The organism is Paenibacillus endophyticus (assembly GCF_014192395.1).
GTDB lineage: Bacteria > Bacillota > Bacilli > Paenibacillales > Paenibacillaceae > Pristimantibacillus > Pristimantibacillus endophyticus.
This window is the reverse complement of sequence record NZ_JACHXW010000022.1, coordinates 1-57,671: the sequence shown is the minus strand read 5'-3', so window position 1 is coordinate 57,671 and position 57,671 is coordinate 1. Positions and strand designations below refer to the sequence as shown.

Here is a 57,671-nt window from a genome sequence, read left to right as displayed (position 1 = left end):
TTCGGAGAATGCCGGTTTCCCTATTCCGAGGCAAGGACTGGGGAAGCTGGGTCGATATTAAGCAGGGTGCTGCGGCTGTCTTGCGCAAAGAACTGCTTCGCGCCCGCTCTAAGGGACCGGTAACGATCTTCATGTCCTCAAGCACAGATCCATACCAGCCGATCGAGCATAAGGAGCGCATCACTAGATCCTTGCTGGAGGTTATGGTCGAGCAGCCGCCTGACTTCCTGCTCATCCAAACGCGCAGCCCGCTGGTGCGACGCGATATTGATTTGTTCTTGCAGCTTGGGGACAAGGTGCGTATTAGCATGACGATAGAGACGGACCTCGAACCCATTCGCAAGCACTTCTCGCCGGATGCTCCTCCGATACAGGCCAGGCTGAAGACGCTGCAATTGCTTTCCGAAGCAGGTGTAAGCACCCAAGCCGCTATCGCGCCAATATTGCCGAGCAGTGAGGAATTCCCGCATAAGCTGAGGCCGCTCGTTGACCGCATCTGCATCGATGATTATTTCATGGGCGATGGCAGCAGCGGGAAACGGAGCAGGCAGCTCGGAATCCATCAATGGTATGAGCAGCTTGGCCTCGAGGAGTGGCATGACCCGTCGGCATATAAGCTCGTCCAGGAACGGATGAAGCAGGTATTCTCCGAGGATCAAATCTTTATTAGCCAGAAAGGCTTTGAGCCTTAACCCTATCCGTCGATGAAGCCTGATAACCCCGAACAACAAGCTTTGCTCAAGGTGAAACGGCTGTCGCCGTCCTTTGGCGGCGCAGCGCGTTTCATACCAAGAAATATAGAGAAAGGACGGCAAAATCATATACTTTCCTATATTTCAAGCGTAAACGGCTGAATCCGTCCTCTGGCGGCTAAGCTTACGTTTCGCGTAGAAATATAGAGAAAGTTGGAAAATGATATACTTTCCTATATTTGAACAATAAAATGTTCAACCATTTGGTTGAACATTTTATTGTATTCGTATATAGTTAACCGTATGGTTAAACAACATGACGATGAACTCGATGCCATCTTCCATGCACTCTCCGATCCGACGCGAAGAGAGATGGTTAGGCTGATGTCGCTGCAAGAGCGGACGGTGTCGGAGCTGGCCGCTCCCTTTGACATGTCGCTTGCCGCTGCTTCCAAGCATATTAAAGTGCTGGAGCACACGGGCCTGCTGCACCGGACGGTTGCCGGCCGTACGCATATTTGCTCGCTTGACCGGCAAGCGCTCGCTTCAGCAAGCAAATGGCTGCATGTCTATGAACAATTTTGGAATCATCAGTTCGATGCGCTTGAACGCGAGCTGAGCAAAGCGGAAAAGGAAAAGCATTAACGTTCTATCCATATTAGTTTAGAGTGCGAACAACAAATACGATGCAGAAAAGGATGTTAACAAATGGCTAATGTGTCCCAGACTACGCTGATTATGATACGGCAATTCGATGTTTCGGCGGAACGCGTATTCGATGCTTGGATTAATCCTGTCATGATGAGAAAATGGCTGATGACGAATGAGGGTACGAACAAATTAGCCGTGAATGAGCCTATCGCAGGCGGAAGATGGACGATTATCGATGAGCGTGAAGGCGTTGAATACACGGCTACCGGTGAATACTTGGAAATTGAGCGTCCAACCCGATTGGTCTTTACCTTCCAGATGCCGCAATTCAGCGAGCTGATTGACCGCCTTACCGTTGAACTGAAGCCTCTCTCAAAGGGCTGTGAAATGACGTTCACGCAGGTCATCAACGTAGCGCAAGAGGAAAACTGGACGGAAGCCGATATCGAGAAAGCGCTTGGCGAATACAACAGCAGCTCGGAGCATGGCTGGAACCTGATGTTCGGCGGCTTAAAGGACATGCTGTCCCTTTATGTGCTGATTCAGCAAATCGGTACAGAACGTATAGCAGAGTCGGATGGTCAAGCCCTTAAGCAGCTTGGAGAAGCATTCTTCAAGAACGAATATGAGCATGCGATTTTCAGTCTCCGTTACTTAGGCTATGTCGAGCAGGAATCCGTCCACTTTACGGATGCAGGCGTACAATTGCTGAAGCTTCTGGCGCAGCATAAGGCTTAGCCTATAACCTTTTCTTTCGTTTCATGCCGCGTATTCTGCTTTTCGTTTCCGGATCTACGCGGTATGATTCGGTTATTTTCGACAAAGCCTTGTTGTAGGTGAAGTCATCAAGCGTATTGTCCTCCAAGTAAGCTTGCGTTACTTCCGGCAGCTTAATGTAGCAAATTGAGATCGCCCACGCTGCCGCCATTTGGACGTAATAGCTGCTTCGATCAGTCTGGTCAAGCAATGCCAGCAACCGGTCAATGTACGCTTCTTCAATAAAGAAGTTTAATAGCATCACAACGCCAAACCGTATTTCATACGTTTGACTTGACGCAAGATATGGCTGAATGAAGTCCCATACGGCAGCCTTGTTCGTATGGGTCATTTTCAGTCCGATACAGAAGCTGTCGCATACCGACCAATTATCTATTTTGGGGACAAAATCGGCAATTCGCCGCAGGAGCTCCTCGGGCTCCGCTTTAATTAATCCGATAACCATTCCCTCCAGCATAACCTCTTCGAAATAATCGCTCTCGGCGTGCTTCAGATACTCTCTCCAATCGCCCTTCGCAATCGGTATGGCTAGCTTACGCAGCTGAGGAAGACGAACCCCTAATAAATTCGTTACGTTTGGGATAAGCGCAGAAGTGAACTTCCGGTAATCCTCTTCCGCGAGCGCGTGCAGCTGTTCTTTTATGTTGTATTCCATCATTCTACTCCTTATCTTCATTCAAAGGATAATCTCCACAAATAGATGGATGCCACCGATCCATACGGTGAATAGCGCTGGCGGTAAGCATCGAACTGCTCTTTGGTCAGGGACGGGAGCCCATACAATTTCATCATGCCCCGCCGTATGGCGATATCTCCCCAGCTGACAATATCGCCCCGCTCCATCGCATGGATCAGCAGCATTTCTGCCGTCCATCTGCCAATGCCCTTTAGCGTCATCAGTCTTTGGATCACCTCGGCGTCCGCGAGCTCCCGCAGCTCCTCCAATGAAAAGGCGCCCGTCGAAATGGTATGCGCAATATCGGTTATGCACGCCGCCTTTTTCATCGTCATGCCGCAGCTTTGAATCGTTTCGGTCCTCTGCCCGGCTATGCCCGCCGGCGTTATCGGACCTAGCCGCTCCTGCATTCGCTCCCAAATCGTATGTGCCGCCTTCGCCGAAATAAGCTGTCCGACAATAGCATGGATGAGTGCAGTGAACAGATCGGGCATCGTGACGCGTTCGATCCTGCCAAGGCGCTGAATAGCCTCGCCCAGCGCACGGTCCGCACCAGACAGAAAGTCGATTTCCGTTTGTCCATAATCAAAATATTTCGTTGTGGCTGTCGGCATATCGTTTCGCCTCCCTGTAAGATACTTCTAGCATAATAGGCTTTCCTCTACTATACCAAATACGATAACCCCAAATGGCGCTGCTTGAATAAAACAGCAAGATAACGAATGATTTTACCTTCCCTAAAAATCATTTAAAATAAATGGAACGAGTGTGTCGATTTCAAGATTTATCGTTCGTCGTCTATATATAAGGTGAACTAAATCGGAGTGTCCCATTAACGCTGCGGGGCCAAAGTCATTTTATACAAGCCTAGCTTATTACGATTTATTCTCTTGAAACAATACCAATACACGCTGTCGTAACAGCAGAGGAGAACTATGATTCAAACCCTTATATCAAAAGACAGTACGACAATTGCCTATGACAAAACCGGTCAAGGACCAGCGCTCATACTTGTAGCGGGAGCGTTCAGCTACAGGAAATTTCCTGGGCAGGTGCAGCTGGCTAAGCTGCTCTCCAAGCAGTTCACCGTTTACAACTATGATCGGCGCGGCCGCGGGGATAGCAGTGATACGCAGCCTTATACGGTTGAACGTGAATATGAAGATCTTCAGGCCATAATCGACGCAGCTGGCGGATCGGCATGTGTATATGGTCTTTCATCCGGGGCAGTCCTTGCCCTCCAAGCAGCAGCAAGCGGGGCCAGCATCACAAAGTTGGCTCTTCATGAGCCTCCGTTTGTCGTCGATGGAGCAGATCCCAAACCGCCGGAAAATTTCGTTCACCATGTGAATGAGCTTATCCGTGCTAACCAGCGAGCTGAAACGATCAAATATTTCATGACCAAGGGAATGGGCGCACCTTCATTTGTTGTGAGCCTCATGCGCATGATGCCAGGTGTCTGGTCCAATCTTATGGCCGTTGCGCACACGCTTCCTTATGATGCCGCATTGCTCGATGGATTCATGGCCGGAAAGGCATTGCCAGCTAGCTTATGGAGTAACGTTGCGATGCCGACGCTCGTGCTCGAAGGCACAGAGAGTCCAGCTTCCCTGCGCCATGCAGCGCAAGCACTTGCCAGTGTCCTCCCTAACGCGAGGCTGCAAAGCAAAAAAGGCCTCGGCCACACCAAGAAGCTTCAAGCCAAACTCATTGCTAAAGAGCTTGGCTCCTTCTTTCTCGGGAATAAATAACCTCATACTCCAAAAAAATGATATTGGGAAAAGAAGAATCCATATGCAGCAAACTATAATTAAAACAAAGCGTCCTGATCCAGCATGAGAATGACAAGAAGGAGCAGCTGCCGCGGCAAACCTGCTCCTAATCGATACTTCTAACCTCTTCCGTTTATAGCTTAAACTCGTCTTTTATAAGCTGGGCTACTTCGCTTGGAGATGAATTCGAATTATCAATTCTCAGATAATGCTCGCTTGTGATTTCACCATCCAGTGAATTCAACCGATATTTATCCATGGACGCTTTTAATTCATTCTCTGAATGCTCAAGGTTGCGCTTTGAAGGCTTTTGCTCGAGTCTATGCGGGGTTTTATTGCGTTCAAGCCTTTCTTCAAGAGTCGCTGCCAGCTCGACAAAATATACTTCAGCACCGTGCGATTCAAAAATTCGGCATGTTTCGTTAACAAAATCCCAATCCTCTTGCTGGTCAAATGCCCAAACATAGGTAAAGATCAACCCTTGCATATCACTCTTGGCTACCGCTTCGAATATTTCAAAACGAAAAAGAGAGGAGAGTCTCCATGTCTCTGCGCTAAATCCAAAAATCGGGTTGAGCATCTCCAGCGTCATGTGATTATGAAATAATTTCAATTCTGTTATGCTGGCTAATTCAAACCCAACTGTCATTTTACCGACTGCCTGCGGCCCAAATACCAAAACGAATTTCATTGCTCTTTCGCCCCTTGTTTGAAGGATCGCCTGATTAGCTTACGAAGGATCATCCCTCCGTTATATCTGCCTCTAGCTCGCTTGCCACTTCCATAAGCTTAGGAATGACAGCCTCATTCGTACCCGAAACGTAAATATCCCCATCATAATGCCTGAATGGAATTTTGGCATCGCCGTAGCTCCACATGAAGAAATCACCTTCAATGGACATCGTAGTTTCGCCTGATACCGTAAAAACGGAGGAATATGCAAAATCAGCTTTTAAAGCAAAATATCGTTTGCATTCCTCTAATGATATCGTGCGCGGTGAACCGCTCGTTTCCTGCAATGATCTAGTAATGCGATAGCGTTGACTCATGGAAAGGCCTCCAATATGATTCTTAATTTCTGGACATGATACACAGTCATTCATCTCGTCATAAACATGATAAGTCCCTCCGCAGATATGCGTAAAGTCACTCTTACCTGGTTGGTGCCCCTACTTTCTTCAGCTTCTGTGAATGGGACTGGCGCTCTTTGTTCAAAGAATCGATTTATGCTGCGGAGCAAAAGTATTCTTTTATGGTGCTGGTATGTAAATGTCGATTCGGCTCTCTTCACTGTCCAAATCATTTATATCCTGCCAATATTCAAGATCAATAGGTCTAGTCCCGAACGTATTGTTTATATATTCATACGTTGAGCCTAGCTGTGATTCTGGGCCTTGATGTATGATTCTAATGTACCGGCCAGCTGCAATCGTATGGCTTATCATGCCGCTTGGCAAGTGATCGAATGCGCTCACCTCTACTGCGATTACATGCTCGAACGGTACATCCGGCGTCCATTCACCGTCATGAGGATAGATTTGATTCAAATATATCCCTGTTCCTGCCCTATTTTTAATTTCATCTATTCGTTTTGCTAGGTCTCTGCGCAGCGTTTCTACGAGTTTCGATTCCAGCACATGGTTTAAGCTTTCCGTAATGGTGAAACCAACCAGCTTGATCTCTTCTTTTTCCATAACCTCGGACTCATACGTCTTCATCTTATATTCCTCCTTATTATTCGGAAAGCAAGCTATTTGAATGATGGCGATCCTCCTATCACTATACGGTTTTCCGCCTGCTAAGCCAAGTCCGTTTTTACCCCTCTACTTCTTCAAATCGCTTGGCGCTCATCGGCAATCGTTTGTAAGGTGACGGTTTTTTTTCTCGGCATGGAAGAGCCCCCTTGCACGTTTTGTAGTCTTAATTGTAACAAAAATAAAACTATAAAGTAGTGCCATTTTCTCCTACACTGAGGTAAATGCAAACGGCCAGAGGCGCAGTAAGCGTCATCAACGCCTAAACGAGAGGGGATATTTAACATGTCTATCAAGGAAATTACGATGCAGCGCATCGTACCCGTACACGCTACAGCCGATGTTATTGTCGTAGGAGGAAGCCCCGCCGGAACAGCAGCCGCAATCAGCGCTGCCCGCAGCGGATGCAAGACGATTCTGCTGGAGCATTCCGGTCAGCTAGGAGGCATGAGCACGCTGGGTAATGTGAGCGTCTTCATGGGCGTAGGCAACGTTACGGGAATTTACCGCGAGATGATTGGAGAATTTTTTCCAGCAGCGCTGCCAAGCTCCCATCCTGGCCACGCAAGGCGTCGTATTCATCCAATAGGCTGTCTGCGCAGAGCCGATTAACAAAGAAGGCAAAGTCCTATTCTCATTATATGATTATCCTGCTCTTCTAACATTTGAGTGGAATAGGCAATTCTATGATCGAAATCGTCTACCTCCTCCCGCTCTGAATTGGCCATACTGAGAGTGTAGAAGCTTAAAAGAATGGCACGCATAAGGAGCGAATGTTATGAATAATGCTATGAATACAGTACATCACCCCTATCTCGGCATGTGGGTAACTAGGGATGGGCATGTCCGCCAGGAGCTTCTGCCTAACGGCCGATATGACGAAGCACGAGGCAATCGGAGAAGCGCCTATACAGGCAGCTACATCGTAACTGGCAACCATATTGATTATGTGGATGACACCAATTTTACAGCCGATGGTGAATTCCGCAATGGCGTTCTTTATCACGGGGGCATGATCTTCTACCGGGAACAAAGCCGATAGCATCAGCCGCATCTACGATTAGTCCGCAAACAAAAAATGCCAGCAGGTAAGAGGTTCTTCCCTCACGCCTGCTGGCATTTTTCTGTACTTCAAGGCTCACACCGACTGCTGGCTAGGCAGCAGTCGAAGACGCTTCATATCGCTGATTGGCGGCAAGCCGAACTGGCGGCTGTACTCCCTGCTGAATTGCGACGGACTCTCATAGCCGACGCGGAAGCCAACCTCTGCGGCGTCAGCCGACTCGGACAGAAGCAATCGCCGCGCCTCCTGCAGCCGTATTTGCTTCTGGTATTGCAATGGACTCATCGCCGTCACTTCGCGGAAATGGCGATGAAGAGAGGCCGAGCTCATATTCGCAAACGCGGCTAATTCCTCGATTCGCAGCGGCTTGTCATAGTCTTTCTTAAGTTGCTGAATGACCGCAGCCACCCGATTCGTGTTGCTGCCGGTCATTGCGATTTGCTTGAGCAGCTCTCCTTGGCTTCCGTTCAGAATGCGGTACATAATCTCGCGAGCCACCATCGGTGCAAGCACCTTCATATCCTGCGGCGAATCCAATAGACGCACCAATCTGACCACCGCATCCAACAGTGTTTCACCCGTCTTGCTAATGTACAAGCCTCTGAGGGATTCTTTCGATTTGGTCATAGAGAGTTCGGACTCCTTCATAACATCAAGCACGAGGCTTAGATCCAATTCCAACAACAGACATAGATAAGGCGCCTCGGGAGAGGCCTCAATGACTTGTCCCGAAAGAGGCAAATCAACGGAAATAACTAGATAATCGGACGGGTCGTAAGAATAGCTTTCTTCGCCGAGCATGACGATTTTCTTTCCTTGCGCAATGATACATAACGCAGGCTGGTGAACGAGATGAATGGGTACAGTCGGTTGTGCGTTTCGTATGAATTTCAGCTTTGGGATCTTTGTTTCGTGAATACCATCCTCCCTTACATGCTTCCCCATGAGAAAAGCCAATTCGGCTTGCTTCTCAAGCATGCCATCATTCTGATGTGCGGTATGAAGCATCATCGCCACCTCGCTTCTTTAGTCTCGTGCTCGTTCCTTCTTCCTTGTTCCTTGTTCCTTGTTCTTTGTTCTTCTACTTTATCGACTTTGATCGGATTAGGCAAGAAGCTGATTCGAAACGGCTACCTCAAGGCCGTGTTGATGCTCCATACTTAGTAACAGCTAGTAAGCAGCTTGTGAAGACGACAATCCGCTTATCAAGCAGATCCCATAATCATTAGGAGGTTTCTATTGCATGAATGAATCAATGGTTTGGCTCGTTACAGGGGCATCAAAAGGGTTAGGACTTACACTCGTCCAGAAGCTGTTGGCTGCTGGCTTTAACGTTGCCGCTACGTCAAGGTCTGCTGAGGCTTTGCAGGAAGCGGTCCAGCACACGGATGCCAGCCAGTTTCTACCGCTTCAAGTAGAGCTTGCGAGTGAGGAAAGCGTTCAAGCTGCCATTTCCTCCGTCATTAGCCATTTTGGAAAAATCGATGTTGTCGTGAATAATGCCGGATATGGGCAGATCGGAACGTTCGAAACGCTAACGGACCAAGAGATACGCAGCAACTTTGACATTAACGTATTCAGCATCATGAACGTGCTCCGCTACGCCATTCCGCATATGAGGGAAAAGGGATCAGGACATATCTTCAACATATCGTCCATTATTGGATTCAGCGGCGGCTATGCCGGCTGGGGCTGTTACGGAGCCACCAAATTCGCAGTAACCGGCATGACCGAATCGCTCGCTGTCGAAGTGAGGCCGCTTGGCCTTACGGCTACCGTCGTTTATCCCGGCTATTTCCGAACCAGCTTCCTTGCCAGTGATTCTTTAGCGGTATCCTCGGCTTCCAACAGCGAATATTCGGAAGTACAAGCTTCGCTTGATCTTCATACCGATGTAATTGCGGGGAATCAACCAGGTGATCCGGCAAAAGCCGCTGATGTCTTGATCGAAGTAGCTTTATCGGCCAATCCACCGCTGCACTTGTTTCTGGGAGAGGATGCCTATACTGCTGCCCAAGAAAAAATTAAAGAGGTAGCGCAAGCACTAGAGAGCACGAAATCGCTCACCCTTTCGACTTCTTTCGAAGCGCAACGATAAAGCCCAAAGCCTGCCATTTCAATCCGTTACGCATACAAAAAAAACCGGCAAGACCACTCCTGTGGTCTTGCCGGCATTTGGCCGTTCACTTCACGATCGCTTTATTACTTCGAAACCGATTTAAACCAATCGTTCACTTCCGTCGTAATTTGATCGCCGCCGTTTACTTTCCAATTCGTTACGAAAGTATCAAAGGCGTCGATCGGCAGTTTGCCATAAATGATTTTGTTGAAGGTTTCAAGCTCCGACTGGCGAAGCAGGCTCCACTTTGTAATCATGGTAGGCGTAGCCGCTCCCGTAAAGTAGTTCTGCTTGCGAATATCGATTTGCGACATGACGACTTTCGCGGAATACCAGTTTTCCGGCTTGCGGAATTCTGCTGTCTGCTTCTCGTAAGGCGTTTCTGGCGCTGCGCCGTCAGCAAGCTTAACCAGCGTTTTCATATAAAGATCTGGAATACGCGCCGGGCCTGTAATAAACGCAAACTCGTTATTGTAGTCTTTAATTTTGTCCTTGTTGTTCGTTGGCTGTCCGTCAACCTCATCCCAGTCATAACCTTTCGCGAAGCCGAATTCATAGGCTCCGCCAGCCTTAGGATTAGCCAAGTTGTCCAGCAAATAGTTGTAATAGATGAAGAATGCTTCCGGATGCTTGGCATCCTTGTTAATCATAAAGCTGCTGTTCACGCCTGAATTTTGCCATTTCGTTCCGATTGCGCCATCCGGACCTGCTGGGATCGGATAGGCTTTGTATTTGGAGCCTGCTACGTTCTTAAGCAGATCCGGTGCCGGCCAGTCCGGCACCCAGTTCGCGCCTGGCAGAACGCCTGCTTTGCCGTTTGTCCAAATTTCAGCTGTCTTGCCTTCATCCCACAAAGCGGCATCCGGGTGAATATAACCCTTCTCCATCCATTCCTTCAGCTTGGCAAGCGCTTGCTTCGCGCCTGGATTAACGGAGCCGTACTCCAGGTTGCCGTCAGCATCCTTGTTCCATTGCTCTTCTACTGCGCCGTATGCGCCGAAGAGCCAGTCAAGCGATCCCATCCACGTATTCGTATTGTTTTTCAAAGAGATCGCAAGCGGATATACATCCTTGGCAGCCAGTCCGTCCGGATTCTCGTTTTTGAATTTGTCCAAAATGTTATCGAGGTCGGCAATCGTCTTAGGCGCTTCAAGGTTCAGCTTCTCCATCCAATCCTCGCGCAGCCACAATAATGTATCGTCATTGTCGGTATATTCTAGAATCGGCACATTCCATTTCTTGCCGTCCTTCGTGAAGGGATACCACAGCTCAGGATGCTGCTCAGCGTGGTCTTTCCACGTTTGATTCGCATACTTGTCGAACAGCTCGTCTATCGGCAGGAATTGTCCGGAATCGATGAGCTGATTCGTTAAAATCGAGTCAGTCGGCACGAATACGAAATCAGGCAGCTTCTCGCCTGAAGCGATTGCGAGCTGAAGCTTTTGTTTATATTGGTCGTTGCCTGCAGGATACCAAGTATCCTTATGCTTCATGCCGAACTGCTCCAGCATCCAGCGGTCATGGACATTGTTTTCCTTACTGTCGCCGTTTGTATATTTCCGCGGCATGATGACCGTACTGATGTCAATCGGAGGATCATATTTGCCTTTCGCGAATGCTGCATCGGATTCCGACGAAGCCCCTGTATTCGAGCCGGTATTTTCCGTACCTTTATTCTCATCCTTGCCGGCATTCCCGCTGCATGCGCTGACGACGAAAGCCATTGCTACGAGCAGTACTAATGCTTTTCTAAGTTTGTTCATGTTTCAGTCCCCTTTGAAGTAAGATGATCACATAAGCTACTTTACCAAGCAGCAGGGGATGCCATCTATATGACTTTGTTAGTTTCCATAGGACTCTGTCATGTTGTTAAGAACCGATCCGGTAATCCTGCGGTGTCACGCCAAACTGGCGTTTGAACACCTTTATAAAGTATGCCGGCTCCAAATATCCGATCTCCGTACTGATCTCATAGACCTTTTTATCCGTCGTTTTGAGCAAATGACATGCGCGTTCCATGCGAAGCCGGGACACGTATTCGCTTATTCCTTCGCCGGTTTCGATCTTATAAATTTTGGACAAATGCGTCGTATGCAGGTTAACGTGATCGGCAAGCGCGCGCAGCGATACGTCCAAATGCAGGTTTTTTTCCGTAAATGCCTGCACCTTCTTCACGTAATGGGAACGGATGTCGTTAACCTCATTTGCGGTTCCTTCCTTTAGCTTGCGAAGCCCAGACATCGACCAATTGCGCAGCTTGCCAATCGTAGCGAAAGCTTCCCCGCTCTGCAGCAGCTCCATGTCCTCGCCTAACAATTGCTCTAGCTTATGGCCGTTTCGGTGGGCATATCTGGTAAAGGCCGATGCAATCAAGAAGCCCGCCTCCATGCAGTGCTCCCATGAATCCGGCCATTTGAGGTCAAGCTCCTCGAATACATGCGCAAGCTTCTCCTCAAGCGCATCCCAGCGCCCAGCCTCCAGCAGATTGCTGATCGTGGGCGGACTATGGATCGCATCCAAAGCACCTTCAGACACATGCTGGCCCAATTCACTGACACGCATGACGAATTCCCGTTCATCGCCGACGATCTGGCGGAAAGAGGATGCAGCTTTGCGATAAATGTCGGCAAGCTGTTCGGGAAAGCGGAACGGTTCCGTAATGACAATCGAGAGCGAGCCTTTCAAATACTGCTTCACCTTGGCCTGCAGCTGCACAGCCAGCTTCTCAAGCAGCAGTTCCTTCTTGATCTCCGGCGACTCGTCCTTGAATTGAAGCAGAAAGGCCAAATATCCATGCTCCTCCCTTACGCCCCATACTTCCGTGAACTCGCCGAATATTTCTTCTGCGATGTTGATGATCGCAAACTCCATCAGCTGCTGGCCATTGTTCCGGTATTGGCCGAATTCCTCTTCAAGCCGGACGAGAAGCAATGCACAATTCCCCGATTGGATCGGTAACTGATAATTTTCCAGCTTCCGGCTCCATTCATCGGCAGGCAGCTTAGCTCCCCGCAGCGCATCAAGCAGCAGCTGTCCGCGCAGCAGCGGCAAATTTTCCCTAAGCGCATATTCCGTACGCTCCTTGGAGCTGATGCTCTCCCATTCCGCCTTCAATTGCTCGATAGCTGACTTGACTGCGCCGAACAATTCCTCGTCTGTTGGCGGCTTCAGCAAATATTCTACCGCCTTATGGCGCAAAGCCTCCTTGGCATATTCGAAATCGGAATGACCCGATAAAATAATGCATTTGATTCGCTTGTCGCTTTCCCGAATTTTCTCAATCAGCTCGATCCCCGTCATCTCCGGCATTAATATATCCGAAATGACGATATCAATCGGCTGCGTTTCGATAATCTGCAGCGCTTCCTGTGCGGAATACGCTTTGTGAACCTGCTCAATGCCGAGCGTATGCCAAGGCTTGTGCATCGACAAATTGTCTACCCAGTGGGCTTCGTCATCAACGATGATCATCTGCATGTAATGGTTCCCCTTTTATGTGAAGTGGATGGCGCGGCTCTTCCGGAACGGGCATCTGCCAGATGATCTCGGTCCGGAAGCCTCCCAGCGGCGATTTGGTGAAATGCAGGCAGGAGCCGTCTCCAAACTGATGCATGATGCGCTGGTTCGTATTCCATAATCCGCAGCCCATTTCCTCCTGCAGCGGCTCCTTCATTTTGCGGTTAAGCGCCTCCTGCTGCTCCGGCGTCATGCCGGGACCGTCGTCATCGATGTAAATTTTGCATAAGCCTTCCGACACTTCGCCCCTAATTCGAATCTCGCCCGACGAATAGGTTTTGGCAACGCCATGAATGACGGCATTTTCCACAACGGGTTGAATCAGCAAGCGCGGCACCTGCTGCTTCAGCATCTCGCCTTGAATATCGATGGTGTAGTAAATCCGCTCATTGCGCAGCTTCTGAATGTCCAAATAGTTGACGATGAGCTTAATCTCTTCCTCGATGGAGCCCGTCTGCCGCTCCATCCGCGTCGTATAGCGGTAATATGCGCTCAAGTTGTAGGCCATCGATACGACCGCTTCCTGCTCCTTCATCTGTGCCATGTTAATAATATAGCCCAGGCAATTATAGAGAAAATGAGGATTAATCTGCGCCTGCAGCTGCTTCAGCGTCGCTTCCCTTGCCCGCAGCTTCTCGCCCAGCACCTTCTCGACCAGATCTTGAATTTGCCGCGACATTTCGTTGAACCGGTAAAAGAGGAAGGAAAACTCGTTGCTTGCCTTCTCTTTGATCTGTACGGAGAAATCGCCGCGCTGTACGCTCTGCAAGCCGCGAATCAGCTTAATAATCGGACGCTGCACGTTGCGGTATAGCAGCACCGAAGCGGATATGCCTATGGCGAACAGCAAGGCCATCGACAAATAAAACAAGTTCCGGCTGAACGATATCGGGCCGAGCATTTGGTCCAGCGGCACGCTATCAACCAGATACCAACCAAGCTGCGGCGACTTAACGGCGCTCACCAAATAGCTCTTATCCCCAAACGGACGACCTCTTGCTCGGTTCCATCCAGCTGCCTGCCGTCCAAAAAGGCGACCAGCTCGCTTGCCAGCTCCTTGGAAGCGCTCCGATTCAGAATCGGCGCCTCGCCTTGGCGGTAAAAGATCGGGTCGCCTTGCCCGCCCGCTTTGTACGTATCCAGCATATTCTCGATATTCTCATGGCCGAAGCTCGCCTGCACGACGAGATTGCTGCCTTTTAGCGCGCCTTGATGGCCTAACGAATCCGTATAAAACCAATGGAATGATTGCTGATCGTCCGGCACGCTCTCCCTGCCGTCGCCGTATGTCCATGCTCCAGTCATATTGTCGTTCAGATACGCCTCGTCGTATTTGATCGTATCCTTGCTGTTGGATATCGCTTCTTTGTTTTGCTGCGAATAAACCGTGTACGTGACGGGCCAAATGTTCGTAATTCCCGACTGCAGCATCATCTTCTCCTGCACGACGTACCTCGTCTGCATCCGGTCGTAAAGATCATCCCATATGTTTAAGCCGTTGAATTTCTCGACGTTCGGGTCCTTGGAGAACGTAATGACGAAATCGATCGTTTGATTGATCCGCGAGTCGATTTGGCTCGATAGAAAGGAGAGCTGCTTCATATTGGAGCCCCGAAGCTCCTTGCTGATCGTATTCGTTGCGATCTCATTGGAATACGTGAATAGGATAATGATCGGAATGAATAAGACCAGAATCAAAATATTCATTTTTGCAAAAAGACTGTACCTCGGCCCCATCTTCTTCTTCACATACGCTGCGCTTTGGCGTAGTACCATATACCGATCCTCCCCCGGCAAATCTGCCTAACAAAAACCTATGAATCCTAACATTGTCTTATAGTTTGGTGCGGATGCACTTTGTTACTATTTATATCAGGGTTTCAAGTGTTACACAAATATGATTTTACGGAAAGGGAGAACTATGGACTCTAATACCCTATTGCAACCAAACCCTAAAGCTGCTCGGAAATCGAAAAAAGACAACGGCTACAAACAGCCCTGGATGCTGCATCTGATGGTGCTTCCAGCCGTACTGCTGGTCTTCGTTTTCTCTTATCTTCCTATGTCCGGACTTCTTATGGCTTTTCAGGATTATAAAGCCGGGCTCGGCATATCCGGCTCCCCTTGGGTTGGGCTCAAACATTTCCGCTATATGCTTGAGAACGAATATTTTCTGCAAATTACGTGGAATACGCTATTTTTTGCCTGCTCCAAAATCATTATGAATTTGGCTATTCCGTTTATCTTTGCCCTGCTGCTTAACGAGGTCCGGAATATGGGGCTCAAACGCTCCATCCAAACGCTCGTTTATTTGCCTCACTTTCTTTCCTGGGTTACGCTCTCCGGCATTCTGATCGACGTGCTTGCCCAGACCGGCCTAGTCAATCAATTTCTGTCGGGCTTATTCGGCATTAAGCCGATATTCTTCCTCGGAGACGGCTTCTGGTTCCGGTTCACGATTATATTCAGCGATGTGTGGAAGGAATTCGGCTTCAATACAATTATTATCCTTGCGGCTCTATCCGGCATTAATCCGGCTCTGTACGAAGCAGCCGAGGTCGATGGGGCAAATCGGATCAAGCAGACGATGCATATTACGATTCCGGCGCTTATCCCGATTCTTATCGTTGTCGCAACGCTTGCGCTTGGCAACGTGCTCAACGCCAATTTCGACCAAGTGTTCAACCTTTACAGCCCGCTCATCTACCAGCAAGGCGATATTATCGACACCTTCGTCTATCGTGAAGGCTTGCTCAGCGGACAATTCAGCTTCGCAACGGCTGTTGGCTTCTTCAAATCATTCATTAGTTTGATTCTAATCGTAATCTCATACCGTCTAGCCTATAAATTCGCCGGCTACAGGATCTTCTAGAAAGGGTGACCGCTCATGTACCACAAAACCGTATCCTACCGACTATTCAGCACCTTCAATAATGTGCTGCTCACCGTCATCTCGATCGTCTGTTTGCTGCCGCTGTATCACTTGCTGATGGTATCGTTAAGCTCGTCCGCTCCGGCGAATGCCGGGCTTGTCACTTTCTGGCCAGTCGGCTTCACCTTTGAGGCGTATGCCAAAACGTTCGAGAACGCCAACTTCCTGTCTTCCCTCTGGGTATCGGTGCAGCGGACCGTGCTCGGAACGGCATTTGCCATGATCATCAATGCGGTAGCGGCTTATGCCTTGTCGAAGGACTCCCGAGTATTCCGGACAAGAAATATTTATCTGTGGTACTTCGTTGTGACGATGCTATTCAACGGCGGACTCATCCCAGGCTACATTCTCATTCTTAAGCTTGGTCTTATGAACACGCTAATGGCGCTTATTCTTCCAGTGACGGTATCCGTTTATAACGTCATCCTGCTGCTCAACTTCTTCCGCACCGTGCCTAAGGAGCTGGAGGAAGCAGCCTTCATTGACGGAGCCAGCCATATGAGAAGCTTCGTATCCATCTATCTGCCCATCTCCATGCCGGCGATTGCCACTATTTCCCTGTTCACGATGGTCATGCACTGGAATGCTTATTTCGATGGCTTGATCTACATCAAGGAATCGATGGACCTGCCGCTTGCCAGCTTCCTGCAGACGGTTATCGTCCAGGCGGATATGAGCAAGTTCGATCCATCCATCGTTGCCAACAAATCGCAGCGTACGCTCCGGGCTTCGCAAATTTTCATCGGCGCCCTGCCTATCCTGGTCGTGTATCCAATCCTTCAGCGTTATTTTGTCAAAGGCATCGTCATTGGCGCGGTGAAGGAATAGCATCATCCTGCCATCTAACCTAATGAAATCACTTCTATAATCAAGAGAGGTTGCGAACAACATGACGAACCAAACGAATCAAACCGAGGAAACCGAGCAACAAACTATGCAACAATCCAAGCAACAATTCAAGCAACAAACGGGCTCAACCATTTCTTTGCCTGATTTGCTCGCACAAATGACGCTGGACGAGAAAATTGCCCAGCTGATCCAATTAGCCGTTCCTTTCTACGAAGGAGCAGTGGACGCCGGCCTCATTACGGGTCCTATGGAGTCGCTCGGCATTACGGAGGATACGGTTCGCAATAGCGGCTCCGTACTCGGCATGGCTGGCGCAGCGGATACCATCAATGTGCAGCGCATCCATTTGCAGAACAACCGGCTTGGCATTCCGCTGCTCATGATGGCAGATATCGTCCACGGGTTCAAAACGATATTCCCCGTGCCGCTTGCGATTGGCTGCTCTTGGGATTTGGAGCTAGCAGAGCTTAGTGCCGAGATTGCCGCCAAGGAAGCAGCCGTATCCGGTGTTCACGTGACGTATGCGCCAATGGTTGATCTTGTGCGCGACCCGCGCTGGGGACGCGTAATGGAATCCACCGGGGAAGACCCATATCTGAACGCCGAGTTCGCGCGGGCTTTCGTCCGCGGATTCCAAGGCTCCGATCTTGCCGGCGATAGGGACAGAGTGGCGGCATGCGTGAAGCATTTTGCCGCTTATGGCGCAGCAGAAGGCGGCCGCGACTACAACACCGTCGATCTCTCGGAACGCCAGCTTCGCGAGTTTTATCTGCCGGGCTACAAAGCTGCGCTCGACGAAGGCTGCGAGATGGTCATGACCTCATTCAATACGGTCGATGGCATCGCCGCAACGGGCAACGCCAAACTGATGCGCAAGCTGCTCCGCGAGGAATGGGGCTTCGGCGGCATACTCATCTCCGACTGGGGAGCTGTTAAGGAGCTGATCGCGCACGGAATCGCAGCCGATGAATCTGAAGCTGCGGCCAAAGCGCTGAAAGCCGGTGTCGATATTGAGATGATGACATCCTGCTACGCGAAGCATCTCTCCGGGCTGGTAGAGAACAAGGAAATAGAAGAAGCATTAATCGATGAAGCGGTTATGCGCATTCTAACGCTGAAGCAGAAGCTTGGCTTGTTCGAGAATCCTTACCGCGCGGCTGATCCTGAGCGCGAGAAAGAGATCGTATTCTGCGATGCTCACCGGGAAGCATCGCTTGCACTAGCCGTTAAATCCTGTGTCCTGCTTAAAAACGAAGGCGTGCTACCGCTTCAGCCGAGTCAGCGGATCGCGGTGATCGGTCCCTTCGCCCGCAGCGGCGACCTGCTTGGACCATGGTCATGGACCGGCTCTCATGACGCTGTTGTTCGTTTGGCTGACAGCATCAAACATAAGCTGGACCATCCAGCTGAGCTCCATGTTGCCGATGGCTGCGGCATCGAAACGTCAACGGATGCGCAGTGGGAAGAAGCGCGTGCGGCAGCTGAAGCTTCGGATGTCATCGTCCTTGCGCTCGGCGAGCATTCGGATATGAGCGGTGAAGCGGGCTGCCGTGCGAACATCCAGCTGCCTGCGGTTCAGCTCGAATTGATCCGCAAGCTCCGTACGCTTGATAAACCGATCGTCGTTGTGCTCTTCAACGGACGTCCGCTTGATCTGCATGGCGTTTATCATGAAGCTGATGCCATTCTGGAAGCTTGGTTTCCCGGCAGCGAAGGCGGCAACGCGGTAGCGGAATTGCTGTTTGGATACGCTAACCCATCAGGCCGCTTGACGATGTCCTTCCCGTTCAGCGTCGGACAAGTGCCTGTCTATTACAATGCTTACAACACCGGACGCCCGCAAGGCGCGGCCGATGCTCAGGTCCGCTATGTATCGCAATATCTCGATATTCCGAATGAGCCGCTGCTGCCTTTCGGCTTCGGGCTCAGCTATACGGCGTTTGAATACAGCGACGCTAGAATCTCCTCGGACCAGATGGTTATGGGGCAGCCTCTTGAGGTTCATGTTAAAGTAACCAACACCGGCAGCGTCGCAGGTATAGAAACGGTACAGCTGTATGTGCGTGACTTGGCAGGCGAGGTTGTACGGCCGGTCAAGGAGTTGAAAGATTTCCGCAGAGTCGCGCTAGAGCCAGGCGAGACGCAAGAAATTGCATTTACGCTGTCGGAGACTCAGCTTCGTTATTATCACTCCGACCTTAGCCATACAAGCGATAACGGCGATTTCACCGTCTTTGTCGGACCTAACAGCAGAGAGACGACTGCGTTGTCTTTCCAATTAACGAAATAACAAGCTAAAGCAAACAACCAACATGCCATTGCGGCGCGTTGGTTGTTTTTTTTCTATTGCAATCGATCATTATCGAGAAGCCATCGGTATTCTCTATACCGCTGTTGCCTTTCCCTTCTTTTCATAAACCCGGTACAGAACGAATCCAAACAGCATGCCGGCGAATGACATAGCAGCGATCGTTAAATATAACGTTTTCGCACCGAACATGTCGTAGAGCGAGCCTCCCAAATACGAAGCTATAATGCCCGATACGCCGAAGAAAAGCAGCGCCAGCACCGTTTGGCCGGTAGCCCGCCATTCCACTGGCACGATCCGGTATAAATATTGAATCGCTGCGGAGTAGAAGACCGGGAACGTGAGCAGCTGAAGAATTTGCAAATACGCCAGCATATGCGGATCGGTAATCCAAGCCGAGATAAAAAAACGAATAAAGAAAAAGGCTGCCGATATAGCGATCAAGAGCATCTCCTTGCCTTTGCGAAGCCACCAGAAGCTTAACGCAAACACTAGAATCTCGCTGCCTGCCGCCAGAAAGAATGCCAAGCCGACCAGTTTTGGTTCACCGCCAAGCTCCCGAATGTAAATGCCGAGAAACGTATCGTTCATCCGAGCCGGTACGGCGCAGATAAAAATTAGCAGTAGAAACATAAGCGTTTCTTTATTGCTAATGAACTGCTTCAAGCTGCCAAGCGTAACAGGCTTGCCTGTTACCGGAACATCCGGCATCAGCCAGCTGGTGACAAAGCTGATAACGCCAATCGCAACGAACAGCAAAGCGAGACTGTTCGCCCCGAAATAAGACATCACGTATCCCGTAAGCAGCGATGTCACCGCAAAGCCTAACGCGCCGTAAGTCCGAATCGAGCCATAGCTGACGCCTGCAGCCTCGGACATCGAGAAGTTAAGACTTTCCGTAAGCGGATCAATCGGCATCAGGAAGAAGTACAGCAGCATCGCCAACAAGATAAGCAAAATAAAGCTGCTTGAGCTGTAAAGCATATAACCCGCAATGCTCGAGACCACGAGCAGCAGCAGCAATATTTTACGAATCGTCTTCGTTCTATCGCTTATGATTCCCCACAGGGGCTGGGTGATGATGGTTACAAATCCTCCTGTACCGATTATGAAGCCGATTTGCGCGGGCGTAAGGCCCTGCTCGTCCAGATAGACGGGTAAAAACGTAACAAACATAGAAAGCAAAGCAAAATAAAGAAAATTAAAGCTTCGCAGCAATCTTAAGGCCGGCATACAATTAAGGCTCCTCGCTGTTCATGGAATCCGCCGCGGACGGCATTCGAATTCCTATTCATTCGTTGGTTGCATTTATTCATTATAACAGATAAATAACGAAGCCCTCATAAGAGCTTTACTCTAAATGCTCCCTGAGCCACATTGAGAGCACTTCCAAAATATGCTACTGTAAAACTATTATAAGCATGCGGTATACGTATACTAGGAGGCATCCCTTTGAAAAGCTCAGTTACGCAGCAGCCTGCAACAAAGACGACGACATCATCGCAGCAATCCCATACTCCTCGATCCGCGCAGCCCATGCAGCTTATGACATCTCCATCCGGCGCTTTCTCCGCTTCCCAGCTTATGCAGCTCCAGCGAACGGCAGGCAATGGCGCCGCGAGGCAGCTGATGACCGCCAAATCCTCTTCTATGCCAATTCAGCGTTTAGTGGATGAGGATGTTGAGACGAGAACCGATAAAAACAAGCTTAAAAAGTTAAGGGACCTCTTCGGTAAAAAACTTGGCGTCATGTCTGCGCTCTATGATTTCAATGATTTGACTTTTGACGACCTCTTTAAAGCAGCATCCAGCCTCGACGATTTGGAGATAAGGATCAACACGATTGCCGCAAAAGCCGATACTGCGAAAACGGCCAAACTCGCCTCCGAGGCGGCAGCGGCAGCCGCACCTTCGCCAACTCCTAAAGCAAAAGAAGAGCCGAAGGAGACGGCCGTGCCTGCGCCAAAGAAAGAGAAAAAGAAAAAAGAAGCTCCGGTGAACCTAGCAGCGGAGTTTTTCAGCGGCGGACCCCAAACCGTCCAGCAGACGGTAAATGTCCAGGCTACTGCGACGAATCAGATACTTGGCGAATGGATTGCTTCAAAGCCTCCTTCCGCTACCATTGTAGAAAGAAGCATAGAAGTAAGCGTGGACACTGTATACATCTACGCTACCGTTAGAATCCCGGATAACTCGGAGCCTGGCGTACCGAAGATAAATGTATACAATATTGAGATCCATTACCATCCGGTTCCTATATCGGCGAACTACCTCCATGTGAAGAGAAGCGCCGGCTCCGATGCCGGTAATATCGTTGCACCTACTTCATGGCTTATACCAAGAGGCAAGGACGCGCTGCGCGATGCGGTCGCCCAGTGGAATGACGCTTACCCGGATAGACCATCTCCGCATGCATGGTAAGGAACAGGAACAATCCATCCCGATTTGAACAAAAGAGCAAGCTATGAGCCACCGCTCATAGCTTGCTCTTCTTTCTATCTACCCTAAGCTTACTGTGCCGTGCAGCCCGTCTAGCGGACGTTCACCAATACCTCGATGCCATTCTTCGGCCGCAAGGTCATAAGCGCCTCCATTTCGATCGGGGGGTGACCAAGCGGAAGCCGCAGACGGAAGCGCTGGCCAATCGTACATAGAGTGATCACCATCTCCATCATAGCAAAATGGCTGCCGATGCAGCCTCTCGGCCCGCCGCCAAACGGGATGTAGGCAAACTGCGGAATTCTCTTCAGCAAATCGTTTTCAAATCTCTCCGGAATAAACGACAGCGGGTTGGGGAAGTATTCCGGATTTTGATGCATCGCATAAGGACTGAACAGCACGGATTGCCCTTTCTTGACGGTAAAAGAACCGATCTCCACGTCTGCGGTTGCAGATCGTCCAGAAAAAAAGCTTGGCGAACGCAGGCGCATCGCCTCCCAAAGCACATTCTGCGTATAGGTAAGCTGCATATAATTCGCTGCCGTGACGTCGCTGCCGTTTAAAACGCGATCCCATTCCTCGTAAAGCCTGTGCAATACCTCCGGCTGCTTCAAAATATAAGAAAATGCCCATGACAAGGCGTTGGCTGAGGTCTCATGCCCGGCGATGAACATGATCATAAGCTCATCTCGGAGCTGCTGATCGCTCATGCCCTCGCCCTGCTCATCCTTCGCCGTTAACAACACGGACAGCAGATCGCCTTCCCCCTGCTCTGGGTGCAGCTTTCTCTCCCGAACGATCGAATAAACGCCTTTGTCGAGCGCTTGAAGCGCCGCCTTATAGGCCCGATTTTTGGCCGTCCCCACAAATAAAGGCATCGATAGGAGCGAGCGCATCCTCTCCGAGCACATTCGGTTGATTAGCTCATAAGGCTCCCGAATCGCGCGGGAATATTCATTGCCATCAAGGCTGAACAGCGTTTTCGCGATGATGGCAAAGGTCATGTTTGAAATGTCATCCGATAGATTGCGATATTGGCCTGGCTCCCACTTATCGAGCTCATGCTTTACAATATCGACCATTTGTTCCGCATACTTCTGAATATGGGCTTTCGTAAAATGCGGCTGCATCAACCTCCTTATTTTTTTGTGCTTCTCTCCCTCGCTTGTCGCAATCCCGTCCCCAACAAAGAGCCTGGCCTCTTGGAACGCCTTTAGCTTTACAAAGTGTTCCTGCTTCGTCAATAGCACTTCCTTCAGCAGCGCAGGATCATAAATGACGTACATCTGCTGCGGTCCGAAGCGAATTTTTGCGACTCCCCCGTAATCTCTCTGCAGATCCGTTAAAAATCCGAGCGGATCTTTCCGGTAGGCCATTAGATTCCCGCTCAGCCATGACCCTTTCGGTCCATTCGGCGAGTATTTACTCGCTAATGCCGTTTTCATTTGTCTCTCCTCCAATACCACATCCATGCAAGTCGGCTTCTTTGCTCCAGCTCTGCCTGCTGGATGTAAAGCAATTGTTCAAAAATATAAGGATGAAGCTCTGTCATCACTATCCCTCACTTCTTACGATCGTTAATAAAATGGAGCGCTGATCCATCCACCCGCATGTTCTTCCCTTATGTTAATTTACGCCTCCGCTTGAAGTCGACGGACGATAAGTATCATTGCAGACAACTTTTAGAGAATCATATTGCTCGCCAGCCACAATCCGTTTATGATGGCTTAACTAACCCGTTTGGCAGGGAGAAGCCTGACTCCCCGATGTTCAAGTCTTTTCAACGCGGATTGCAGTTTCGATTCATTGGCTCCTGCAACGGCATTCTGAATGACGGACACCAATAAGCCTAATCCTGCTGGATATCCATGACGAATAAAACAGATTTCAATGTGGCACATCCTTGTTTCAGATTTTTCGTTGCTTATAAATAAGCAAGCATTCAAGCGGGTTCCCCGCCGTCTAAGGAGGATTAATGATGCAAATTAGAACTTTTACCGATACGGATATCGATGCTATTGTTTCCTTGTTCTACGAAACGGTCCATGAGGTTAACAAACGAGACTATTTGCAAGAACAGCTTGATGCTTGGGCATCTCAGGACGATAAGCCGCTTAAATTGCAAATTTGGGGACAATCCATGCGGCAAAATATTGCCTACGTCGCCGAAATCGACGGGAAGCTCGTTGGGTTTTCGGATTTGACTCCGCATGGCCGCTTGGACCGTCTATATGTTCATAAAGATTTTCAAAGGCAAGGCATTGCATCTGCTCTAGTCACCCGTCTCGAAGAAGCCGCAAGACATGCAGGCATGGTCGAAATCGATACGGAAGCAAGCATTACCGCCAAACCGTTTTTCGAGAGCCGCGGATACCGCGTCGTTCTCGCTCAGGAGGTTGAGCGCAAAGGAATTAAGCTCGTCAATTTTAAAATGCACAAGCCGCTGTAAGGCATAAGGCTCCTACTCGCCCATCCAGCCCAAAAGGCTATGGCCTCGCGGCCATAGCCTTTTGAATTTGCGCCATATACAATTTTACGAGCTGCTCTCCGCCGAAAGCACGATATGCGCGACGGTCAGCTTCGGAATGCTCAGCGTAAACGAATTCCCGCTAATTTCTGCCACTCCTGCTCTTTCCGTTATTGCCGGACTGCTCTCGTCAAACGCCCACACTCGGGCAGATTGGTAGGCCGTATTCCCGCCAATCGTGAACGACGCATTCATGTCATAATCGAAGTTTTTATTGATGGCGATCATGTGCAGATTGTTGTCGCTGTCCTTGAACACAGAGCTGTAGATTGAGCTGTTCTCGATGTCATTCGTATCGGCAGCTATCTTCGTGTCACCGTATTTCGAATGGTTTCCGTCGTAGTTGTTGAAGATTCGAAACCCGGAGGACAAGTAAGGAATTTGCGATAGACGTGACGTTCCCGCCATGTTCCAATAGTTCGCCATGTACAGCCCTTGCTTGCCGAATACGCCGAGCGTGTCTGCCTGCGCAATACCGCCTGACACATGATGGCTTCCGCCGAAATCGTATTCGGTAAACGCCATTTTGGTGCCTTCGTTATACGTGTTTATCGACTTCTTCATGGCCGATATCAACGGCAGAAACTCGCTGTACCAATCCCCAATCCATGTCTTCTCTCGGTAGCTTGGATCCCAAAGCGATCTTGGAGCCTGGACGCGCACCTTGTGCGTCTCCAGGTTATGCTTATCGAGAGCGGTGCTCGTAATTCGCGTTCCTCCGCCCATTTCCTCAGAGTACCAGTGAATATCCAGCACATCGAGCAGCCGTTTGCCTTCCTTGCGGGATTCACGGGCCATATTATCCAAGTAATAATCCAAGTACCAGCGATAATTGCCTTTGATTTTTTCCCATTCCTCCTTATTGTCGACCATATAGGCATCACTGAAGCCGTAGGATACAGGGCCGAACATTTCAGCGCTTGGATCGACCTGTTTGACCGCTTTGGCAAGATCAACCGATTTGCTGAGCACCTCAGAGCCCTTCGTCGCTTCCGGATGCATATAGGCATGCGTTTTTTTCCATAGTCCCGGCTCGTTATCGATGGAATAGCCGTTAATTCCAGTTCCTGAGGATGCAAGGCCGAACCGCTTGACCATCAGGTTAACGAACTCATCGTTGTAAGCAACATTATCATTTAAATCCGGAGTCAAGCTAAACGGCGAGCCTTTGGCTGCCTTCACATCGATCCATCTATTCGATGGCGCAGTTTCGGCTTTGGTTACCCGCGAGTTTTTGTCCTTCGCCGCATAACCTGCCGTCGGCAGCGTCCACAGCGTATAGGCGCCTTTCTCGAGCGACTTCTGGTGAAAGCCGATTGCCGCGCTCCCCGGGATATTCCACTTGGCGCTCTCGGATACCGGAATGCCGCCGTAATACCAAGGTACGAATGAGTCGCTTACAAACCCCGCATCATCTCCGGAGTTGGAAGCGTTGTTCTCCCAGTTGTACGCAGAGAACCGATTGCCGCCCGCTCTTCTTGCAGTGATGTTCTCTGTCCCCGTCAAATCCTCGTTCGAGCCATAAATATAAGGACTGATCGGAGCTCTTTCGGCTGTCGGGTCGATACGGAAATCCACGTCAAAGGCGCCCGTCGGCGTGCGAAGCGTATTGATTTTAATTCGGTCGCTCCATGGACCTAACGTGCTCCCATCCTTCGCTCGTACCCGATAAGTGTGCAGCGAAGCTGTTGTTAAACCGCTATGTGTATAGAACAACGTCGATTCTAACGGCATGACCGTCCCATCAATTTCAATATCATAGCCGGTCACCAATTCCTGAAGCGCCCTCCAACTCACTTTAATCGAGCTTTCCGTCTTCTCTGCCCGTATGCCTGATGGCGCAGGGAGCTGCTGCTCACCCGTTGTTTTAACGGTAAGCGCCGAGCTCCATAAGCTCGCTGTTTGATCCTTAATCGTTCTAAGCTTGAACGTATGCAGAGTACCCGGCTTCAGATAATCATAGACATAGGAAGGATCTGCAACCCTTGTTGTCACACCGTCCGCATATACCTCGTAGCCGGTCGCTCCCTCTACAGCATCCCAAGTTAGCGTAATAGAAGTATCATTCGGAGCGGCTTTGACATTCACCGGGAAGGATGGCATATCGAGCAGCACCGGTTCAGCTCCCCATGTACGTGTCCCGCCCTTGTAAACAATCGTCTTGGAGCTTTCCTGCTCTGTAGACGAATGCAGGTAAGAATAGTCATTCGCTTGATTGAACGAGGACCAATCGCTTTTATTGAACCAGCCATTCCATGCCAGCTCCTCGCCCGCCGGAATTGCACCCGATTGCTCCGTAAAGCCAATCTCCAGATAATGAGTGGCATCTGCGGAAGGAATCGGCATCTTCACGATATGCGCATTCATGCTCTCTTTCAGAACCGTTCTCCACTTCACCATGCTGTAGAACCCGACCGCGAACTCCTTCTCATCCTCGCCTGCATAGTCCGCAGTAAAGTAGTAACGAATGCGCAGATCCTTTAATTGGATTGGTGTCTTCCCTTTGTTTGCCATCTTAAACTTAGTCGTGATTGACGAGGTTTTGGCGTTGTTGCCGGTCGCTGTCACGACTTTAATGGCATCCGAATCATTGCTTGGGGGAAGAACCTTTGCCTTAACTAGCCCGCTCCATTGTCCGATGACGCTGCCGTTATTGCCTCTTACTTTGTACGTATGCTCGCTATCCGGCTGCAGAACCTTATGGACATAAGAAACAGTGCCAGCGTCATTAACAAGCGTACCGTCAACCTCAATGTCATATGAGGTCGCGTGCTCCGCCGCGTCCCATGTCACGGTAATTTCTGCTGCGCCTGCTGCAGCTTTCACGTTCGCAGGTATGGCGGGTACAGGCTGCGACGCAGAGCCTACCGAAAACTGCGCTGCCGTTTGATTCTGCATATAGGTCTTCGTTTTGTCCGGGCTGAATACCCCGATCTCAACCTTATATATGCCCGTCTGTGCATTCGCCGGAACGGTCCATGCCAGCGGGAATTGCTTCGTCTGATCGTCCGTAAACGACTCGGTGAACGACTGCACCTTCGCCTTCGTTCCACTCGGCTCAACAATACTGACCTCGACGAATGCAGCCGCTGATTCGCTTGCTGTCACTGAAGCATCGATGCTCATCTCGCCGCCCGTCATTACGCTTGAAGGCGATGCCAGTGCTTGCGATGAGAAGCTGAGCACCGGAGCTCCTCCCGTTACCGTTAGCGTCGCCGCACCTGGAAACCATTTGCTCACGCCGCTTCCCCAGCCTGCGCCGAAGATGCCGAAGCTCACCAGATATTGGCCCGCGGGCAAGTTTGCCGGTACATGCCATACAAGCGGGACCGTTCGCTCCACCCCAGCCTCCAGCTTTATATTGTCAACAAACACTTTGCCTACGTTTTTAAGCGAGGAGTCAAAAAACTCCACGTCAATCAGTACATCCGTCTGTTCTGCCGCTTTCACGCTAACGTTTACCGCGGCCCCCGTTCCCGCCTCGACGCTTGAGGATCCGAGCACTGCGGATGCTGTCAACGGATTTGCGGCCAAAGCCGTCACGATCGGCGTGGGAAAGCTTATGTTGTTTACAAGCAGCATAAGCGCTATCAGCACAATAAGCGTTGGTTTCTTCATCGTTCTTGCTAATCCGTCCATCATTCATTCTCCTTATGTATCAGCTTCTTCACGTTAGGTCTGAAACCGAAGCGCTTCGACCCGCTGTTTCCAAATTGGAGTATAACGCAGCATTAACGCATTTGAGGAGGATGAAAAATATTCACCCCTACCAAAAGGCGGATAAACGATTTTCTTATAAGAACGAAACAACAGGCCAAATCGGGCGGATAAACCAGAGCAGATCCATCCCACAGAAAGCACAAAAAAACCTTCAGCGCCACTATTAAAGCGGAGCTGAAGATTCTGTTTATCTACCAAATATACGGACATAATTGGAAGCAAGTATTTGCAAAAACTGCTTATTGGGACAGTCTTTTCGTTTATCGTAGAATGTGAATAAGATTCGTGCAATCTTCAGTTGCAAAAGACTTACCTGTGCTCTTCTGCAAGACTATTCGCGTTTTCGGCAAGCTTTACTTGCGGTCTTCCGGCTTCGTCATAATCCACGCATGCTCCGAATCATTGGTGAATTTCCAAGCACGAGTAGGTCCCGCCATCACGTTCAAATAATACACTTCATAGCCTGGAGGGGCGGATACGGGATGGTAGCCTTCCGGCACGAGCACCGTTTCGCCGTTCTTTACGATCAGCGTCTCGTCTAGCGATCGGTTATCGGTATAGACACGCTGTACGGCAAATCCCTGTTCGGGCTGGATTTTGTAATAATACGTTTCTTCCAGCAGCGACTCTTCCGGCATGGCATCACGGTCATGCTTGTGGGGCGGGTAACTGGACCAGTGTCCCTCCGGCGTGATAACCTCCACAACCAGCAGGCTGTCCGCAGGCTCGCTCTCTGGCAAAATATTATAGATCTGCCGCTCCAAATTCCCATAACCGCGATTTTCTTGAGCGGAAGCCGATGGTGCGATAAGCCGCGCCTTAAAGCTGCCTTTGCCTGGGGCACTGCAAATTGCGAGCTCCACCGCAGTCTTAGCCGTCACCTCGAAGCTGTTCCCATTCGGAACGTATACCGAGTAAGGGGGTATTTTCTCGAATACGCTCATGCGTTCCCCGACATTATCCCAGCTCTGCTCCTTCGTGGCTACATTCGCGATGCCGGACAAAAACACAAGGCAATATTCAAGGCTGCCGGTATCGCGCTGCAGCGACTGGCCCGCTTCAAGCTTCGCTACCTCAAACCCGACGTATTCCCAGCCGGCAGACTCCGGTGAAACAGCAAGGACGATGCCGTCTTTGTCCGGCGCATGAGGCCTAACAATTAACCTAGACATGGCTCTCCATCCCTTCAGCTTCCCGTTTCAGCTGGGCGGCTTCGCTGAGTTTGATCGGCCGCCCGAGCTGGTGCGACAGCTTGGCAGCCAATGCGATCATCTCCGCTTTAACGCCATCCTCGCCCGTAACGGGCAGCGGCTGTCCGTCTGCCAAGCACGCTATGAACTGTCTTGTTTCATCGATGTACGCTTCGTTATAGCGCTCGAGAAAGAAATGAAGCGGTTTGTCCCGTGTAACGCCCTCTGCCGAACTAACCTCCGTTGTGTTCGGATGGTCATTGCCCGCAGCGACGCTGCCTTTGGAGCCAAACACTTCTACGCGCTGATCGTAGCCATAAGCAGCTTGGCGGCTGTTGTCAATGACACCAAGCGCTCCGTTCTCGAACCGAAGCGTAACGATTGCCGTATCGACGTCGCCGTATTTGCCGAATACCGGGTCGATAAGAACGCCGCCTTGCGCGTATACCTCCGTAACCTCGCTGCCCGTCAGGTAGCGCGCCATGTCGAAATCATGAATCATCATGTCCATAAATATGCCGCCGGACACTCGGATATAGTCCTCATGCGGCGGATTCGGATCGCGCGAGGTGATTTTCACAATATGAGGCGTACCTACCGAGCCAATGAGCACATGCTCGCGCACGCGTTTAAAGTTATGGTCAAATCTCCGGTTAAAGCCGATTTGCAGCTTGATTCCCGCTTCTTCCGCCGCTTGAACGGCTTCTTCAGTCCGGCCAATGTCCATGCTGAGCGGCTTCTCGCAGAATACATGCTTGCCTGCTTTAGCCGCCTCTTTAATCAATGGAACATGCGTGTCCGTCGAGGAGCAAATGAATATCGCGTCGATCGACGGGTCATTGATAATATCGGAGCTGTCCTTCGTTACTTTGGCAATTCCCCGTTCACTCGCCCATTCAATAAGCTCCGGACCTGCGAACAGATCGCTTACCGCTGTAATCTGCACTTGTGGCAGCCGGAGCAGGTTGTCGGCATGAATTTTGCCAATGCGCCCTGCTCCGATAATGCCGATCGTTACTTTCTTCGCCATCTCGCTATTCCTCCCGCTTCGCTTTGCATGAATGTATAACCCGGCTGCTTACCATCGTGCCGTCACCATTTTTTTGCGTGTATAGAATTCAACGCCATCGGTGCCGTTCGCGTGGAGATCGCCATAGAATGATTTTTTCCAGCCTGAGAACGGGAAGAACGCCATTGGCGCCGGTACGCCTAAGTTGATGCCGAGCATGCCTGCGTCGATGGTCTCGCGGAATTGCCTTACGCTGCTGCCGTTTGTCGTGAACAAGCAGGCGCCATTAGCGAAATCAGACTCGTTAGCAATCGCAATCGCCTCTTCGAGCGTAGCTGCGCGAACGACGGCCAGTACGGGAGCAAAAATCTCGTCCTGCCAAATTTTCATGCCGCAAGCGACGTTATCAAAAATCGTAGGCCCGACAAAGTAGCCTGCTCCATCAGCAGCCGAATCCTTGCGCCCATCGCGAACGAGCAAAGCACCCTCCTGTTCGCCCGTTTCAATATAATGAAGCGTTCTTTCTTTATGAGCGCCGCGAATTACCGGACCGAGAAACACATTCTCTGTCATGCCGTTGCCAATCGTAATGCGGTTGGCGGCATCTGTCAGCTTGCTTACCAGCTGGTCGCCAACCTCACCGACCGCCACGACGACTGCGCAGGCCATGCAGCGTTCGCCCGCCGAGCCGAAAGCGGCGCTGACGATTTCTTTGACAGCAAGATCAAGATCAGCGTCTGGAAGCACGATGGAGTGATTTTTTGCGCCGGCCAAAGCCTGCACGCGCTTGCCATTCGCCGTTCCGGTTTTGTACACATACTCCGCAACCGGCTGCGAGCCAACGAACGATACACCAGCAATATCTTTATGCTCCAGAATGCCGTTCACGACATCACGCGCCCCGTGCACGATGTTCAGCACGCCGGCAGGCAGGCCCGCTTCATCGAACAGTTCCGCAAGACGCTCTGCAAGCAGCGGCGTACGCTCCGACGGCTTCAGAACAAAGGTATTGCCGCATGCAATGGCGAGCGGGAACATCCAGCAAGGCACCATCATCGGAAAGTTGAACGGGGTAATTCCGCCGATCACGCCGATCGGATACCGGTACATGCCTGATTCAATATGAGAGGCAATGTCTGGCAGCTGCTTGCCCATCATCAGGTTCGGAGCTCCCGCGGCGAATTCTACGCATTCGATGCCGCGCAGCACCTCGCCATATGCTTCGTTGTAGCTTTTTCCGTTTTCTCTCGTGATGAGCTGAGCCAGCTCCTCCCAATGCTCAACGAGCAGCTGCTGATATTTGAACAGCACGCGTGCGCGCTTCGGCACTGGAGTTTTGCTCCAGCTTTGGAAAGCGGCTTTTGCCGCGATGACCGCTTTGTCGACATCTTCTTTCGTAGATAGAGGCACATTCGCAAGCGTTTCCTCCGTCGCCGGATTAACAACCGCCTCCGCTGCGGAGGTTGAAGCCTCCACCCATTCCCCGCCGATCCAGTTTTTTAATGTTTTTACCATGTTGTCGCTCTCCTCTCGGCTTATGAAGCTGTAATTTCACCGCGCTCGCAGCGCTTGATATAGTCTTCTACCTGTTCGGTTGTTGGCATTGCATCCGAACAGCTGTGGCTCGAAATAACGATACAAGCCGCCGCGCTGCCGTATTCCATGCTTTTCTCCAGCGTCCAGCCTTGCATCACGCCGTATAGAAAGCCAGCCGCGTAAGAATCGCCCGCTCCGAAAGTTTTGATAACCTTCGCCGGATAGCTCTTCGCACGATGCTCCGAACCATCCTTCGTGTAAGCGATCGAGCCTTCCTTGCCATGCTTGATAATCGCTATTTTGGCGGAATAGCTGAACCATTTCGTGGCCGTCACACGGTCATCATGCTCCGGGTTGGATTCGAACATTTCCATTTGGTCGAACTCTTCACGCGTCCCGATGAGAATATCGCATTTCTCCGCCGCCAGATTATAATAAACGGCCGTCTCCTCTGCGGATTTCCATGTATAAGGGCGGTAATCCAGATCAAACGCAATAACTGTTCCATGCTTCTTCGCATATTCAAGCGCTTGGAATACCGCTTCCCGCGAGGGACTTTGGGCCAAAGCCGTACCTGAGATCAGCAGCAGCTTGGCTTGCGAGATCAACTCTTCGCTTACCTCCTCTGGCTTCAGCAGCAAATCAGCAACGTTGTCGCGGTACATTAGAATGCTGCATTCAGACGGGCTTTTGATTTCGGTAAAAGCAAGACCCGTCACTGCTCCGGTGTCATCCACCGTAACGCTTGATGTATCAATGCCTTCACGCTGCAAGTAGCTGGCAATAAATCGGCCCATTTGATCGTTGGCGATTTTGCCGATAAAAGCCGTTTTCTGACCGAGTCTCGACATTCCAATCGCGATGTTCGCGGGCGAGCCGCCGACATATTTGGTAAAGGTCATCGTCTCTTCCATCGGGCGGTTAATTTCATTCGCGTTCAAATCTATGCACAGCCGTCCAATGGCTGCAAAGTCAAACGTCCTGCTTGTTGGGAAAGTCACATGCTGCATGCCGCATCCTCCTTTATGTGATTTTAAGCGACTTCAAGTAGTTTAATGCTTGCTTCGCATACTCATATGCGGGATGCTCGGCAGGGTCCTGTTCGCCTTCCAGCATCGCCCAGCCGTCATAGCCTCGGGCGGCTAATTCGCCGATGATCGGTTCAAAGTCAATGCAGCCATCGCCAGGTACGGTGAACACCCCGTTGCGGATGCAGGTTACGAAGTCCGCTTGCTCGGCGCGCGAGCGATCCAGCACATGCTGCCGAATATCCTTCAGGTGAACATATGCGATTCGGTCATAATGTTTGCGCAGCACATGCAGCGGGTCAGCTCCGCCGTAATAGGCATGACCGGTGTCGAACAGCAGATAGACGAGCGTCGGATCGGTAAGCTCCATCAGCCTGTTGATCTCATCCGGGCTTTCAACAACCGTTCCGCCATGATGATGATAGGTCAGTTTCAAGCCGTACTCCTGCGCGATCGCGCCAGCCGCATTCAGTCCTTCGGCTAGATGCTGCCAGCCAGCTTCGTCGAGGCGCAGCACTTCCTTCTCATTCGGTGTCCGCCGCGCATCGAAATGGAGCGAGCCCCCTCCTTCACAAGTGCTGATGACCGTGCTGCCCATGCCTTGCAAATATTTCGCATGCTCGCGGTAAGCAGCTAACTCCGCCTCACGATAGCTCGGATCTGAGAACAAGACCGTTTTCCACTGTGAGGTTAAACGGATGCCGCGCTTCGAGAGCTCCTCCTTCAATACGTCTGGGTCAGTCGGGAACCTGCATCCCATCTCTGTCCCCGTTAATCCAAGCAGCTGAATTTCATCTACGATTTGCTCGAAAGTCGTATGCTCTCCGTGCTCTTTAACATCCTCGCCTACCCAATTGATCGGATGAATGCCTAGCTTGAAAGGATAATTGCCCATTCGTGATTTCTCCTTTTGCTCCCGTTTAGATAAGATTGACCGAATCGATCGTTTCTTTCATTTCCTTATGGGCCTTTGTAACTTTATCGCTTACGGATACTTCGGGCACGCCTACGTTCCACCATGATTCGTAGCCTCCTGTGTTCGTGCCCGGCACGACCGCAATTTCAATTAAGGTCGTCCCTCGCTCGTTCTTTGCTTGCAATAAGGCGTCTTTCAGCTCTTCCGCCGTCGTTGCTTTATAGGCCGCAGCTCCCATGCTGCGCGCATGCGCCGAGAAATCGATCGGCATATAGCTGCCCGTTAAGCCGCCGTTTTGTCCGTTACGGTAACGGAACTCATTGCCGAAGCCGTCGCTGCCATGGCCTCTCTGCAGGTTGTGAATGCATTGATAGCCGTGGTTGTCTAGCAGCAGAACCGTAATTTTGCGGCCCTCCTGGATGCTCGTGACAAGCTCCGAATGAAGCATCAAATAGCTGCCGTCGCCTAGAATGGCATAGACATCCTTATCAGGCTCTGCCAGTGCCGCGCCGAACGCTCCGCTAACCTCATAGCCCATGCATGAAAAACCGTATTCCATATGGTAGGTTTTCGGCATAACCGAACGCCATACACGGTGAAGGTCGCCTGGCAGGCTGCCCGCCGCGCAGACGATAATATCGGTATCGCCTAAGCTTTCGTTGATTACGCCAAGGGCTCTCGTCTGAGCAAGTCCGTCTTCGTGCTCTGCAGCATACAGCCGGTCAACCTCCGTATCCCATTGCTGCTTGAGCGCTGCAACTTCGGATGATTCATAGCTTGCATGATAGTCCAGCTCAACCAACGCATGTCGAAGGCCTTCCAATCCGACTTGCGCATCACAGGTGAGCGATACGCCGCCCAGCTTATGCGAGTCAAAGGCGCTGACGTTCACATTGACGAATTGAACCTCTTCGCTGCGGAATGCGGATTTGGAGGATGTCGTGAAATCAGAATACCGCGTCCCGACACCGATGATGAGGTCCGCTTCGGCTGCAAGTCGATTGGCAGCAAGTGTGCCGGTAACGCCGACAGCTCCCGCATTCAGCGGATGATTCCATGGCAGCGAGCTTTTTCCAGCCTGCGTCTCTGCTACCGGAATGCCGAACGTTTCGGCGAATGCTGCCAGCTCTTTCATAGCACCCGAGTATAGAACGCCCCCGCCTGCAATAATAAGCGGCCTTTGCTTCTTCGCGATCAATCGGGCCGCCCGCTGCAGCGCATCCGGCGCAGGATGGCGACGATCCAGATAATGAACCTTTTTCTCGAAAAAGGATTCCGGATAATCGAACGCTTCCGCCTGAACGTCCTGCGGCAAAGCCAATGTCACTGCCCCGGTCTCCGCCGGGTCCGTCAATACGCGCATCGCTTGGATAGCTGCTTGCATCAACTGCTCCGGACGCACGATGCGATCCCAATATTTACTTACGGGCTTAAAAGCGTCGACCGCAGAAATCGTGTAATCCGATTGGACTTCAAGCTGCTGAAGCACGGGATCAGGCTGCCTGGATGCGAAATTATCGCCAGGCAGCAGCAGTACCGGGATACGGTTGACGGTCGCTGTGGCAGCAGCCGTCACCATGTTCAATGCCCCAGGCCCGATCGAGGATGTACATGCATAAATTTGAAGCCTATTCTTTTGTTTCGCGAAAGCGGTTGCAGCATGAACCATGCCTTGCTCGTTTTTCCCTTGAATGAAGCTTAGTTCTCCAGGACTGCGCTCAATCGCTTCACCAATCCCTGTCACGTTGCCGTGACCGAAGATCCCCATAACGCCCTTTACGAATTTCGATTCCGTTCCATCTACGGATACATATTGATGATCTAGAAAACGCAGCAATGCTTGGGCCATCGTCAACCGGATTTTTTTCATATATAGCAGCCTCCAATAGCAGGTATAGCGCTTAACTTAACAAGGTTAAGCGCTTAATTGACCTTAATATACACCAAAATGATGACTCCGGCAATCTTTTTATTTGATGAGCATCAAGCGTAAACGGCTGTCGCCGTCCTCTGTGGCAAAAGCAGTCGTTTCGCGACGATATATAAAAACATTTATATGTGAAACTTATACTTTCTTATAACTCAAGAAGAATTGGCTTCGCCGTGCTCTGCAAGAGGAGGGTATCCGTTTCTCGTAGAAATAGAAGAATACGTTATCGCGTGAAACAGATAAAGTCTTATATTTATAAAAAAGGATCGGACAGCGGGAGCTTCCCACTATCCGATCCTCACATAATCCAAACCTCAAATTCTAGCGTTTAATAGCCGTAGATTGCCTAATAACCAGCTCGGGCTGAAGCACGATCCGCTCGTCATTCTTTTCACCCGATTCCAGCATTTCGATCAGCGAATCGACTGCCAGCTGCCCCATTTGCTTGGTTGGCTGGGCAACCGTCGTAAGCGGAGGATCCGTCAGCTCTGCCAAGATCGTGTTATCAAAACCAATGATCGAGACATCCTCCGGTATCCGCAAGCCAAGCTCCTTCGCCGCTTTTAGTGCACCGATCGCGAGCAGGTCATTGCAGCAAAACAGTGCCGTTGGCGGATTCGGCCCGCGCAGCAGCTCCCCCGCTTGCGATTTGCCGTCCTGAACCAATTCATCGCCGCAAATTCGAATCCTATCCGCTCCAATGTTCAACCCGGCCTCGTTCCATTTGGATACAAAACCTCTAATCCGTTCCCTGCTGCTGCTGACCTCTTCATTCTCCGACAATAAGCCAACCTGTACGTGGTTTTGCTCCAGCAGATGGCTCGCAGCAAGGCCTCCTCCGCAATAATCATCAATGATTACGGTTTTGGCCGCGAGCTTCGCTTCACGGGCAATGACGACAACAGGCGCTCTGCCCTTCATCAAGCTCGCCAGCGTGCTCTTATTGGCAATGCCCGTTCCGATAATCATGCCGTCCACGCGCTTCTGCTGCATCAACGATAAATACCGCTCGGCCCGCTCCTTCTTATTGTCCGTGCTGCATATAAACAGGCTGTAGCCCAGATGATGGCTTTGATCCTCAACAGCACGCGCGATTTCAGCAAAAAACGGATTGGAAATGTCCGGCACGAGAAGACCGAGCGTAAATGTTTTTTTTCCCGTCAATGCCGAAGCAATGACACTCGGCTGGTAATTAAGCCGCTCCATGACCTGCACAATCTCCTGCCTGCGCTGCTCGCTGATTTTGCCTTTTCCGTTAATGACTTGCGATACCGCAGCAATGGATACGCCCGCCTCTCTAGCCACATCGTAAATCGTCATTTTCATGTAAGTTCCCCATTTTGCGGTTGTATAGGTTTCCCCCCATTATGAATACCGCATGCGGAATTTGCAAGAAAGTTACAATGGCACTTCGGTTATTTCAACGTGATCGACTTCTGCCACGTCCGTTCCTTGCCCTGCTCATTGCGGAATATGAACGTTACCTTGCCTTCCTCGCCTTTCATGGAGTCCGGATAGAAAAAACCTGAGAATTGCCCATTGCCGCTAATGTAAAAGCCATCCTCGCCATTTCCGCCATGCGCAATGGCTTCCTGAACCGTATTGATCACTTTGCTCTTGTCTGAGATCCATTGCATTTCGGCTAAAGCATAGCCTTCGGGAAGCTTTTTCACCACAAAATCAAAGCTGTTTCCTTCAATTGGCTTGGGCGTCTGGTCTACAATAATGAGTATGTCATCTTCGTTTTCTACCGAGCCGCCAGCATTGACAGCATTCGTGTCCTTCGCGGGATCGGTCGGCTGTACGTTCGCGTTATTGGTATAGCCATCATTTGATTTTACGCCGCAAGCGCTGGCAAGAAGCAGCACAAGCATAGTTGCACATACATAAATTAATTTCATTTTATTCATGAGAATATCCTCCGTTTTCATATAAGGTAAAAGAAAAAACGACGCCTTCATCCGTATTAGCTGCACCGAACTTGCTGCCATGAAGCTCCAAAATATGCTTGACGATCGCAAGGCCGAGCCCTGTCCCTCCGAACTTGCGGTCGCGTGAGCGTTCCGCCCGGTAGAATTGGTCCCAGATCCGGTTTAGATCCTCCTCGCCGATTGGCGGACCGATGTTCTCGATTGTTGTCGTTACTGTTCCGCTCAAAGAATGGCGAATCCCAATCGTTATGACACTGTTCTCATCAGCATGGCGGATCGCGTTGCTGAGCAAATTGAGCAAAACCTGTTCGATACGCCTTGGATCCGCCATGACTTTCCAATCGTCCTTGCCTGCTGGGTCCAGCCGCAATCGCAGCTGTTTAGCCTGAAGCTGCTGCGTGAACGAATCCAGCACTTTTAGGGCAAGCTCGTTTATGGAAAAGCTTTCGAGCCGAAGCCGAACTGCTCTGACCTCGAATTTGGATAACTCCAGCATATCCATAATTAACGCATTCATTCGATCCGTTTCTTTCACGATTAGCGAGAGGTAACGCTCTCTCTTCTCGTTTGCCACCCCATCCTGCAGACCCTCCGCGAAACCTTTCACGATTGCCAGCGGGGTTTTCAGCTCATGGGAGATATTCGCAACCAGCTCTTTGCGAAGCTGCTCCAAACGCTGTTTTTCCGCAATATCCTCTTGCATTTGACGATTCGCTTGCGTCAGCTCGGTCAAGGTCGCATCCAGATTACGTGATAATGCCGTCATGTACCGCGACAAATCCCCAAATTCATCCTTGGAGCTTATTTCCTTCGCCTCAGTAAAGTCCAGCTCGGCAAGCCGTTCCGCAGTCCGGCTGAGTGCAATCAAAGGACGGGAGACGATTCTGGAATAGATCGATGAGAGAATGACTGCCAGTAAAACGATAATAGGCACCATATAGACCACATACCGCTTAAGAATGCCGACTGCTTCACCGACAGGCTGCAGCGAAGTCATCGCGAACAAATATCGTTCCTCATTGCCCTCTCCTGGCAGCGCTTGAATAAGAACCGCGTATTCGACACCGCTCCATTTGTCAGTCCACTCCGTCTGCTGGGAATATCCCTCCCTCATACGCATTTCCAGCTTCTCGTCCTTCGTTATCCAGTCAATGCGCGCACCATCGATCAGGCTGTCCTGGTAAAAAGGATTATTCGACCTGTCCATCGGAAGCAGGAGATCCGTTATGACTCCTTCCACTCTCACAAGCCCGGCTTCGGGTTTTTTGCCTTCTGGCTCGATATCCAACGGATGAAGGACCGTATCCTTCTCATCCATAAAGATGCCATCGACTACAACCCTATACCCGATAAGCAAATGCTGAGGGAGATCCTCAGTTGTCGTTCCTTCCATAGGAATTCGAACCGTAACCGTTTTGTTTCCGACTTGGAGCTGGAAGAAATAAGGCTCTATCGCTATTCTTTCCAATCTGCTATTCAAGATTGAAGTGCTTGCGTCGTTATCGTTCATGAATGCGCCGAGCAGCTTGGAAACCTGCTTGCTTCCGCTTCCCTCCGGCCCAAGCTGCGAAGCGAATTGCTTCATATTGCGTTCTAACACATGAATTTTCGATGACCGATAGAAATGCTCGAAGAACAAGCCTGCCGTAATCACCAGCAAACTGAATACGACGATGATGAGAAGGGACGTGACGACAAACAGCCTAAAAGCAACGCCGCGCCTTCTCATGCTTCCATCTCGAACTTATATCCTGCGCGGATAACGGTACTTATCAACCGGCCCTCGTACCCAAGCTTGGCTCTTAGTTTTTTAATATGAGTGTCTACCGCGCGCAAATCGCCCAAATAGTCGTAGCCCCACACCCCGTTGAGAATAAAATCACGGGCCAGCACCTTGCCGTAATGCTTCATCAGAAAGAGCAGCAATTCATATTCTTTCGGCGAGAGATTAATCATGCTTCCCGCAACCGTTACCGCGTGTGATTGGCGATTGACCGATAATTGACCATAGGCAAGCACAGCCCCCTCCTGGCCGACCGTCCCTTCCTTTCTTTTCATCAAGGCGTTGGCCCGGGCAACAAGCACCCTGGGACTTAACGGCTTAGTCACATATTCGTCGGCACCAAGCTCGAAACCCATCATTTGGTCGTCATCCTCAGCCCTTGCCGTAATCATAATGATCGGGATATCTGATTTCTTTCGGATGCGCCTGCATACCGACCATCCATCCATTTCCGGCATCATAATATCGAGAACGATTAAGTCAAACGCATGCTGTTCAAAAAGCTCAAGCGCAAGCCTCCCGTTTTCGGCCTCATGCACCTCCCATTGCTCCTTCGCGAAGTAGTCCGTTATTAATTCACGCAGCAGCATGTCATCCTCGACGACCAATATCCTTCGATTCATCCGTGCTATTCCTCCGTATCCAGACGACAGAACTGTCTATTGTCTAATGACGTCCACGACTAAAGGAAGGTTGTCGGTCATTATCGGCCGCTTCCTTAAGCCCTAGTATAGCGATCACTTGTGTACGTCATGTGTATTTCAAATGAATGTTGGCTCCGAATGCACAAAACTGACACCGAATTAGATTCGGCATCAGCTATTGGGGCAATACTATCCATGAAACAAAAGCTTCTCAGGCAAACATAACAGTTTCGAGCCCATTAGTCCAATATGCAGCTCTTGGTTTGGCGAAAGCAGAAAACTCCTACATACTTACGCCCAGGCAAAATGAAAAGGCAATCCCGATGACATCGAAGATGAACATGGAATTGCCCTTTCTCCGATAAAGTCTGATGCTATGCAATATCCTATTTTTTGAAAATGCCAAATGCCGCGCCAACCGGTAAAAAAACGCGTCCGAAATGAGCATTGAGTACGGAAGCTCCGCTGCCGTAGAAAGATACGATCGCGATTCCGAGCTCGGCGTAAGCAGCCATCGTATGGAATACGTCCGGCGCGATGCCAAATGCGTCAAAGGTTAAACCAAGAAACAGAAAATCGATGAGCACGAATATAACAAACAATACTTTATTCGTTTCCATAGCCCCAAGCGTCATGAATAAGGTGAAAATCAAATAACCCAGAAAAGCAAAGCCAAGCTGCTTGCCGTCCGCATCCCCTTGCAGGATCGGGCCAAATACGCCAAGCTTAACCATCCAGCTGCAGGCAACCGCCAGCCAGAAGAAGGCATAAGCTCCGAAAGCGGTTGTACCGAATGTATTGTTGCGTTTGGAATCTTGAATGCAAGCGAACAATTGGGCGAAAGCGCCCAAGAAAACAGCCCAAGGGATAACCATGCTGTAGCCTTCTGTAATGCCCAGCTTTTGCGAGGAAGCCACTAGCGTTACCATAGCTAATCCGAATAAACCAATTGCGCTCGGATCTGCATTCACAATCTTTACCTTCTGCGTTTGAATACTCTGCGATGTCATAGAAGCCTCCAGTAAAATAGATGATACGTAGTCCTTGCCGAAGCAGCAAGATAGCATTATAGCACCAATGAATGCTTGTTTTCAAGCTGTATATTCTAGAACTAACGAAGTAGAAAAAACGAATCATTCTCATTTAACTACACATGCATGAGTAAGGTCCACTCCATCCGTTTTTTGAATAATAAGCGTATGTTCATGCCTATTATAGAAAGAGCCTTCTCACGCCATCAAGAATGACGTTAGAGAAAGCTCTTTCAGCCTTGCATACTATAAAGCCTGGATGTTTGCCTGTCTTCCCTATTTTGGTTACATGCCGATATTCATATAGGGAATAATCATTCCGCCAATTACCCCTATTATAACGATCACCCATGCTGGCCATTTCCAAAAGTGAAGCATGCCGAATAAAAGAGCAGCAAGCACAAAATCTTCCACCGTTAGGACTGCTGAAGTCCAAATCGGATTGTATAAGGCGGCAAGAAGAATACCTACAACAGCAGCATTCACTCCAACAAGCGCCCCTTGCATGGCATTGCTTCGACGCAGGCGATTCCAGAATGGCAGAGCACCGACGATGAGAAGAAAAGACGGCAGAAAAATAGCAATTGTAGCTAGGACAGCTCCCCACACCCCTTTAATCATAGCGCCCAAATATGCGGCAAATGTAAACAAAGGGCCTGGTACAGCTTGAGTCGCGCCATAACCAGCTAAAAAATCCTGCTGGCTGATCCATCCAACGGGTACAACCTCCCTTTCTAGAAGTGGGAGCACGACATGTCCTCCGCCAAACACGAGAGAACCTGACCTGTAGAAACTGTCAGCTATGGCTAGCCAAGGGTTATTGGTGAATTGGGTTAGCAATGGAAGGCCGAATAATAAGCCGACAAACAGGAACAAGCAAACTATCGCTGCCCTGCGGCTCACAGGAACAACTAATGCTGAAGCTGCTGGAGCATCTTTCTTTCGATAAAGCAGCGTACCTGCCAAAGCAGCAAGTAAAATAAGGATGACCTGACTTAAAGCTGTTGGTAAAAGAAGGGTGATGACCATAGTAATGATAGCAATGCTTGCTCTGTTGCGATCAGGTGTTAAATTCTTTCCCATACTAAACACACCTTGGGCTACGATCGCAACGGCTACGATTTTCAAACCATGTATCCAGCCTGCATTTCCAATATCAAACCCTTTCAACAAAAGCGCAAATACAACGAGTGCTATAACGGAAGGAAGCGTGAAACCAAGCCATGCAATCACGCCTCCAAGTATTCCTGCCCGCAGGATGCCAATCCCCATCCCTACTTGACTGCTCGAAGGTCCCGGTAAAAACTGGCATAGAGCGACGAGATCCGCATAGGTGCGTTCATCCATCCATTTTCTCTTCTTTATGTATTCGTCATGAAAATAGAGAAGGTGAGCAACTGGCCCTCCAAAAGAAGTTAACCCTAGCTTTGTCGCAACAGCGCCTATTTCCAGCAGCATCCTTAGCTTTCCTTTTGATTCCGTTCCCTTCGGTGCAACTGCGTAACCGTTGTCCATGTCCATAGGTCTCCCCCTTCGTTTCTGCCAAATAAGACGATATCACGAAGCGTGCTTCCGCCAACGAAAACAAATATAAACCATAAATAAGAAGAGCAAATAGATACAACCTGTGATTAAAACATTGGAAAGACTTGAAAATATCTGATCACCCATGAATGCAAATACAAACATGACCGGTATTTTTCCAATTAAAGTAGCCAGAACAAAGCTTCCGATGGGCATCTGGCTGATTGCCGAAGCCGCATTGACTGCTTGGGCCGGTACAAAAGGAATTAATCGCGCCATAAATACGGCCATGAACGCATTCCGCTCAAAGAAAAGCATGAATCGGTCCATTCTTTTTGATTTCGCGATAAATGAACGTCCCCCATTTTGCAAAAGCCTGCGTACCGCCCAAAACGTGAGAGCCGCAGCGATTGTAGAAGAGATTACATTGATCAAGCTTCCCCAAATTGGGCCATATTGTGCGCCTATTATCGCTGCTATAAGTCCAAATGGGAAAAACGGTATCGCTGCCGTAACGATAGCCGTTCCGATCATCCATGGTAGATTCTCTATCCCACCTTGTGCCAACCATGTAAATAGGAGCTCCTGATTAGCAAGAAAAGCTGCTATTAATGACGCGTAGAGAAGAACAACCATTCCTATTTTAAGCATTCGTCCCCGCATTATGATGTCGGATACGTCTCTTTCAGAAAGACCACCGATTGAAGAATCAATTCTTTCAGAACATCAACATCAATGTCCGCTACTTTATTGACATAGACGCAAGATTTTCCCGAAGTATGTTTTCCGAGCTTTTGCAGCAATGCAGCTCTTTCGGTATCGCCGGTTGCAAAATATAAGCTTATTTTTGCTTTTCTTGGCGAGAATCCAGCCAGCGGCGCATCCCCTTCATGGCCGGTATCATATCGGTAGTGGTAGGTACCAAAACCAATAATGCTGGGACCCCACATTTTAGCTGGATACCCCGTCGTTTCCGCAAATATATCCAAAAGCTTATAGGCGTCCTCGCGCTTCTTGGGATTCTCAATGAGATCAAGAAATTCGATTACGCTATTGTCGGTTTCTTTTGTTTTTTGTTCATACATCCTTCATAAATCTCCCTTCTGGTATGATTCTTTCGTTTCGCTTAGACAAGCGCTCATCATTTGGGTTGTGGATGTCATGTTATCCTTTATTTGCGAAGGATAGCCCTTTCTCTTTGAGAACCTCATTCAAAATCCTTATGGCTTTCGGACCCAGTCCATGCAGCTTCAATAAGTCTGCTTCCGTCACTTTGGTCAGTTGTTCGAGCTTGAATAAGCCTGCATGTGAGAGCGCACGAGTCGCCGGCCCGCTTATCTTAGGAAAATCGCTTTCTTGGCTTGTTTGGCTGCTATTGTCCATGTTCATGCTCCTTTTATTATAAAATTTCAGTAGGCTCAAGCCCTAATTGCTATTTCTTCTGCTATCATTATACCTTTTTGTTGCACAAAGTAAGAGCAACTCTCTTTGAATTTACCTTTTTTTAATGATTGCCTTTGAATAACGAAGAGCAGGAAGCACCCCGCCGGGCGTCTCCTGCTCTTTTTTGGTAGACTAATCACCATTGTCGCTTGACTGTAGAGGTACGCCAAGCTCCTTGGCCACATCGTATTTCACGTCATCCGATCGGTCCGGATAACAGCATAGCTTCACGCCTCATGACATCCACTTTGAAAGTCCCTAATAGATATTTAATCTATTCTCCTTGTTGATTCTCTAACCTTAATGCCATGCGGTAAAATCTTGCGATTTGATTCGATCCTTGTTCCCTTCAGTAATTGAAGCAGCATTGAAGCAGCTTCGTAGCCGTGAGAATAAGAATCCGTATGAACAGCGGTTAAAGAAGGTGATACTAACTCTCCCATCGTATCCTGACTAAAACTAACAATGCTAACATCATCAGGCACCTTCAACTTTAATTTTGCCAAAGCACGAACCACTTTTAGTGCTGTGTCATCATCTTGAACAATAATTGCAGTAGGTCTTTCAGGCGAATTGATCCAAGTCCATACAATAATATCCTCCTCGTCCTTCTCGACTACGATACACCAATCTGGATTCGGTTCAATACGCGAACTTTGTAAAGCCAATTGATAACCTTTCATACGATCTGACTGGATAGTGACGTGTTCAGGACCATGAAGAATGGCAATATTCTGGTGGTTCAGCTGAACCAGGAAATGTGTAGCATCCCAGGCTGCCTGAAATTGATCGTAATCGACGGCATGGATATCTGCATGCTTCATATTTCTCCCAATGAGTACAAAGGGAATCCCACTCAAATTCAAATAGGATATGACATCATCTCTATCACTCGTATAGAAAAGGATAAGGCCATCCATACTTCTTCCTTTGTATCGGGATTCTATGGATTGCAGTACATCTTGCTCACTATTCCCTGTCAAGAGCAATACATTATATCCGTGATGCTTAGCTTGCGAAATGATTCCTCTTACAGCTTTCAAGGAATGAATGTTAACATTTTTAGCTGGGTTAGGAAGCAGGACCCCAATGTTATAACTCAACTTTGATGCTAAGCCTTTTGCAAATAAATTAGGTTGATAACCATGTTGGACTATGATCTTGATTATCTTTGAACGTGTTCTCTCACTTATTCTTGAATCATTGGAGATCACTCTCGATACGGTCGCTATTGAAGTACCGGCGAGTTCTGCAATATATTTGATTGTAATTGACATAATGTTAACCCTTTACAGAACCAAGCGTTATTCCTTTCACGAAATATTTTTGGAAAAAGGGATAAATAATTAAAAGTGGCAGCATAGAAATGAAAATTTTAGCTGCGTTTAACGTCTGATTGGATAAGCTTGTCAGTCGTTTTGCCGATTCTGCATCTACTTTGGATGGGTCAATGACAAGTGTGACTTGGCGTATATAAGATTGCAAAGGATAGTTTTCATTTTTGGTCATGAGCACGAGCGCTTGGAAAAACTCATTCCAATGCCCTACGATTGTAAACACGAGAATCGTTGCCAAGACCGGAGTAGAAAGCGGCAAAAAGATACCAAAAAGAATTCGCCATGGACCTGCGCCATCGATTAATGCGGATTCTTCCATCTCCTTCGGCAAATTTCTAAAGAAGTTCATCACCAATATGACATTAAATACAGGCAGCCCTCCACCAAGAACGAGTCCCCAGATCGTGTTGATTAAGCCAAGAGATTTCATGGTCATGTACCAAGGAACCAAGCCGCCACCGAACAGCATGCAAAAAATGAGCAGCCACATGATTATATTTCTCGGCTTGAATTCTTTAGATGTTTTGGATAGCGGATAGGCCATTAATAGTACAATAAAAAAAGTAATAACGGCACTATATAATACACGTTGCACGGATATGAAAAATGATTTGAAAAACTGGCCATCATCAATGATCGTTTCGTAGGAACCAAAGGTTAACCCTTGCGGCCAAACAAAAACTTCGCCAGCCGCTACTGCTGCTCTGTCGCTCAAAGAAACGACCAGCGTATACCAAACAGGCAGGATGCAAAGCAGCGTGATGATGATGAGCAAAAATATGTTGACTCCATTAAACAGCCTGGATAGAACCGAGCGTTCTTCTACCATAATGATCACATCTTTCCGTTAAAAAATTCTGTAATTCGCAAACCGATAGGCAAGCCCGTAAGATACTGAAATGAGAACGAGACCAACAACCGACTTCAGAAGACCAACGGCAGTCGCAAGACCATATTGCATATCAAGCAGGCCCGCTCGATAAACCCAGGTATCAATAATATCGCCTGTAGAATATACCGATGGATTGTATAGATTGAATATTTGATCGAATCCAGCATTCAGAATATTTCCTAAGCTTAATGTGCCAAGTAAAACCGCAACCGGCAATATGCTGGGGAGGGTGATACTCGTCAACCTTTTAAACTGGGAAGCTCCATCTATTGCTGCTGCTTCGTACATTTCAGGGTTAATGGATGTTAGTGCGGCAAAATAAATAATAGCTGCGAAACCAAATTCCTTCCAAATATCACTAAAAACAACTAGCCAAGGAAACATATTAGCATTAGCGAAAAACAAGGTCGGCTCTACGCCAAATAAAGATAGAATCTGGTTAATGGGACCTGAGTAAGAGAGGATATCCAGCATAATTCCTGCTACAATAACCCAGGACAAAAAATGCGGCAAATAGACAATGGTTTGAACGGATCTGGTAAACAGCCTGTTTTTCACTTCATTTAACATGAGCGCAAATATGAGCGGGAAGATCAAGTTGCCAATCATTTTTAACAAGGCGATGAAAATTGTATTCTGGAATACTTGTTTGCTGTCATCCAGTTCGAACATATATTTGAAGTTTTCCAAGCCGATCCATTCGGACTTAAATATGCCTAAGCCTGGGTTGAAATCCTTGAATGCCATCAATACTCCGTACATGGGAAGCAAATTGAAAAAGGCTAACCACAGCAATCCGGGCAGGAGCATCAAATAGTAGTGTTTATAAATACCTCGGTTAAGCATCTCTCTATCTCCTTAAAAGGATAATCAAGGCGAGTGAACGATCCACCCGCCTTGATCATTCTACTTTATTTCAACTCATTCACTTCTTTAGTAATTTGGTCTCCACCCTGATCATTCCACTTTTCAACAAAAGCATCGAACTCTTCAATCGGGGCACTGCCCATAATAATTTTCAAGAAGGTTTCATCTTCAATTTTCTTTAAATTGGTCCATTTTGTTTGCATGGTTTTGGTCTGTGCCGTTGCGAGACTCTTCACATAATTGATATCGGCATCCACAAATGTTGAACCGCCATTCAAATGCGAGTAAAGATGAGTGAAGAAGTCCGGATCTTTTTGTTGATCCCAATATTGAATGTCATAGTTGTCAAAAGGCTCTGTTTTCACATTCTTAACATGGGAAGCAAGCTCATAAGCAAACCCATAATTGAGTTTATCCACTTCTTCCAATTTCATTTCCCCTGTAAGAACCTTTTGCGTGGATTTCACGGCATACTCCAATTGATCGCCATGGCCCATGATAAGGAACAAAGGAATTTCCTGGGAAGTCAATTCTTTGCCCACCGCTGTTTTATAGCTCTCTTCTTTCTCCGATACATGAATATTGAGCATTTTAACAACAGCTTCTGGATGCTTGTAGCTTTTCTTCACAACGATGTACGAGCTTCCCGTAGTTTGGTTAGAGTTAAATTTGCCCGACTCATCCACTGGCGCCGTATATGGTCTCCAGTTGGCATTCGGATCGTTTTTCATTGAATCCGTTAGATTGTACGGTGTCCACCATGGACCGAAGAAAATACCTGCTTGACCGCTGGTTATTACCTCTTGCGTGCTTTTTCTCAAACCAATTTCTTTATCTAGAATGCCGCTCGCGTACCAATCACGCAGCTTGACCAACGATTCCTTCGTCTCAGCAGTCGTAGAGCCGTATACGGCATTTCCGTCCTTATCTTTAACCCAGATACCCGGATATGCATTATTGGAGAAGAACACCGGCGAGAAGTTCATGAAATGATCGCCAGAGGAAAGGAATGTAGAATAAAGAGATCCACCTTGCTGGGTGCCCACTATGCCTAACGTTTTGTCTCCACCCATTTTGTTATCAATAAAAGCCTTAGCGATTTTTTCAAGACCCTCTAACGTCTTAGGAGCTTCCAAGCCTAACTTATCAAGCCAATCCTTACGAATCCATGTCATCGGTGCCGAAGGCAATGTTGTTTCAGGCAGGGCATACAATTTGCCGTCAAAGGTAACGCCTTCGAGCAATCCTGCATTGGATTGATAGATTTGCTTCAGTCGACCTGCCCCAAACTTATTGTATACTTCCGTCAAATCCGCCAGCTGGTCGGCTTTAACCATTTGTCTTAGCTGTGTTTCGTTAACCAGCATGGCATCAGGCAAATCATTGCTTCCAATGGCTAAGCTTATCTTTTGGGCATAATCGGCAGTTGCTGCTTCCCACTCGTGTTTGATTACAATGTTATACGAATCCTTCAGCCAACGCGTATATAGGTTGTTTTCTGCCGTATCTTCGCCTTCGTACTTGTAAGTCGGATCAATTCCCCTGCCTATTGCTACTTCAATCGGTTCTGGAAATTTCTCCAATGGGTTAACTGCCACGTCTGTCTCTGCGTTGTTGCTTGCTTGGTTGCTTGGTTGTTTACTTGATTGGTTGCTTGAATTATCATTTGGCGTATTGCTGGCACATGCACTCAAACTTAGCGCAACAACAAGCCCGACCGCCAAGGTTTTGAAATTCTTTTTCATTTTCTTTCCCCCTACTGCATATTTAAATGAATGTTCTTTGCTACAACTTGATTATAATACCTAGCAGGTGTGGTGCGTGTTAGAGGATACAAGGGGAATAGGTTGAATATACGATGAAAATAAAAAGACGCCCGAAAACTGTCTACCCTGTTTTCGGACGAATTTCTACCCACTATTCAAATGATTACAAATAGACCCTATCATACCTGTTTGTTAGTCTGTCTATAGTCACTTGGCAGTATGCCTACATGCTCTCTAAATAAGCGGCTAAAATACTTTTCATCGTTATACCCTACTTGTTCGGCAATCCACTGTATGGTTTTAGTCGTGTTTATCAAATAATGCTTGGCTCTTTCCAGACGAATATCCCTCAAATAATCCGTGTAGGTTTTGCCTACGATTTGTTTGAAGCACTGGCTAAAATAGCTGCTGCTCATATTGACAATCTGCGCCATCTCTCCTGCCGATAGAGATTGATTCATCATTAATTGAGCCATATTCGCAGCTTTTGCAATGCTGTTCTGAATTTCCTTGGAGTATTGGGGCTTGCTATTAGCCTGATGGATGGCATTCCTTACATTGCGTAACCAGCTTTCAAATTGAGCAAAATATGCGAATGAATCATCCATCACAATGGGATCGATCAATATTTGCTCATATAAACGGTTCCACTCATCTGACAAAGAAAAGAATAGTCTTGTTAATCGAATTGGCGGAAGCTTTATTGCTATTAGCTCTTGAAGCATCGTTTCAAAAGCTTGATCCTCGTAGATCCAATCCGGTGAAAGCCACTTCCGCTTCAGCTTAATCAAGTCGTAATCGGCATTCTCTCCCAAAGTTGAAATTGTGCCATTATGAACAATCGGAATGGACTTCATGGGATGATACTCATAAAAAAATTCGTTCCTTCGGTAGACGCGAGTAAGCTGCACGATTGATTTCCGGTCCAGCTCTTTCAAATCACGAAAGAAGATCATGGCATAATCCGGACATGAGGTTAAAGATTCCGGCGGCAAATAAGTCATCCCCCATACCCCCGCATCCAATTCTATCGCGCCTTTGGGTAATACGATACCCATTGACGAGTCGTCGCTTTGCCCATTCAAGAGGTAGATCACGTATAGTTCATCGACTTGATCGAGTTCATCCCGATAACTGTCGTAACCAGTGGGTTTTTTGGTATCGAATAACGAAGAAATTCTACTCAGTACATCTTTAAATTGTTCCTTTTCTAGTTGTGTCTTCGCGATATAATCAATTGCCCCTAGCCGAAGCGCCTCCTGCACATATTCGAAATCCTGATGCAGGGTCAGTACGACAATTTGGATATTCGGATGTATCCTTCTAACTTCCTTCATCAATTCAATTCCGGACATGACCGGCATAGACAGATCTGTCAGCAATAAGTCTACCTTGTTCGTTTCCAAAAACTGCAGGGCGTTCTCGCCATTGTTGGCTTCCCCTACCACAACCATTCCAAAGTCCTGCCAGGGCATAAAGCTGACTAATCCCTTGCGAACGATTTTCTCATCATCTACAATTAAAACTTTTATCATCGCTTTTGTTCACCTCTAAAGACTGGCAAGCTCAATGAAACGACAGTCCCTTTACCGATCACGCTCTTAATATGAAACGTTGCTTGCTCTCCATAATTGGCTTCCAGTATTCGTTTGACATATTTCATTCCGATGCCCATCCCTACTTTCTGACTGTCCATGGAATCATCATTCAGTAATTGATCGATTTTTTCCGGCAGCATCCCAGCGCCGTTATCCTCAATCGTAATTTCAAGCTCATCGTTTAACCTGATATCCACATGAATATATCCATCATCGCTTACTCCGTGATAAAGGGCATTCTCAACTAAAGGCTGGAGAATAAACCGCGGGATCTGCAGCATCATCGCATCGTCATCGACATCGATATCCACATCGAATTGAAAATCATACCTGATTTTTTGAAGCTGCAAATATTCTTTTAGCGCATCTATTTCCCCGCCAATCGTAGTAGCCTCACCCGATTTGCCCAGATTGTATTGCAGGAGCTTATTTAAGGAAAGCGCCAGCTTATCGATCTCCTCTTGCCCATTAATCATCGCAAGCCAATGAACGGTGTCTAGCGTATTCATTAGGAAATGAGGATTTATCTGATACAACAGCTTTTCAACCTCTAAGTTCGCTCTCCTCTTTTCTTTTTGTTCAATTTCCTCGTATAATTCCCATATCTTTTTTTTCATGGCTCGGATCTTTAACAGCAAAAAATCAAATTCAGGTATATTGGTTAAATCAGTATTTTCCTTGGAGCCCGATTGCACCAGTGTTTTAATTTCCAAATTGAATTTCTCAAGCGGTTTGTATACCATTCTTGACAATAATAAAGCGAGAATGACTGCCGCAAGCTCAAATATTAAGAAATAAACGATTATTTGGAAATACCATTGGTTTTTTTCCTGATTCAATACCTCTTTTGGCAATATGGAAACCATGCTCCAGCCTTGATTGCTCGTTTCTTTGTGCCAAATATAATGTCCATATGATCCTGAAACGATTTCAGAATTTCCCGTCGGAAACATACTGTTTAAAGGGAATTGTTCTTGGTCTTGGCTGAACGTAATTTTTCCTTCATTATCAAGAATAAGCAGCCGTCGTGACTTATTGGACGGATTGTCGGAATTAAATAATTTGGCGGTGGCATTAAACCCCGTCTCTATGTACAAATAAACATCTTGATCCTGCCAATTGACCTTTCGCATTGTACTAAATACTAACTGATTAATCGACCTATTATTGCTTTTGTGAGGGCCGAAATAAGTAATCTCAGGATATACCGCCATAACGGGCAGTTCTTCCGGATTAAAGGGATCTCTGACTGGAAAATTTTCAAAATCATACTCATTGGTGTTCTTGAAGTAATACATCGTTAATCCTATATTTGGGTTGGAGAAGGTGATCACGTTCAGCTCGCTCTTCAGCTCGTTTCGAAGCCTTATCCGCTCGAAAGGCTCCGTTTCATTTTGCAGCTGCTCAAGCAGTTTGTTCGTTCCGCCCCCAAAAGTGATTTGTTGCAAAACATGGTTTAAGTTGTTTAATGTGTTTTCCATCGTCAGTACATCTTGCCTTAAGTTGCTCTGGATGGAACCTTCAACTTTATTGACAAGTATGGAGTTAATCGTAAATAGCGATGCGAGTCCAAGACAAATAAACGGAACCAGAATAATGAGTATGAATATCGTAATGATTCTATTTTTAAAAGTGAGTTGTCTATAGCGTTGTATGAAGTTCAGCTTCATGGTGTCTTCCCCCCAATCTCTTGAAAGTTTATCACGGATTGTACAGATTTAATAATAGAAAAACAATAACCCCAATTACCTCGCGGTAATGGGATTATTGTTACAGCTGCATCGTTCTATTCCATCTTATTTCTTATTGAACAAGTTCAAGATGGCTTGCGCGGTTTCGGCGCGGTTGGCGTCGGAAGCCGGATCGAAGATTCCGTTTCCTTTCCCTTGCAGAAGTCCTGCAGCGATGGCTTTATTCACTCCTTCGACTGCCCATGGAGAAATGCTTGATCCATCCACGCGGTCGGCTGTTTCTTGACCAGTCGCAGCGATTGCGCCGTTCTTGTACTCATAGGCGCGAACGAGCAGTACCGCCATTTGTTCACGGGTTATTTTCGCGTTTGGATCGAATTTGTTATCCGATACTCCCAAGGCAAGCCCCGCTTCATAAGCAATGGCAACTTCCTTCGCATACCACTCCCCCGCTTGAACATCGTCGAACGGAACTGAGCTTGCAGTATTCGTCAAGCCTAGAGCTCGTACCAGCAAGGAAGTGAATTCAGCGCGAGTTGTATGTCCATTTGGCGTGAAGAGTGTGTCGCTTGTGCCGTTAATGATATGCTTCGCTGCCAATACCTCCAGCGTCCGTGCAACCCAGTGATTGGAAGGAACGTCAGTGAATGACTTCGCGTATTCCAGCACCGCATATTTGCTCAGATGCTGAAGAGCAACCGTCACGGTATTCTTGGCTGCATCTATGCTGCCTCCCACGTATTCCCACTCTTTGCTTACTTCATTGAAATAATAAATGCCCAGTAGGTCTTCATCAGTCTCATTGTTATAAGGCAAGGTTATTTCAACTCCGCCATCTACATTGCTAATATCGATGACTTGGTTGTAGTGCTTCAGCTTAACCGTGATGTCGTAGACCACGCCTGCAACTTCCACACGCGCTTGACCGCCTTGTGCTGGAGCATTCGCAATATCACCAACAGTCACTGGCGCAACGATTACTTCAATACTTGCCCCGGACGGATTCCCCGCCGCAGTCAGCCATCGCTTCAGCGCATCCGCTTGAACCGTTAGAACCGCATTCGTTGCTTTTACCTGAAGGGATAATCCGCCGATATCCTGTACGGGAATGGACTTCGACGTGATGCCGCTGCCAAGCTCCACAATCGCTTTGTCTCCATCCTTAATGACGCCTGTTGGCGCTGGTGCCGATGGTCCTGGATGGCTAGGCGGATTCGTTGGCTCTGGATTGCTTGTTGTCTGGCCGCTAATCGCAATCGACTTCGTTCCCACGACTCCCGAACCATCTACTGCCGTCGCCGTCACCGTTACGGTGCCGTCGCTTACAGCAGTTAACAGACCCGACTCATTGATCGTTGCGCTTCCTGTTCCATTCCGGGCAGACCAGGTAATCGCTTTGTTCGTTGCATCTGCCGGCAGCACCTCTGCTGTTAGTTGAAGTGTTCCGCCTTTTGTTGAGATCGTATCATTACCGCTAATATTTATCGTTTCAACAGCTATAGCCTCGGTCTCTATTGACATCACGATTACCGTAAAGGTTTTCGTGTCCGTCACTTCGCCTTTCGTTAAGGTTGCAGTCAAGGTAACAGTGGCGTCTGCCGCACCTGCTAATGGACGAACAACTGTGCCATCTGTACGAATGATCCCAGGATTGTCGCTTGACCATGAAACGGTGACATCATCTAATCCTGTTATTGGCAGTGTCACGTTTTGTGTGACATTAGCCGCATTGTTGCCTACGGCGTAACCCACTTCGAGGGCTGCTACCGCCGCTGCTACAGTGGCAATGTCCGGATCATCCTTGAGAATCCAATGAGCGTAGAAGTTGCTGACGGACGCGGTCGACCAGCTGCCCTCATATACTCTGACGCCGCTACTGTTGTAATACTGTTGGCCCTTTCCGTCAGTGTTTGCGTACAAGCCCTGGAAAGAATAGCCATCCCTTTCAGGACGGGTGATTCCTAGCGGCAGCTTGCCGCCATAGTTGACCGAAATACTTTCCGTACCGCCTGACCCACTTTGAGGATCGAGCGTAATACTGTAGGCATTCGCCGTAAAGCGGGCGTATAAAGTCAAATGGCCGACAGAGTTGACTGCAACGCTGCTACGCTTTGAGCTTGGCAGGAATTCCGAGTCGGTATACCAGCCATTGAAGCTATACCCCTCCTTGAAGCTCGGCTCGGCCAGGTTGAACGTCGGCGTTTCATAGGTATAGGTAACCTGTTCGCTGCCCGGCATAATCGCCGATCCGCCACCGTCCTTATAGGTGATCGCGTAGGATACAGACTCCCACTTGGCGAAGAGTGTTGTCGCCGCCGTCACGGTATCAGAGCCAAAGCTCCATGCATCATTGTAGGCCGAATCCTTGTACCATCCCGCGAAAGTATAACCGTTCCTGACCGGCTGTTGTGGCGCAGTGATGTTGCTGCCTGCAGCCACGTTAGGGATGGACATGACCGAACTGCCGCCCTGAGAGTTGAACTGGACCAAGAATTTGTCGGCTTCCAGCTGGATCCATCCGGCGTAGAGAGTCATAGCGTATATATGACCGTCGCCGAGAGTGTTGACCACAGGAGCGTTGAAGCTATACTCCTGCGTGAACGCCGAATCGGTATACCATTTCCCATCGAAAAGATAACCGCTGCGAGTCGGATCGGTTGTCGGCCGGGTTGCTTTTTCCCCTTCACGCACGTATTGACTGTCGACCGAGCTGCCGCCCGACGTGTTGAAAATCACGCCATTGCGCCCCGGTGGGAATACGCCGCTGGCTACGAAGCCGATATTGTTGCCTGCGGCAAAGGCCGTGTCCCAGTTGGCGCGGGCGTTATTGCCGCTATCGGTGGAGCCATTGATGTTATAGCCTGAAGCTCCAGTACCATAGAAATATAATTGCTCATTATTCAGCATTGAAGCGGTAATCGCCGGTTGACCGGTTTGTTGTCCAGTACCCGAGTTGTTTTGGGTATTGAATATGATTCCGCCTACGGCAGCCCGAGGCATACTAATCTTGTACCAATGCGTGTCGGCGCCATTGTATTTCAATCTCGTCATCGTACCGCCGGGCCATCCGCCGAACAACTCAGGGTTGTACGTGTAGGTTCTCACTCCGAAGGTGTGGGTACCCCAGGCTTGGAAGTTCGCATTGCGGTTGATTGAAAGATAAACGTTGACATGTGTTGGCTCTGCGACCGGCGGAACGACCGCTCCTACAGGTTCGACTCTAGTGTAGGTAAACGCTTTGGTGATCCAATTCCCATCGGCTGTCCGGCCCACCAACGTGACGGTAATCGGCTCGTTGTAGTTACCGTTCACGGTGATGATGTCATCATGAGCAAAGCTCACAGCATCGCCGTTATTAATAGCGTAGCTGGCACTCGTCACATTCACGGCGGACATCCTGAGCTTGAGCTGATTGCCGGTAAAGCTGTTGCCGGCGAGCACATCGTCATCGCTCGGCAAAGCAGCCAGAACGGTGGAGGTTGCGACCTCTTTCTCCATTAGAACCACAAGGCCAGGGTTGCTGCCGGTCTCAGTGTTGTTGGCTTTTGCAGGGTTTCCTGGAAGGGTACCACTGATCCTGCCGTTTGATACTGTAAAGATGTTGGCCGGATTCAGTGCATTAGCATAGAAGCCATCCTTTAAGAATCTCACCGGCACACTGCCTAGAACACGGTCAGTTGTACTGGTGTTAAGCAGCACCGCGCCGCCGCCGTCCGCGGTTGTGCCGCGCTCGATCATGACGGCATTGTTACCGAGACTTACCAGATTCTCATCCCGTCCCGCCATAGCGTTGTGGAACTTGTTGACTGCCACCACTTCGGGATGGCTCCACTGAGACCGGTTATTGTCTACGTTGTCTGCGGTCAGTACGCTGGTTCTCTGGCTCCCGTCGGCGTTGACATTACGGGCAAAGAAGAGGGGGGAAGCATCCTTGCGGGCGGCAATAATGGCCCAGCCCTGTCTGACCTGCTTCGGGCTGAAGCTCAGGGACTCTCCTTCGTTGTTGTAGGTGTCGTGAGATTCCACCCAGGGTACCAGCCGGTCGGCCGTCAGGCCCTCGGCCGCGTAATCCGCCCATTTGTCGAGACGACCGATGTCCCCTACTTCGAGGACGCCACGAACATCATGCCCGTACTTGGAAGCAGTCATGTCGATATACTTCGCATAGCCTTTCATCCTGTCGTTCTGGGGGTCTCCCCCTTGCAGCACCTCGCCGTACTGGAAGTTCTCTTTGCCTTTCTCCTTAAAATAGGCCTTGGCCGCTCCGGTCACATTTTTCACATAATCGCTTTTGAACTCCCCTTCGGGTAAGCCCGCGGCAATGCTCGCCGGGGAAGGCATGTCGTCGTCCAGCTCAATGTGCTTGATGGCGTCATAGCGGAAGCCGCTCGCGCCAGCGTCGATCATGTCCTTCAAATACGCGATGTAGGAATCTTGAACAAACTTGGAATGCGTGTTCAGATCCCTCAGACCGCTGATCATGTTCGGCTGCGTCAGAAGAAAACGGTCATTATAACCTACGCTGCCGCTCACATTGTGGAAATAGGTGTTGTCATTCCACGGGGCATCTGAGTTGCCGGTACTGCCCATGTGGTTAGGCACCACGTCGACGATAACCTTGATGCCAAGTGCTTTGGCGGCGGTGGTCAGGCTGACAAACGCGTCCCTGTCGCCGTATCTGTTGCCTTTGCCGCCAGCGAGCATGTTGCTGGGCTGATAGGCAAAATACCAGTTGGTCCCAGAGGCGCTGCCCATGATAGGCGAAGTCTGTATCGCCGTGTACCCTGCGTCAGCTATGGCCTGTAGGTTTTCCTCTATGACACTTAAATTCCAGTCAAAGGCGTGTAATATAACGCCATCCCGGATGCGTTCCGGGATGGCGCTGCTCGCTGTGGAGGCCGCTGCCGTTCCCGGTTGATCCGTTATAGATTCGGCCTTGACCGTCGGCATCGTAAAGACCGAGGCCATCAGCACCAGAGTGAGAAGCAGACTGAGGAAACGTTTTCGGTTCAGCTGATTTGTTTGTTTCATGAAAATGTTCAATCTCCTTATTGATAAAATGATATTGATAAGATAGGAATGATTCGTAAAAAGGGTATTTCACAGAAAACGATTTCACGAAAAAATTAGACCGTTACTTAAATACTGTGCCATGAACACCTCCGCCTTCGTAAAAAATAACCGAGTGTAACCGCATTCAAAAGGAGCTATTCCATTGCTTCAACATGATCGTGATGCTCCCAATTCTTCACCGACACTTACATACAACCCCTGTTGAATATATTTCCTACTTAAATATACCACTGCCAAAATTATTCCAAGGTAGAGATCGGTTGTGAGAGTAGGCGATTATTATGCAAAAAACAAATCCGTTCCGAAAAATATCTATCTACTTTTCATTCGAATACCTAACTCAATCCGTGCTTATGCATGTTCTTAAGCGGTTTATTCGATCATCGATGGATTGAATGCAAATATGGATCTGCCTAAATTCAAAAAAGTCCCGATGTATATGAATACATGGGGACTCGCTTTGTTGTTTCACACCTGCATGAATGGGTGCAGTCCTTCCGCCGGTGGCCGGTGCCCAGCTAGGATAAATCCACGAGATAAGATGGATATCGGATAGCGAGATTCTCCGAAGCACTGTGATTTTCTTTATACATGACGGATTGTAAAATGAAGTGCGACACCTAAAAAAACAAAAGGCCCATGAAGGCTTCGTGTAAAATGGAAGTTACCACACCACCATTTTGTACA

General features: G+C 48.9%; 47 protein-coding genes (1 of these 47 running past the window's edge). 12 read left to right on the top strand and 35 right to left on the bottom strand.

Annotated features, from left to right (window positions below):
* The 3 genes from FHS16_RS25865 to FHS16_RS25855 all read left to right on the top strand — a co-directional run.
* Window positions 1-692, top strand: the 3' portion of a protein-coding gene (locus tag FHS16_RS25865) for an SPL family radical SAM protein (protein WP_183569638.1). Its footprint begins 127 nt before the window's first position; the window shows 692 of its 819 coding nt (coding positions 128-819); the start codon falls outside the window, past its left edge; the stop codon is at window positions 690-692.
* A gap of 303 nt (window positions 693-995) precedes the next feature.
* Window positions 996-1,337: an ArsR/SmtB family transcription factor gene (locus FHS16_RS25860; protein ID WP_183569636.1), complete on the top strand. Its 342-nt coding sequence runs from the start codon at window positions 996-998 to the stop codon at window positions 1,335-1,337.
* Between the two features lie 63 nt (window positions 1,338-1,400).
* Entirely contained in the window at window positions 1,401-2,081 is a 681-nt protein-coding gene (locus tag FHS16_RS25855) for an SRPBCC family protein (protein WP_183569634.1), read from the top strand.
* 1 nt (window position 2,082) lies between these two features.
* Here FHS16_RS25855 and FHS16_RS25850 read toward each other — a convergent pair whose 3' ends face one another.
* Together FHS16_RS25850 and FHS16_RS25845 are read right to left on the bottom strand one after the other, a co-directional pair.
* A complete protein-coding gene (locus tag FHS16_RS25850) occupies window positions 2,083-2,775 on the bottom strand; it encodes a DNA alkylation repair protein (RefSeq protein WP_183569632.1) in 693 nt (230 codons plus the stop codon).
* Window positions 2,776-2,792: 17 nt separating this feature from the next.
* Window positions 2,793-3,410, bottom strand: a complete 618-nt coding sequence (locus FHS16_RS25845) for a DNA-3-methyladenine glycosylase family protein (RefSeq protein ID WP_183569630.1) — start codon at window positions 3,408-3,410, stop codon at window positions 2,793-2,795.
* Between the two features lie 324 nt (window positions 3,411-3,734).
* Between FHS16_RS25845 and FHS16_RS25840 the strand changes: the two genes are divergently transcribed.
* Window positions 3,735-4,547, top strand: coding sequence for an alpha/beta fold hydrolase (locus tag FHS16_RS25840; protein ID WP_183569742.1), 813 nt, complete (start codon window positions 3,735-3,737; stop codon window positions 4,545-4,547).
* A 154-nt stretch (window positions 4,548-4,701) separates the two neighbouring features.
* Here the strand turns inward: FHS16_RS25840 and FHS16_RS25835 are convergent, their stop codons facing one another.
* The 3 genes from FHS16_RS25835 to FHS16_RS25825 form a co-directional block, all read right to left on the bottom strand.
* The gene (locus FHS16_RS25835; protein ID WP_183569628.1) at window positions 4,702-5,259 is read right to left on the bottom strand and encodes a DEAD/DEAH box helicase family protein; all 558 of its coding nucleotides are present in this window, start codon (window positions 5,257-5,259) and stop codon (window positions 4,702-4,704) included.
* 49 nt (window positions 5,260-5,308) lie between these two features.
* The gene (locus tag FHS16_RS25830) at window positions 5,309-5,617 is read right to left on the bottom strand and encodes a hypothetical protein (RefSeq protein ID WP_183569626.1); all 309 of its coding nucleotides are present in this window, start codon (window positions 5,615-5,617) and stop codon (window positions 5,309-5,311) included.
* A gap of 201 nt (window positions 5,618-5,818) precedes the next feature.
* On the bottom strand, window positions 5,819-6,286 hold the full coding sequence (locus FHS16_RS25825) for a GyrI-like domain-containing protein (protein WP_183569624.1): 468 nt from the start codon (window positions 6,284-6,286) through the stop codon (window positions 5,819-5,821).
* Window positions 6,287-6,607: 321 nt separating this feature from the next.
* Between FHS16_RS25825 and FHS16_RS31985 the strand changes: the two genes are divergently transcribed.
* Both FHS16_RS31985 and FHS16_RS25815 read left to right on the top strand, forming a co-directional pair.
* The gene (locus FHS16_RS31985) at window positions 6,608-6,934 is read left to right on the top strand and encodes an FAD-dependent oxidoreductase (RefSeq protein ID WP_183569621.1); all 327 of its coding nucleotides are present in this window, start codon (window positions 6,608-6,610) and stop codon (window positions 6,932-6,934) included.
* A gap of 166 nt (window positions 6,935-7,100) precedes the next feature.
* Complete coding sequence (locus FHS16_RS25815; protein WP_183569619.1) at window positions 7,101-7,364, top strand: Atu4866 domain-containing protein; 264 nt, start codon at window positions 7,101-7,103, stop codon at window positions 7,362-7,364.
* A 96-nt stretch (window positions 7,365-7,460) separates the two neighbouring features.
* Here FHS16_RS25815 and FHS16_RS25810 read toward each other — a convergent pair whose 3' ends face one another.
* On the bottom strand, window positions 7,461-8,396 hold the full coding sequence (locus FHS16_RS25810) for an AraC family transcriptional regulator (RefSeq protein WP_246431968.1): 936 nt from the start codon (window positions 8,394-8,396) through the stop codon (window positions 7,461-7,463).
* 232 nt (window positions 8,397-8,628) lie between these two features.
* On the opposite strand from FHS16_RS25810, the gene FHS16_RS25805 reads away from it, so the two are divergent.
* On the top strand, window positions 8,629-9,483 hold the full coding sequence (locus tag FHS16_RS25805; protein ID WP_183569617.1) for an SDR family oxidoreductase: 855 nt from the start codon (window positions 8,629-8,631) through the stop codon (window positions 9,481-9,483).
* Between the two features lie 104 nt (window positions 9,484-9,587).
* Here FHS16_RS25805 and FHS16_RS25800 read toward each other — a convergent pair whose 3' ends face one another.
* From FHS16_RS25800 to FHS16_RS31975, 4 genes are all read right to left on the bottom strand, one after another.
* Entirely contained in the window at window positions 9,588-11,267 is a 1,680-nt protein-coding gene (locus tag FHS16_RS25800; protein ID WP_183569614.1) for a type 2 periplasmic-binding domain-containing protein, read from the bottom strand.
* A 106-nt stretch (window positions 11,268-11,373) separates the two neighbouring features.
* A complete protein-coding gene (locus tag FHS16_RS25795; protein ID WP_183569612.1) occupies window positions 11,374-12,981 on the bottom strand; it encodes a response regulator in 1,608 nt (535 codons plus the stop codon).
* Window positions 12,962-13,984, bottom strand: a complete 1,023-nt coding sequence (locus FHS16_RS31980) for a sensor histidine kinase (protein ID WP_312891095.1) — start codon at window positions 13,982-13,984, stop codon at window positions 12,962-12,964. The genes FHS16_RS25795 and FHS16_RS31980 overlap by 20 nt, the downstream gene beginning before the upstream one ends.
* Window positions 13,981-14,796, bottom strand: a complete 816-nt coding sequence (locus FHS16_RS31975; RefSeq protein ID WP_246431967.1) for a hypothetical protein — start codon at window positions 14,794-14,796, stop codon at window positions 13,981-13,983. The genes FHS16_RS31980 and FHS16_RS31975 overlap by 4 nt, the downstream gene beginning before the upstream one ends.
* A gap of 145 nt (window positions 14,797-14,941) precedes the next feature.
* On the opposite strand from FHS16_RS31975, the gene FHS16_RS25785 reads away from it, so the two are divergent.
* The 3 genes from FHS16_RS25785 to FHS16_RS25775 all read left to right on the top strand — a co-directional run bounded on the left by FHS16_RS25785 (window position 14,942) and on the right by FHS16_RS25775 (window position 19,091).
* Window positions 14,942-15,892 carry an ABC transporter permease gene (locus FHS16_RS25785; RefSeq protein WP_183569610.1) on the top strand — a complete coding sequence of 317 codons (951 nt, stop codon included), beginning with the start codon at window positions 14,942-14,944 and terminating at the stop codon, window positions 15,890-15,892.
* Between the two features lie 15 nt (window positions 15,893-15,907).
* The gene (locus tag FHS16_RS25780; RefSeq protein WP_183569608.1) at window positions 15,908-16,780 is read left to right on the top strand and encodes a carbohydrate ABC transporter permease; all 873 of its coding nucleotides are present in this window, start codon (window positions 15,908-15,910) and stop codon (window positions 16,778-16,780) included.
* A gap of 106 nt (window positions 16,781-16,886) precedes the next feature.
* Window positions 16,887-19,091 carry a glycoside hydrolase family 3 N-terminal domain-containing protein gene (locus tag FHS16_RS25775; RefSeq protein ID WP_183569738.1) on the top strand — a complete coding sequence of 735 codons (2,205 nt, stop codon included), beginning with the start codon at window positions 16,887-16,889 and terminating at the stop codon, window positions 19,089-19,091.
* A gap of 93 nt (window positions 19,092-19,184) precedes the next feature.
* Here FHS16_RS25775 and FHS16_RS25770 read toward each other — a convergent pair whose 3' ends face one another.
* Window positions 19,185-20,342 carry an MFS transporter gene (locus tag FHS16_RS25770; RefSeq protein WP_183569606.1) on the bottom strand — a complete coding sequence of 386 codons (1,158 nt, stop codon included), beginning with the start codon at window positions 20,340-20,342 and terminating at the stop codon, window positions 19,185-19,187.
* A gap of 219 nt (window positions 20,343-20,561) precedes the next feature.
* Here FHS16_RS25770 and FHS16_RS25765 point away from each other — a divergent pair, with 219 nt between their 5' ends.
* Window positions 20,562-21,530 (top strand): hypothetical protein, encoded by a 969-nt coding sequence (locus FHS16_RS25765; RefSeq protein ID WP_183569604.1) that lies wholly within the window; start codon window positions 20,562-20,564, stop codon window positions 21,528-21,530.
* Between the two features lie 110 nt (window positions 21,531-21,640).
* On the opposite strand, the gene FHS16_RS25760 is transcribed toward FHS16_RS25765, so the two are convergent.
* Window positions 21,641-22,993: a cytochrome P450 gene (locus FHS16_RS25760; RefSeq protein WP_183569602.1), complete on the bottom strand. Its 1,353-nt coding sequence runs from the start codon at window positions 22,991-22,993 to the stop codon at window positions 21,641-21,643.
* Between the two features lie 533 nt (window positions 22,994-23,526).
* Here FHS16_RS25760 and FHS16_RS25755 point away from each other — a divergent pair.
* Entirely contained in the window at window positions 23,527-23,997 is a 471-nt protein-coding gene (locus FHS16_RS25755) for a GNAT family N-acetyltransferase (RefSeq protein ID WP_183569600.1), read from the top strand.
* Between the two features lie 84 nt (window positions 23,998-24,081).
* Here FHS16_RS25755 and FHS16_RS25750 read toward each other — a convergent pair whose 3' ends face one another.
* The 23 genes from FHS16_RS25750 to FHS16_RS25640 form a co-directional block, all read right to left on the bottom strand.
* On the bottom strand, window positions 24,082-27,717 hold the full coding sequence (locus FHS16_RS25750; protein WP_183569598.1) for a glycoside hydrolase family 44 protein: 3,636 nt from the start codon (window positions 27,715-27,717) through the stop codon (window positions 24,082-24,084).
* A gap of 431 nt (window positions 27,718-28,148) precedes the next feature.
* Window positions 28,149-28,967: a 5-deoxy-glucuronate isomerase gene (gene iolB, locus FHS16_RS25745; protein ID WP_183569596.1), complete on the bottom strand. Its 819-nt coding sequence runs from the start codon at window positions 28,965-28,967 to the stop codon at window positions 28,149-28,151.
* Window positions 28,960-30,015, bottom strand: coding sequence for an inositol 2-dehydrogenase (gene iolG / locus FHS16_RS25740; RefSeq protein WP_183569594.1), 1,056 nt, complete (start codon window positions 30,013-30,015; stop codon window positions 28,960-28,962). The genes iolB and iolG overlap by 8 nt, the downstream gene beginning before the upstream one ends.
* Window positions 30,016-30,063: 48 nt before the next feature.
* Window positions 30,064-31,509: a CoA-acylating methylmalonate-semialdehyde dehydrogenase gene (locus tag FHS16_RS25735; RefSeq protein WP_183569592.1), complete on the bottom strand. Its 1,446-nt coding sequence runs from the start codon at window positions 31,507-31,509 to the stop codon at window positions 30,064-30,066.
* Between the two features lie 20 nt (window positions 31,510-31,529).
* Complete coding sequence (iolC, locus tag FHS16_RS25730) at window positions 31,530-32,540, bottom strand: 5-dehydro-2-deoxygluconokinase (protein WP_183569590.1); 1,011 nt, start codon at window positions 32,538-32,540, stop codon at window positions 31,530-31,532.
* Window positions 32,541-32,553: 13 nt separating this feature from the next.
* Entirely contained in the window at window positions 32,554-33,453 is a 900-nt protein-coding gene (iolE, locus tag FHS16_RS25725; protein ID WP_183569588.1) for a myo-inosose-2 dehydratase, read from the bottom strand.
* A 25-nt stretch (window positions 33,454-33,478) separates the two neighbouring features.
* Window positions 33,479-35,344 carry a 3D-(3,5/4)-trihydroxycyclohexane-1,2-dione acylhydrolase (decyclizing) gene (gene iolD / locus FHS16_RS25720; RefSeq protein ID WP_183569586.1) on the bottom strand — a complete coding sequence of 622 codons (1,866 nt, stop codon included), beginning with the start codon at window positions 35,342-35,344 and terminating at the stop codon, window positions 33,479-33,481.
* A gap of 381 nt (window positions 35,345-35,725) precedes the next feature.
* Window positions 35,726-36,730: a LacI family DNA-binding transcriptional regulator gene (locus FHS16_RS25715; protein ID WP_183569584.1), complete on the bottom strand. Its 1,005-nt coding sequence runs from the start codon at window positions 36,728-36,730 to the stop codon at window positions 35,726-35,728.
* Between the two features lie 89 nt (window positions 36,731-36,819).
* On the bottom strand, window positions 36,820-37,314 hold the full coding sequence (locus tag FHS16_RS25710) for a hypothetical protein (RefSeq protein ID WP_183569582.1): 495 nt from the start codon (window positions 37,312-37,314) through the stop codon (window positions 36,820-36,822).
* Complete coding sequence (locus tag FHS16_RS25705) at window positions 37,307-39,064, bottom strand: sensor histidine kinase (protein ID WP_183569580.1); 1,758 nt, start codon at window positions 39,062-39,064, stop codon at window positions 37,307-37,309. The genes FHS16_RS25710 and FHS16_RS25705 overlap by 8 nt, the downstream gene beginning before the upstream one ends.
* Complete coding sequence (locus FHS16_RS25700; RefSeq protein ID WP_183569578.1) at window positions 39,061-39,741, bottom strand: response regulator transcription factor; 681 nt, start codon at window positions 39,739-39,741, stop codon at window positions 39,061-39,063. The genes FHS16_RS25705 and FHS16_RS25700 overlap by 4 nt, the downstream gene beginning before the upstream one ends.
* Before the next feature lie 407 nt (window positions 39,742-40,148).
* A complete protein-coding gene (locus FHS16_RS25695; protein ID WP_183569576.1) occupies window positions 40,149-40,772 on the bottom strand; it encodes an acetate uptake transporter in 624 nt (207 codons plus the stop codon).
* 306 nt (window positions 40,773-41,078) lie between these two features.
* Window positions 41,079-42,251 (bottom strand): chromate transporter, encoded by a 1,173-nt coding sequence (locus tag FHS16_RS25690; protein ID WP_246431966.1) that lies wholly within the window; start codon window positions 42,249-42,251, stop codon window positions 41,079-41,081.
* A gap of 99 nt (window positions 42,252-42,350) precedes the next feature.
* Window positions 42,351-42,968 carry a TVP38/TMEM64 family protein gene (locus FHS16_RS25685; protein WP_183569574.1) on the bottom strand — a complete coding sequence of 206 codons (618 nt, stop codon included), beginning with the start codon at window positions 42,966-42,968 and terminating at the stop codon, window positions 42,351-42,353.
* Between the two features lie 11 nt (window positions 42,969-42,979).
* Complete coding sequence (locus FHS16_RS25680) at window positions 42,980-43,402, bottom strand: DUF1801 domain-containing protein (RefSeq protein WP_183569572.1); 423 nt, start codon at window positions 43,400-43,402, stop codon at window positions 42,980-42,982.
* A gap of 79 nt (window positions 43,403-43,481) precedes the next feature.
* On the bottom strand, window positions 43,482-43,700 hold the full coding sequence (locus tag FHS16_RS25675; RefSeq protein WP_312891093.1) for a helix-hairpin-helix domain-containing protein: 219 nt from the start codon (window positions 43,698-43,700) through the stop codon (window positions 43,482-43,484).
* A 329-nt stretch (window positions 43,701-44,029) separates the two neighbouring features.
* The gene (locus FHS16_RS25670; protein ID WP_183569569.1) at window positions 44,030-45,037 is read right to left on the bottom strand and encodes a LacI family DNA-binding transcriptional regulator; all 1,008 of its coding nucleotides are present in this window, start codon (window positions 45,035-45,037) and stop codon (window positions 44,030-44,032) included.
* A 4-nt stretch (window positions 45,038-45,041) separates the two neighbouring features.
* Window positions 45,042-45,926 (bottom strand): carbohydrate ABC transporter permease, encoded by an 885-nt coding sequence (locus tag FHS16_RS25665; protein ID WP_183569567.1) that lies wholly within the window; start codon window positions 45,924-45,926, stop codon window positions 45,042-45,044.
* Between the two features lie 18 nt (window positions 45,927-45,944).
* Window positions 45,945-46,835, bottom strand: coding sequence for an ABC transporter permease (locus FHS16_RS25660; RefSeq protein WP_183569565.1), 891 nt, complete (start codon window positions 46,833-46,835; stop codon window positions 45,945-45,947).
* Window positions 46,836-46,900: 65 nt separating this feature from the next.
* On the bottom strand, window positions 46,901-48,601 hold the full coding sequence (locus FHS16_RS25655; RefSeq protein WP_183569563.1) for an extracellular solute-binding protein: 1,701 nt from the start codon (window positions 48,599-48,601) through the stop codon (window positions 46,901-46,903).
* A gap of 200 nt (window positions 48,602-48,801) precedes the next feature.
* Window positions 48,802-50,157 (bottom strand): response regulator transcription factor, encoded by a 1,356-nt coding sequence (locus FHS16_RS25650; RefSeq protein WP_183569561.1) that lies wholly within the window; start codon window positions 50,155-50,157, stop codon window positions 48,802-48,804.
* Entirely contained in the window at window positions 50,154-51,890 is a 1,737-nt protein-coding gene (locus FHS16_RS25645; protein WP_183569559.1) for a sensor histidine kinase, read from the bottom strand. The genes FHS16_RS25650 and FHS16_RS25645 overlap by 4 nt, the downstream gene beginning before the upstream one ends.
* Window positions 51,891-52,016: 126 nt before the next feature.
* A complete protein-coding gene (locus FHS16_RS25640) occupies window positions 52,017-56,942 on the bottom strand; it encodes an InlB B-repeat-containing protein (RefSeq protein ID WP_183569557.1) in 4,926 nt (1,641 codons plus the stop codon).
* Between the last annotated feature and the right edge of the window lie 729 nt (window positions 56,943-57,671).

Bases quoted from the DNA above. Each gene is read 5' to 3' on its own strand.
- FHS16_RS25805 (WP_183569617.1), top strand. From the start codon at position 8,629: ATGAATGAATCAATGGTTTGGCTCGTTACAGGGGCATCAAAAGGGTTA.
- FHS16_RS25800 (WP_183569614.1), bottom strand. From the start codon at position 11,267: ATGAACAAACTTAGAAAAGCATTAGTACTGCTCGTAGCAATGGCTTTC.
- iolC (WP_183569590.1), bottom strand. From the start codon at position 32,540: ATGCAGCATGTGACTTTCCCAACAAGCAGGACGTTTGACTTTGCAGCC.
- FHS16_RS25760 (WP_183569602.1), bottom strand. From the start codon at position 22,993: ATGAAAACGGCATTAGCGAGTAAATACTCGCCGAATGGACCGAAAGGG.
- FHS16_RS25825 (WP_183569624.1), bottom strand. From the start codon at position 6,286: ATGAAGACGTATGAGTCCGAGGTTATGGAAAAAGAAGAGATCAAGCTG.
- FHS16_RS25650 (WP_183569561.1), bottom strand. From the start codon at position 50,157: ATGATAAAAGTTTTAATTGTAGATGATGAGAAAATCGTTCGCAAGGGA.
- FHS16_RS25770 (WP_183569606.1), bottom strand. From the start codon at position 20,342: ATGCCGGCCTTAAGATTGCTGCGAAGCTTTAATTTTCTTTATTTTGCT.
- iolE (WP_183569588.1), bottom strand. From the start codon at position 33,453: ATGGGCAATTATCCTTTCAAGCTAGGCATTCATCCGATCAATTGGGTA.
- iolD (WP_183569586.1), bottom strand. From the start codon at position 35,344: ATGAAAAAAATCCGGTTGACGATGGCCCAAGCATTGCTGCGTTTTCTA.
- FHS16_RS25750 (WP_183569598.1), bottom strand. From the start codon at position 27,717: ATGATGGACGGATTAGCAAGAACGATGAAGAAACCAACGCTTATTGTG.
- FHS16_RS25860 (WP_183569636.1), top strand. From the start codon at position 996: ATGGTTAAACAACATGACGATGAACTCGATGCCATCTTCCATGCACTC.
- FHS16_RS25695 (WP_183569576.1), bottom strand. From the start codon at position 40,772: ATGACATCGCAGAGTATTCAAACGCAGAAGGTAAAGATTGTGAATGCA.
- iolG (WP_183569594.1), bottom strand. From the start codon at position 30,015: ATGGCGAAGAAAGTAACGATCGGCATTATCGGAGCAGGGCGCATTGGC.
- FHS16_RS25755 (WP_183569600.1), top strand. From the start codon at position 23,527: ATGCAAATTAGAACTTTTACCGATACGGATATCGATGCTATTGTTTCC.
- FHS16_RS25685 (WP_183569574.1), bottom strand. From the start codon at position 42,968: ATGCTTAAAATAGGAATGGTTGTTCTTCTCTACGCGTCATTAATAGCA.
- FHS16_RS25690 (WP_246431966.1), bottom strand. From the start codon at position 42,251: ATGCTGCTGGAAATAGGCGCTGTTGCGACAAAGCTAGGGTTAACTTCT.
- iolB (WP_183569596.1), bottom strand. From the start codon at position 28,967: ATGTCTAGGTTAATTGTTAGGCCTCATGCGCCGGACAAAGACGGCATC.
- FHS16_RS25775 (WP_183569738.1), top strand. From the start codon at position 16,887: ATGCAACAATCCAAGCAACAATTCAAGCAACAAACGGGCTCAACCATT.
- FHS16_RS25670 (WP_183569569.1), bottom strand. From the start codon at position 45,037: ATGTCAATTACAATCAAATATATTGCAGAACTCGCCGGTACTTCAATA.
- FHS16_RS25850 (WP_183569632.1), bottom strand. From the start codon at position 2,775: ATGGAATACAACATAAAAGAACAGCTGCACGCGCTCGCGGAAGAGGAT.
- FHS16_RS25785 (WP_183569610.1), top strand. From the start codon at position 14,942: ATGGACTCTAATACCCTATTGCAACCAAACCCTAAAGCTGCTCGGAAA.
- FHS16_RS25795 (WP_183569612.1), bottom strand. From the start codon at position 12,981: ATGCAGATGATCATCGTTGATGACGAAGCCCACTGGGTAGACAATTTG.
- FHS16_RS25645 (WP_183569559.1), bottom strand. From the start codon at position 51,890: ATGAAGCTGAACTTCATACAACGCTATAGACAACTCACTTTTAAAAAT.
- FHS16_RS25710 (WP_183569582.1), bottom strand. From the start codon at position 37,314: ATGAATAAAATGAAATTAATTTATGTATGTGCAACTATGCTTGTGCTG.
- FHS16_RS25830 (WP_183569626.1), bottom strand. From the start codon at position 5,617: ATGAGTCAACGCTATCGCATTACTAGATCATTGCAGGAAACGAGCGGT.
- FHS16_RS25780 (WP_183569608.1), top strand. From the start codon at position 15,908: ATGTACCACAAAACCGTATCCTACCGACTATTCAGCACCTTCAATAAT.
- FHS16_RS25835 (WP_183569628.1), bottom strand. From the start codon at position 5,259: ATGAAATTCGTTTTGGTATTTGGGCCGCAGGCAGTCGGTAAAATGACA.
- FHS16_RS25815 (WP_183569619.1), top strand. From the start codon at position 7,101: ATGAATAATGCTATGAATACAGTACATCACCCCTATCTCGGCATGTGG.
- FHS16_RS25845 (WP_183569630.1), bottom strand. From the start codon at position 3,410: ATGCCGACAGCCACAACGAAATATTTTGATTATGGACAAACGGAAATC.
- FHS16_RS25705 (WP_183569580.1), bottom strand. From the start codon at position 39,064: ATGAGAAGGCGCGGCGTTGCTTTTAGGCTGTTTGTCGTCACGTCCCTT.
- FHS16_RS25680 (WP_183569572.1), bottom strand. From the start codon at position 43,402: ATGTATGAACAAAAAACAAAAGAAACCGACAATAGCGTAATCGAATTT.
- FHS16_RS25665 (WP_183569567.1), bottom strand. From the start codon at position 45,926: ATGGTAGAAGAACGCTCGGTTCTATCCAGGCTGTTTAATGGAGTCAAC.
- FHS16_RS25655 (WP_183569563.1), bottom strand. From the start codon at position 48,601: ATGAAAAAGAATTTCAAAACCTTGGCGGTCGGGCTTGTTGTTGCGCTA.
- FHS16_RS25715 (WP_183569584.1), bottom strand. From the start codon at position 36,730: ATGAAAATGACGATTTACGATGTGGCTAGAGAGGCGGGCGTATCCATT.
- FHS16_RS25855 (WP_183569634.1), top strand. From the start codon at position 1,401: ATGGCTAATGTGTCCCAGACTACGCTGATTATGATACGGCAATTCGAT.
- FHS16_RS25700 (WP_183569578.1), bottom strand. From the start codon at position 39,741: ATGAATCGAAGGATATTGGTCGTCGAGGATGACATGCTGCTGCGTGAA.
- FHS16_RS25660 (WP_183569565.1), bottom strand. From the start codon at position 46,835: ATGCTTAACCGAGGTATTTATAAACACTACTATTTGATGCTCCTGCCC.
- FHS16_RS31975 (WP_246431967.1), bottom strand. From the start codon at position 14,796: ATGGTACTACGCCAAAGCGCAGCGTATGTGAAGAAGAAGATGGGGCCG.
- FHS16_RS25810 (WP_246431968.1), bottom strand. From the start codon at position 8,396: ATGATGCTTCATACCGCACATCAGAATGATGGCATGCTTGAGAAGCAA.
- FHS16_RS25735 (WP_183569592.1), bottom strand. From the start codon at position 31,509: ATGGTAAAAACATTAAAAAACTGGATCGGCGGGGAATGGGTGGAGGCT.
- FHS16_RS25675 (WP_312891093.1), bottom strand. From the start codon at position 43,700: ATGGACAATAGCAGCCAAACAAGCCAAGAAAGCGATTTTCCTAAGATA.
- FHS16_RS25640 (WP_183569557.1), bottom strand. From the start codon at position 56,942: ATGAAACAAACAAATCAGCTGAACCGAAAACGTTTCCTCAGTCTGCTT.
- FHS16_RS31985 (WP_183569621.1), top strand. From the start codon at position 6,608: ATGTCTATCAAGGAAATTACGATGCAGCGCATCGTACCCGTACACGCT.